Source organism: Aerococcus sp. BD502 (assembly GCF_057919555.1).
The window spans coordinates 690,047-747,717 of sequence record NZ_CP147972.1 but is presented as its reverse complement, the minus strand read 5'-3'; the positions used below and the strand labels follow the sequence as shown (position 1 = coordinate 747,717).

Here is a 57,671-nt window from a genome sequence, read left to right as displayed (position 1 = left end):
CCGGCCAAAAGCCAACGTCGCTGAAGTGATGAATATCGTAGGGTCCGTAGAAGGCAAACGTTGCATCATCATCGATGACATGATCGACACTGCCGGAACCATTTGTGCCGCCGGGAATGCCCTCATCGACGCAGGCGCTGTTTCAGTCGCCGCCTGCTGCACCCATCCCGTCCTCTCCGGCCCCGCTTGCGAACGCTTAGCCGATTCCAAATTCTCCGAAGTCATCGTCACCGACTCCATCCAACTCTCGGAGGAAAAGAAAATCGATAAAATCAAACAGGTTTCCGTCGCCGAACTCATCGCCGAAACCATCCTAAGAATCGATTGCAACCGTTCCGTCAGCCCATTGTTTATTAACAAGTTTGAAGGCATGGAATCTCGCAACTAAGGAAGCGAAGCTCGAAGAGCAGGCAGGACCACTGGAACCAAGTCACACAGAGACGGCGTAGCATTGTCTCCAGTGACTTGGTGAAGTGGAGCCTCGCCTGCCGAGCTGAGCTGGACTAAAAGGAGGGGAGCGCCGCAAAAAGGGAGTGGTGAGTTGACAAAAGGAAGCGAAACTCGACCAGCAGGCGGAAACACTGGAAAACCAGGATACGAATCCACCGCTTGCCCCCGCTGAGTTGACTGCTTAGAATGGTTCTGACGATAGTCAGGTTCATTCAAAGCAGTAACGCAAGCGACGGGGCAGGTGGTGAGTTCAACTAAAGGATACGAATCCACCATAGTCTCCGCTGAGTTGAGTCGATGGAGATGGTTCTGGCCTTAGCCAGGTTCATCCCCATCGACTAACGCAAGCGCAGAGACTGGTGGTGAGTTCAACTTTATGACATAACGTCCTCCTTCTTGATCGGCCTTTACACCCTTTCTTAATGAAGTGGATGTCCAGCCTGCCGAGTTGAGCTGGACTTAAAAGTAAGAACGACCTAGGACATCATTTCAGACCTCGACTAACGCAAGCGTAGAACCGGTGGTGAGTTCAACTATTAGGATACGAATCCACCATAGTCTCCGCTGAGTTGAGTCGATGGAGATGGTTCTGGCTTTAGCCAGGTTCATCCCCATCGACTAACGCAAGCGCAGAGACTGGTGGTGAGTTCAACTTCAAGTCACACAGAGACGGCATAACATGATCTCCAGTCAGCTTGGATGAAAAATTCGCCCTAACCTGTCCTATGTAGAGAGTAGGCGGAGACCATCAGTTTGATGAGCGCAAAGTGTTAAATTTCCAGCTATGAAGCTCCCGGCCGGCCTCACTGGTTGGGAGATTTTTTATCAGTAAACAGTCAATTTAATTAAATAATTGGACGAGGAGTATGGCAAGGGCTATACCCCTTTTTAGGCTTTTTAGAGGAGGGACAATGAAATTAATTGTTGGCCTGGGCAATCCCGGGCGTAAATATGCAGAAACCCGCCATAATATCGGCTTTATCACCATGGATGAGTGGGCTCACCAGCATCAGGAAGCCTTCAGCCAGGAGAATTTCGAAGGCCAGTATTTGGAGCGACATATCAATGGGGAAAAAGTTTTCTTCCTAAAACCGCAAACTTACATGAACGAATCGGGCCGGGCAGTGGGGGCTTTTCTGCGTTACTACCAAATTTTACCGGAAGAATTACTGGTGGTTTACGATGATTTGGACCTCTCCGTGGGCCAATTGCGCCTCCGTCAAAAGGGTGGTGCGGGTGGCCATAATGGCATGCGCAGTATTATTAGCCATGTGGGCAGTGATCAATTTAAACGCATTCGTCTAGGCATTGGCCGTCCACCTCAGGGGATGGCGGTGCCCAATTATGTCTTATCACGTTTCCGCCCTGATGAGCATACCGCCATGTTAAAAGCCGTCCAAGATGCTAGAGAAGCGATCGACTACTGGCTAGGTGGGGCAACTTTTGAAAATACGATGAGCCAGTTCAACCACCATTAGAAAGAAGGGCTAGTGTGCAATTTGAAGAAGTCATTCAAAGAGGGCTAAAGCAGGCGGAAGTTCCGCTCCACGTGGCTCCTGGTGAGCGGGCCCTCTATCTTGGCTTGCAGGGGAGCAGCAAGTCGCTTTTAGCCTGGCAAATTTTACGGGCCAGCAAAGCCCAGAAGCTTTTAATTGTGACTCACGATTTATTGGAGGCGGAGCATTATGCCACCGACTTGGAGCAGTGGCTGCCTAGTGATGCGGTTCACGTCTACCAAAGTCCAGAAACCGTGGCCCAGCATATGGCTATTGCGAGTCCAGAGGCGCTGGCGAGTCGCTTGGCAGCTCTGGCTTGGCTCAGCGATCCAGAGGCTAGGGGTATTTTACTGGTGCCTTATTTCGCCTTAAAAATGCCCCTCACGCCGGTGGATGTTTGGCAGGCCGCCCAAATTGAGGTTCAGCAAGGCAAGGAGCTGAGTGCGCCGGCCTTGGCCGAACGTTTGATCGGTATGGGTTATGAGCGGGTGGCCATGACCTTAAAGCCGGGCGAGATGAGCTGGCGGGGCGATATTGTGGATGTTTACCCCTTGACCGCCCCGGCACCGCTGCGTTTTTCCTTGGCCTTTGACGAAGTCGAGCGGATCAGCTATTACGACGCCAACAGTCAAAAAAGCCAGGAAGATTTGGACCACTGCCACCTAAGTCCCGCCCATGAATTTCTTGTGACACCTGAGCAGAAGAAAAAGCGGGCCCCCCTCCTTAAGGAATTAGCCCAGAAATATGCGGAAGACGAAGAAATAGCCGCGGTTTTAGCAGGCGAAGCGGCCGCCTGGTCAGCGGGGGAGAGCACGGCCTATACGCCTTATTTTATGGGGTATGCCTATGACAAGCCGGCTTCTTTATTCAGCTACTTGGATGCCGCGGACCGCTTAATCATTGATGACTATCCGCGCTTACTGGCCTTGGATGAAGAAATTCAAGAAGACTGGTCCGCTTACTTATTGACCCGGCCCGTCCCCAAAGAAGTTAATCCGTATTTACCCATGCTTGATCGTTTGAATGACAATACCTTGGGGCAATATTACTTTGGGATTTTGCAGAAAGGCTACGGGCACTTGAAACTCGACTACCTGCACCAATTCCAAAGCCGGCCGATGAGCCAATTCTACGGGCAAATGGAAGCTTTGGCCTTAGAAATTCATGCCTGGCTTAAGCGGGAGCGGCAGATTTTTATCTACGTGGCCGAAGACGAGACGCGGCAAGGCTTGATCGATGCTTTAAGGAAGCAAGGCGTGCTCGCCGTGGCAGCTGATAAGGAGCAAGTGCAGCCGAAGGTGGTGAATATTTTCCTTGGGGGCTTAAGCTTTGGGAGCGAGCTTTTGGGCGAAAAACTGGTTTTTATTGCCGAGCAAAATATTTTCCAACAGGCGAAGAAAAAACGCCGGCCCAAGCGCCAGCAGTTAAGTAATGCTGAACGGATCAAAAGCTACCAGCAATTGGAGCCGGGGGACTATGTGGTTCATTTGAATCATGGGATTGGCCGCTTCACAGGCGTGGAAACCATTGAAGTAGGGAATACCCACCAGGATTACTTGACCATTGTCTATGCGGACCAAGCCAAAATTCATGTGCCGATTGATCAAATTGATTTGATTCAAAAATATGTGTCCAGTGAAGGGAAGGCACCGAAGCTCAATAAAATGGGCGGCACCGAGTGGGCGCGCACCAAGCAAAGGGTGAGCGGTAAAATTGAGGATATTGCCGATGACCTCTTGGAAATTTATGCCGAGCGAAAAACCCATGAGGGCTATGCGTTTGGTCCTGACCAACCCGAGCAAGCGGAGTTTGAGGCAGCCTTTCCTTATACAGAAACGGAAGACCAATTGCGTTCCATTCGGGAAATTAAGCATGATATGGAAGAAAAACAGCCCATGGACCGCCTCCTCGTGGGGGATGTGGGCTTTGGGAAAACAGAAGTGGCTATGCGGGCGGCCTTCAAGGCCTTGGCAGAAGGCAAGCAAGTGGCCTTCCTCGTGCCGACCACGGTTTTGGCCAATCAGCATTACGAAACCTTGCTGGAGCGTTTTGAGGGCTGGCCCTTTGAAATTGCCCTGCTCAGTCGCTTCCGAACGAAAGTCCAGCAGGACAAAACCATTAAAGGCCTGCGTTCTGGGGCCGTGCAAATGGTCGTGGGGACCCACCGGCTCTTATCCAAAGACATTAAATTCCTCGATTTAGGTTTACTCGTGGTGGACGAAGAGCAGTGCTTTGGCGTCAAGGCCAAGGAACGTTTGAAGCAATTGAAAGCCAATATTGATATTCTTACCCTCACCGCCACGCCGATTCCGCGCACCCTGCACTTGTCGATTTTAGGGGCGAGGGATTTGAGTATAATTGAAACGCCGCCCGCCAACCGTTTCCCTGTGCAGACTTATGTTTTGGAATTGAATCCCGCCACCATTCGCGATGCCTTGCGCCGGGAGCTGGCGCGAAATGGCCAGGCCTTTTACTTATTTAATAATGTCCAGAAAATCCAAGCCAAGGCCACGGCGATCCAAGGTCTCGTGCCGGAAGCCCGTATTGCAATTGCCCACGGGCAGATGACGACGACCCAGCTCGAGCAGGTCATGATGGACTTTGTCTTGGGGACTTATGATGTTTTGGTCACAACGACGATTATTGAAACCGGCGTGGATATTCCCAATGTGAACACGTTGCTGGTGGAGCAGGCGGATCACATGGGGCTTTCGACCCTTTACCAATTGCGCGGGCGTGTGGGTCGGAGTAGTCGGATTGCCTATGCCTATTTCATGTATCAGCCGGACCGCGTCTTAAGTGAAGCCGGTGAGAAACGCCTGGCCGCCCTAGGTGACTTTACCGAATTGGGGAGTGGCTTTAAGGTCGCCATGAGTGACTTGGCTATTCGCGGGGCTGGTAATTTGCTGGGTAAAGAGCAGCACGGCTTTGTGAACCCGGTGGGCTTTGACTTGTACTCGCAAATGCTGGAAGAAGCCGTCCGCAAGAAGCAAGGCGAGGAGCCTGAGGAAGAGGTCGAACCGGCTGAAATCCATCTGGGCTTGGATGCTTACTTGCCGTCTAGTTATATTCCGGATGAGCGGCAGAAATTGGAGATTTATAAGCGAATTAATCATTTGGAAGACATCGATGCCATGTGGGATTTGGATGAAGAACTCATGGATCGTTTCGGTGAACCACCAAAAGAAGTGCAATGGTTACTCGTTATTGGTACCATTAAAACCTATGCACAAGAGCTTCAGCTTAGAAAAATCAAAAAAGTCCATCAGGAGATTCAATTGGTTTTCGATGCTAGCCACGTCCAGAAAGTATTGACACCAGCTATTTTCAAGGCCTTGGGTGACTTGCCTTTCCAAGTGCGGATGCGCAGCAATCCCCAAGCTCAGTTAGAACTTATTCTCGGTACTGGGGATATGAGCGTGGATGCCTGGTTGGACGGCTTACAGCAGTTCTTAGCGCAATTGCAGCAAGATGATAATTTAACCGCCAAAACTTAAAAAACAAGGAGGGGGAAGCGATGGCGACACGTAAAAAACAAGTTTTAAAGGGAGCCCTCTGGCTGACCCTAGCCGGCCTTTTGGCTAAAGTTTTGAGTGTGGTTTACCGCGTTCCCTTCCAAAATATTGTGGGCGATACGGGTTTTTATGCCTACCAGCAGGTCTATCCGATTTATGGTATTGGTACAATTTTTGCTTTATCGGGCTTGCCCAATGCGGTAGCCGAAGTGGTGGCGGGCGAGCGGAAATTGGTTAATCGCCAGTACTTTCTCCGGCGCTATTTTATCCTCATGCTCGTGGTGGGTGTTTTAATTTTTTCCGGTTTATTTTTCGGCCGGAATCTCCTTGCCCAAGAGATGGGGGATATCGAGCTAGCGCCAGCGATTGGTAGTATTAGCGGCATGTTCTTAGTTTTCCCCGTGGTTTTGATGCTTAGAGGGGCTTACCAAGCCCGCCAGGATATGATTCCTGTGGCCGTAGCTCAAGTGGTCGAGCAAGTGGCGCGGGTCGCCATGATTTTAGGTGTTGCTTACTGGAGCGTTCACCAGGGGGACCATTCCGTATATACCATCACGGAGCACGCCATGCGCAGTGTCTGGGTGGCAGCTTTTGCGGCGACGAGTATTTTAAGTCTCTTCTTGCTGGGACACCGGGGCACCCGCCGCTATTTTAAAAAACCCCGACCAGTAGAGGACTTGCCCGCCTATTTAGGCTGGGGGGCTTTGGTGCGTCGTTTTCTTCGCGAAGGGCTTTTGCTTTGCCTGTTAAGCGCCTTGCCCATCCTCTTACAATTGCTGGATGCCTTTACGATTTATGATCACTTGCTTTTAGCTGGCTTGGCTCCTAACATGGCCAAAGCCACCAAAGGAATCTATGACCGCGGTCAGCCCCTAGTGCAATTAGGCTTGGTTTTAGCCATGGCCTTCCAAACCACTTACTTGCCTTTGCTTCGGAATGCGTGGCTGGGGATAAACCGCCGCCGTTTCCGTGCTTTGTTTAATATGTATTTGCGATTGGTGGTTTTTGTCGGCATTTTGGTGACAGCCGGCTTGGTGGCCATTATGCCCCAGATGAATCATATGTTGTTCCATTCCCGTGCGGGCAGCTGGACCTTGGTTTGGTATGTTCTGACCATTACCTGGCTGGGTCCGGTCTTGGCCCTCTTTACGGCTCATTTTGCCTTGAATCATAAGCGGGTGGTTTTTGGTGGCCTGGCGCTGGGCCTTTTGCTGAAAGGGGTCATTAATGGCGTGCTGGTCATGTATTTTGGGGTCAATGGCGCGGCCTGGGGGAGTTTATTGAGTTTGACTTTGATGCTTTGCTGGAGCTTTTACTTCCTGCCCGCTTGGACGAAAAAAGATCTTGGCCTGCGTCGTTTGCTGAGGGATTTGCTGCCTTTAGCGGGCGGCATGCTAGTGCTTGTTCGCCTGGCCTTAACGCTTTTCAGCTACTGGCTCGGTCAGAGCCGCTTAGCGGATACACTGGCCGTCGTTTTAGGCGTGACTTTCGGCGCACTGTGTGTCTTGCTTTACCTGCGGCAGCGTCCAGTTCTATCGAAAAAAGAATGGCAAGCCTTCCCAGGGAGTGCCTATTTCCTGCCCTATTTGAATCTGAAAGAGAGGAATGCTTAAATGCGTTTGGATAAATTTTTAAAAGTTTCCCGCCTCGTTAAAAGGCGGCCCGTGGCCAAGGAAATGGCTGACCGTGGTCGTATTGATGTGAATGGGAAAATGGCGAAATCAGGAACGAAGCTAGCAGTTGGCGATGAGCTGTTGATTCGCTTTAGCCGCCGGCAAATGACAGTGGAAGTTTTGGAGCTCAAGGATTCGGCGAAAAAAGCAGAGGCTCAAAATATGTATAAAATTCTAGATGAGCAGTACGAAGATCGGGAAGAGCCGGAATTTTTCTAGCGAGTGAGACTGGTTCGGCCTGGGGTGAAGGCTTGCGTTACTTGGACTTTATCTTATATCCCGGAAATGGGCTGCTTTTTAGTCCGGCTCGCGCCTACTGAGGGCTTGCATTACGAGATTTGCTTTTATTTCCCGGTAGCTGGCTACTTTTTAGTCCAGCTCAACTCGGCAGGCGAGGCTCCACTTCACCAAGTCACTGGAGACAATGCTACGCCGTCTCTGTGTGACTTGGTTCCAGTGGTCCTGCCTGCTGGTCGAGCTTCGCTTCCTTAAGTCCAGCTCAACTCGGCAGGCTGGACATCCACTTCATTAAATGATGAACCTGGTCATCGACTAGAGCTTCCCTTTAGTTGAACTCACCACCAGTCTCTGCACTTGCGTTACTTTTGCGAATGAACCTGGCTAAAGCCAGAACCACTCGCAAAAGTCAACTCAGTGGAGACTTTGGTGGATTCGTATCCTGAAGTTGAACTCACCACCTGCCCCGTCGCTTGCGTTACTGCTTTGAATGAACCTGACTATCGTCAGAACCATTCTAAGCAGTCAACTCAGCGGGGGCAAGCGGTGGATTCGTATCCTGGTTTTCCAGTGATTCCGCCTGCTGGTCGAGTTTCGCTTCCTTTTGTCAACTCACCGCTTCCTCTCTATGGCGTTCCCTTCCTTTAGTTGCGCTCACCACGGCCCCGACACCTGCGTTACTTTTAGGAGGAACCTGGCTAAGGCCAGAACCCTCCTAAAAAGTCAACTCGGTTGGGGCTATCGTGGTTCGCAGCCTTTAGTTTTGGGTGTACTTTCTTCTTTTTAATAGGTATACTTAAGGGGTAAGAGCTTTAGGGAGTGGTTGTACGATGGCTAGGACGGAAGTTGAGCGTGATGAGGCTGGGCGTGTTGAGAATGCTGGGTCGGGTGGTTTTAGGCCTTGGGTGAAGAAGGGCTTGGGGCTGCTTTTTGTGTTGGTGAGTGTGACGATTTGCTGGCAAATTTTTCAAACTTACCGGGAAATTCAGGACCTTAATGCGCAAATTGAGATGACACGGAGTGTGATGAATAGCGAGGAGCAGGCTTTGCTGGCTTTGAAGAAGCAGGCGACGCGTTTGCAAAACGATGAATATGTGCTGAAACTAGCACGGAGCAATTATTATTTGAGCCGGGATGGTGAGCGTTTATATAATACGCCGCACCCTCGCGGCCGCCATTAGAGCACTTAGTGTGAAGGGAGTTTACACAGGATTGTCAGTACTTAAAGAAGGGCAAATTGTGACTGGTAAAGTCTCGGGAATTAAAAATTTCGGAGCTTTCGTAGATTTAGATGAAGGAAAAAATGGCCTTGTTCATATCTCACAAGTTGCTGATGAATACGTGAAGGATATTAATGATTTTCTTGAGGTTGGCCAAGAAGTGAAGGTTTTGGTCGATCGCATTGAAAATGATGGAAAAATTAGCCTCTCGATTAAAAAAGCGCAGCCGAAAGAAAAGCGCGCTCCCAAACCTCCACGCCCTCAAGCGTCGAGTAAATTTAATCGGCCTAAGCGTCAATCCACCAATGATTTTGATGCCATGATGAGTAACTTTTTGAAGGAAAGTGACGATCGTTTGGCTTCGATTCGGAAAAATTCCGATAACCGTTTGGGTGGGCGCCGCTAAGGATAGGTAGCAGGTTCGAGCTTGCCTCGAACCTTTTCGCTTTTAGGAGGTTGTATGACGCCATTAGCTAAAAAATTACTTGCGGCGGGAGAAGCCCTCGAGCAGAAAATTTCGGACCTTGACCTCACCCAGGAAGAGGTCCTTTTAGCCTTGTCTGGGGGCGTGGATTCTATAGTTCTCTTCCATGCTTTCTTGGAAGTGCAAGCGGCCTGTGGCTGGCGTTTTGCCTGCGTGCATATTAATCATCAATTGCGGGCTGCGAGCGAGCAGGAAGAAAAGCAGGTGGCTCGCTTGTGTCTAGACGCCGGCGTGCCCTTAGCTATTCGCCGCTGGCAGCATCCGCCGCTCACGACGGGCGTGGAAGCTTTGGCGCGTACCTTTCGCTACCGGGCCTTTCAGCATGTGCTGCGGGAACGGGGCGGGCGTTTATTGGCAACGGCCCATCATGAGGATGACCAGGCGGAGACGGTTTTGATGCGGCTAATTCGCGGGAGTCGCCTGCCCAGTCTGGGAGGCATGGGGACTTTGGGACCACTTTTTGATGCGCCGGACCTCTACCTCTGGCGGCCTTTTCTGACGGTTTCCAAGGCAGCCATCCAGGCAGCGGCCCAGCGAGGTGAGTATGCTTACGCTGAGGATGAGAGCAATCAATCCCGAGCTTATTTTAGGAATCGGGTGCGCTTAGACCTCTTGCCCGCTTGGGAGGAAGAAAATCCTCAGGTGAGTAGTCAATTAGCAGCCTTGAGCCAGGAGGTGCGGGCTTGGCGTAGCTTTGCGGCCCAAGGCTTAGCTCAAGCCATTGAGGCGCTTACTGAACCGCGCGTGCAGGGCTTGGCCTTCTCCTTACCGGCTTTTATGAAATATACGTCGGCCGAGCAAGTGTTACTGTTAGAGGGGATGCTCCGCCAGGTGAATGCTGATTTAGGTCGTTTTCCGCGGGCTGGTCTCTACGATGCCGTTGCTTTTCTGACACAGGGAGAGCCGCAAGGTCATTGGGACTTGCCCTTGGGTTATTACTTATGGAAAACTTATGATGAAGTCCTCATCACGACCACGGTGCCGAAGACGGAAGTTAGGCAAGACGAGGCTGATTTTATGCTCAAGATTGTGAGCGTAGGGACTTATCCCTTACCCTCCGGAGAGAAAGTGGTCGTTTCTTCTCAAAAACCTCAGGAGGAAGCCTGTTTCCATTTTGCTTTGGCCCAGGGGTTAACCCTACGCCACCGCCAGCCGGGAGATAAGTTGTTCTTGAAACAAGGCCGGCAGAAATTGCGTCGTTTCTTCATTAATGAGAAGGTTCCCGCGAAAGACCGCCAAGCAGCCTGGCTTCTGGCTCGTGGCTCACAAGTTTTAGCTATTTACACTGACCGTTGGCTCTACCGAGCGCCGGAGGCAGCTGCCAGTCATTATTTAATTATTAAGCCTAGGCAAAATTCTTTACCCCATTCCTCCTTTAGGGGATAATTAAGATTCGCCTGCATTGATTTAGGTGAGCCATGCTTTTCTTTATTTGCCATATTTTAAAGTTTGACCCTAAAATTAGCGGCAATAATTCGAGCTAGGGACGCACATTTTCCCAGGGCTATGTTATTATATAGGCAAAGTGAAAAATGCTAGAGAAAATAATGGAGGAACTTATGCACGCAGATATTCAAGAGGTTATCTTGAGTGAAGAAGAGATCCAAGAAATTGTCTTACGCTTGGGTGAGGAACTTAACGAAGCTTACCGGGGCAAATTTCCTTTAGTCATTGGGGTGCTGAAGGGGTCGGCCATGTTTATGGCGGATTTAATTCGTGCGATGAACTGTGATTTGGAAATTGATTTTATTGCGGCCTCCAGTTACGGCGAAGGCACGATTAGCAGCGGTGAGGTGAAAATTTTAAAGGATGTGGATCAAACGGTAAAGGATCGCCACGTCCTCTTGGTGGAAGATATTATTGACACGGGCCACACCCTAACCCGTATTCGTGATTTAATGGTCCACCGCCATGCCGCTTCGGTGAAGATTGTGAGCTTCCTCAATAAGCAAGAACGCCGGGAAGTCGCCTTGCAGGGAGACTACATTGGCTTAGACATTCCGGATAAATTTGTGGTAGGCTACGGTATGGACTTTAATGAGCGCTACCGGGAGCTGCCTTACTTGGGTGTTTTGAAACCAGAAATTTACCAATAAGGCGAGCTTTTCATGAGCCAGGAGGCTAGGGTGCCCCGTAATTTCCCCATAACTGGGGAAGGGGCGCTTTCAGCTGCCTAACTTTAAATGAGAGGAAAAACTTGCTATAATAAATGAATTAGCACAAAAATCGAACAGATGGGAGAAACTGGATGCAAGGAAGAGGACCAAAACGTAATCTACTAACGACTGGCCTGCTCTGGCTATTCGTCATGTTAAGTCTGTTGGGCGTCTACAACCTCTTTATGGGGGGCGACCAAGACGGACAGACGGAAGAATTGAGTCAGAGCCAATTTTTCACGCAGTTAGAGAATAAGAAAATAGATAACATTGAAATTAAGCCGAAAGCTGGCGCCTATGAGGTGAAGGGGGAATATCGGAAGGACGAGAAAGGCGAAAAGGTGAAAGCCGAAGACGCCAACAAGCAACCCTTCACGATTTTCAACCAAATTATTGGGGACGAAGCCAATCGCTATGCGACCTTCCTCCTGCCCAATGACTCGACCCTAACACGTCTGACGGAAGTAGCCGCTGAGAGTGGAACGAAGCTCACAACCCTGAAGCAAGATAATTCTGGCATTTGGCTGAACTTGCTTTTTACTGGCTTGCCTTTGATTTTATTTGTCGGTCTGATTTACTTCATGACCAATCGGGCCCAAGGTGGTGGCCGTGGCAATCCCATGATGATGGGGAAATCCAACGTCAAAGACCAATCGCAAAAAACCAAGGTGCGTTTCGACGATGTCGCCGGAGCCGAAGAAGAAAAACAAGAATTGGTGGAAGTGGTGGACTTCTTAAAGGATCCCCGCAAGTACCATCAATTAGGCGCCCGTATTCCTAAAGGGGTGCTCCTCGAAGGGCCTCCGGGAACGGGGAAAACCTTGCTGGCCAAAGCCGTTGCTGGGGAAGCACGGGTACCTTTCTATTCCATTTCCGGTTCGGAATTCGTTGAGATGTTTGTGGGGGTTGGGGCCAGCCGGGTCCGTGACCTCTTTGAAACGGCGAAGAAACATTCGCCGGCTATTATCTTCATTGATGAGATTGATGCAGTCGGCCGTCGTCGCGGCAGTGGTATGGGGGGTGGCCACGATGAACGTGAGCAAACCCTCAACCAGTTACTGGTGGAATTAGACGGCTTTACGGAGCAAGATAATGTGATTGTGATTGCGGCGACCAACCGTTCCGACGTGCTGGATCCCGCCCTCTTGCGGCCGGGACGTTTTGACCGGCAAGTCCTCGTCGGCCGTCCCGATGTGAAGGGCCGGGAAGCCATCTTAGAAGTTCACGCCCGCAATAAGCGCCTCGCTGCTGATGTGGATTTGAAGGCCCTAGCCAAGCAGACACCTGGCTTTACGGGGGCGGAGCTGGAAAATGTCCTAAACGAAGCGGCGCTTTTAGCGGCGCGCTTAGATAAGAAGGAAGTGGAAATGGTGGACGTGGACGAGGCTCAGGATCGGGTTATCGCCGGGCCCGCCAAACGCGACCGCCAAGTCAGTGCCAAGGAACGCCGCATGGTAGCCTTCCACGAAGCTGGGCACACCGTTTGTGGCTTGGTCTTAAGCGAAGCCCGCGTGGTGCATAAGGTGACCATTGTGCCGCGAGGTAAGGCGGGGGGCTATGCGATCATGCTGCCTCGGGAAGACCAGATGATGTACACGAAGAAAGACTTGGACGAGCAAGTGGTCGGCCTCTTGGGCGGACGCGCTGCTGAACGGGTCTTCTTCCAAACACAAACTTCTGGCGCCAGCAATGACTTTGAACAAGCCACGCAAATTACCCGTGCCATGGTAGCCGAATTCGGGATGTCCGAAAAATTAGGACCGATCTCCTACGAGGGTGACCACAGCATGCGGGGTGCCGGCAATCCTTACCAAAATAAAACTTATTCTGAGCAGACTGCCTGGTTAATTGACCAAGAAGTTTTGCAGATGATGGATGCTTATATGGAACAGGCCATCCAGATTTTGGAAGAGCACCGTGAACAAGTGACCTTAATTGCGGAAAAATTGCTGGAACTTGAGACCTTAGATGCCAAAACGATTAAGAGCCTCTTCGATACGGGTAAGATGCCCGCTGAAGCCAAGGAACAAGAGGGCCAAGATGATGCCCGGCCGAAGAGCTATGAAGAAGTTAAGGCCGAGATGCAACGCGCCGGCCACAAGAAGCAAGAAAATACGAAAGCGGCCCATCAAGGGAAGCACGAAACTCAGGAAAAAGATGAACAACCTGAACCTGATGTGCCAGAAACCCGCAAAGCAGAGGGGGCTGAGTCTGAAGAAGATCAAGCCGAAGAAGAGGACACTTCTCACGATGAGAAGCCAGAATAATTGTTTAGGAAAAGCTTGGAAGGGGACTTTCAAGCTTTTTCTTAACAGGTGTTTTTCCTCATGTTACAATAAAGCCGATTAGCTGCCGTAAAGTGGCAAGAAAAGGAAGTGAAAGCTTGGTAGATCAATGTATGAAGGCTGTGATGTATGATGGCCAAGTCAGAATAACAGCAATTGATGCGACAGAAACGGTCCGAGAGGCCCAACGCCGCCAGGGCACCTTGAGTGCTGCGAGTGCGGGCCTGGGGCGGATGCTTGTGGGCACCTTACTCTTGGCGAGTGACATTAAGGATGAGGCCACTGTCACCGTGCAAATGGCAGGGAATGGTCCCGCCGGAAAAGTCGTCGCCAATGCTAATGGCAAATTACAAGTGCGCGGCTATGTGGACCGGCCGGAAATTGGCCTGCCCCTCAATGACCAAGGAAAATTGGATGTGCGGGGGGCCTTGGGGAGCGAAGGAACTTTTACTGTGATTAAGGATCTCGGCTTAAAGGAACCTTTTTCTGGCCAAGTCCCTATTGTGTCTGGTGAAGTGGCCGAAGACTTTACGTATTACTTAGCGGTTTCCGAGCAAATTCCTTCTGCCGTGGGCTTGGGAGTTTTAGTGGCTCCGGATGAACATATCCTACAAGCGGGCGGCTGGCTCTTGCAGGCTTTGCCGGGAGCGAGTGAGGAGTGCCTAGACGAGCTCGAGCGCGCGGTCCAGGAAACGCCCCACATCACGAAATTACTGGCAGCCGGCGAGCGGCCCGTGGATATTATTCACCGCCTGGCCGGGGATGGGGGCGAGCCAAAAATTTTAGCCGAACGGCCGGTCAGCTTCCACTGCCCCTGCAGCAAGGAACGCTTTAAACGCGGCCTGATTGCCCTCGGACCCGAAGAACTGATGACGTTAATCGAAGAAGATGGTGAGGCGGAAGCTGTTTGTCATTTTTGCAATGAGAAATACCACTTTGACCGCGGCGAATTAGTCGCCCTGCGCCAAGAAGCCTTGCAGAAGGAGGACTAAGATGGCTAACGGACTCGACTTAGTAGGGGAAACGCCCCTCATTCAATTGGAGCGGACTGTTCCTGGTTATGCTGCCGATCTTTATATGAAATGTGAAATGCAAAATCCCACCGGCCACTACGATGACCGGGTAGCGCTTAATATGCTGGAAGTCGCCCAGGAAAGCGAAGCCTGGACGCCAAAGACGCCTTTGACATTATTTGCGAGTGCTCGCTTTGCCTTGAGTGCGGCTTGCATGTGTGCCATTAAAGGCATGACGCTGACGGCCTATTTAGATGAAGAGGCCAGTGAAGCGGAGATTGAAGCCATCGAAGCCTACGGGGCAGAAGTGGTGGAAAAAACAGCGGAACGCCGGGCGGATGCCCGCTTAGAGGCCGCCAGTCATGCCGCCAAGGCGGGGGGCTTGCTGCTCGACCCCAGACAAGACCCGGCCCATCCAGCGATTCATGAATTTACCACCGGCCCGGAAGTCGCCGACCAAATGAAGGCCGGGATTGATGCCATCGTTGTGCCCTTGCACACGGGCGGCTTAGTCGCTGGCATCAGCCTGCCTTTACGGAAAGCTTACCCGAATATTAAGGTGTACGGGGTAGAGCGAGAAGCTACAGATTTAAGTTACGGCGCGCACAGCTATGACTATGCCATCACCATGACGGAGGAGGCCGCTCGTGACCGGCAAATTCGCCTGGCCATTGATGAAGGCTTGAAGGTTGATTTGGATACGGCCGCTTGCGTGGCTGGTGCGATTGAAGTGGCCAAGGACCTCGGCCCGGACCGGCAAGTTGTGGTTCTCGGGACGCGCGCTTAGGGGGAGATTTATGGTAAAAATTGGACCCATTACATTAGCTAATCCGATTGCGGTTGCCCCGATGGCGGGCATTTCCAATGCGGCCTTTCGCGTGATTGCTAAGGAAATGGGGGCTGGCTTAGTCGTTTGTGAAATGATTTCCGACCAGGGCATCCATTTCCGCAATAAGAAAACCTTGAAAATGCTATATATTGAAGAGTCGGAGTGGCCTTTATCCGTGCAAATTTTTGGCAGCACGGAAAGCTCACTCGCAGAAGCTGCCGCCTTTGTAGCTGAAAATACGGAGGCCGCTATCATCGATATCAACATGGGCTGCCCCGTGCAAAAGGTGGTTAAAACAGATGCTGGTGCCCGCGTCTTGCTGGATCCGGAGGAAGTTTACCGGCGCACCCAAGCGGTGGTCAAAGCCATCGACAAGCCGGTGACGGTTAAAATGCGGACAGGCTGGGACGATGAACATATTTTAGCCATTGAAAATGCCCAGGCCGCCGAAGCCGCTGGGGCCCAAATGATCGCCATGCACGGGCGGACGCGCGCCCAGCTTTATGGTGGGCAAGCCGACTGGGAACTTTTGGGACGGGTGGCCGAAGCCGTGCACGTGCCCTTTTATGGGAATGGTGACATTAAAACGCCGGAAGACGCCAAACGAGCGCTCGATGTCTATGGCGTTGATGGTGTGATGGTCGGCCGCGCTTCCTTGGGGGATCCTTTTGTGATCCGGCGCATGGTGCATTATTTAGAAACGGGCGACCTACTCGCAGCTAAATCGGGCTCTTTTCGCATTGGCCAAGCCTTAAAACACTTGAAGCGCTTGGTGGAATTGAAGGGCGAAGACGTGGGCGTGCGCGAGTTTCGCGGCCTCGTTAGCTATTATTTAAAAGGCATTCGTCGCAGTGCTAAGGTGAAGGTGGCTTGCGTGCAGGCCAAATCTTTAGCGGAGGTGGAAGGCTATTTAAGAACTTTCCAGGCGGAAACCGAAGCGCGTGAAGCCGAAGGGCGGGCTAAATAGCTATTGCAATTTTGGGTGATTATGACATGATAGTAGAGGAATAGATAGGAAATAGGAAGTGACAAGATGACAAAACAGAGAGAGAGTAGTCAGGGTCTCAATGATCAAATGCAGGTCAGACGCCAAAAAGTGGAGGAATTGAGTGCCGCTGGCTTCCAGCCTTTTGCGGCGCATTTCAAGCCGGATCATCAGGCGGGGGCCTTACATGCTGATTTTGAGCAATACGACAAGGATGAACTCGCCAATAAAAATATTTACGTCGCCGTTGCCGGCCGTTTGATGTCTAAACGCGGTGCAGGGAAAACCGGTTTTGGCCATATTAAGGATCAAACAGGCCAAATTCAGTTGTACGTGCGTAAAGACGAGGTTCCCGAAAAAGTTTACCAAGACATTTGGAAGAAGGCAGACCTTGGGGACATTGTGGGGGTTAAGGGCCAACTCATGCGGACCAATACGGGTGAATTAAGTATTCGTGTCCAAGAATTGGAGCACTTGACGAAGGCCCTGCGTCCCTTGCCGGATAAATATCATGGTTTGAGTGACCAAGAGCAAATTTACCGCCAACGTCACTTAGACCTACTGGTGAATGAGGAGAGCATGGATCGTTTCGTGAAACGGTCGCAAATTATTCGGGAAGTCCGCCGTTACTTGGATAACCAAGGCTACTTGGAAGTGGAAACGCCGGTCTTGCATGCCATTGCCGGTGGGGCAGCGGCGCGTCCTTTCATCACCCACCACAATGCTTTAAATATTGAACTCTACTTGCGTATCGCCTTGGAACTTCACCTCAAACGCCTCGTCGTCGGTGGCATGGAGAAGGTTTATGAAATTGGGCGTGTCTTCCGTAATGAAGGGATCGACCGCACCCATAACCCGGAATTTACCATGCTTGAAGCGTATACGGCCTATGCGGATATGTGGGATGTGATGGAAATTGTCGAAGGCATCTACCAACATGTGGCTAGGAATGTACTCGGCACCTTTGAAATTGAATACGAAGGCCATCAATTGGATCTGGGCGGCCGCTGGAATCGTGTGCATATGGTTGACGCCGTGCGGGAAGCTTGTGGGGTGGACTTCTTTGAGGAAATGTCTGATGAAGAGGCGCGCGCCCTGGCTAAGGAGCACCATGTCGAAGTGGAGGCCCAGGCGACCGTGGGGCATGTGATTAATGAATTCTTCGAAAGCTTTGTCGAAGACAAATTGATTCAGCCAACCTTTGTCTACGGCCATCCGAAAGCCATCTCGCCCCTAGCCCGCACCAATGAAGAAGATCCGCGCTTCACCGATCGTTTTGAATTATTTATTGCGGGCTATGAAGCCGCTAATGCCTTCACCGAGTTGACTGACCCCATTGACCAACGTGAGCGCTTCGAAGCGCAAGTGAAGGAAAGAGAAGCCGGGGACGATGAAGCCCACCCGATGGATACCGACTTTATCGAAGCATTAGAAACAGGAATGCCGCCCACCGGTGGCTTGGGGATTGGGATCGACCGTCTTGTGATGGTCATGACCAATGCGAAATCCATTCGTGACGTTTTACTCTTCCCCACCATGCGCCCGCAAGGCCAGACTGCGCCGGCCCCTGAAGTTGAAGCGCCAAAAATTGATCGTTCTCAATTAAAGTTAGATCCCCTCTTCGAAGAGGAAATGGATTTTGAAACTTTCATGGAAGCTGATTTGCGTGCCGTTAAGGTTTTAGACTGCCAGGAAGTGCCCAAGAGCCATAAATTACTTGAATTTACACTCGACGATGGTAGCGGCGAAGAGCGCACCATTTTAAGTGGTATCAAGCATTTCTACAAGCCCGAAATGCTGGTGGGCAAGACTTTACTAGCGATTACTAACCTGCCACCACGGAAAATGATGGGCATTAATTCTTGCGGCATGCTGCTCTCAGCACTCTATCATTTAGCCGGTGAAGAGGAATTGCAGCTCTTAATTTTAGATGATGCCATCCCGGCAGGTGCTAAAATTGGCTAAGTGATCATTAAGCGAAGGAAAGCGAGCCCCGTGCTCGCTTTTTCTTTGGCAAATTGCTGGGAAAGGCTTGGCCAAATGAAGAACATCTGCAACGCTTTTCAGGGCATTTAATCGTATTGATGAATTAATAAAGGCGCATAAAAGATATGTGAACCGAGGCAATAATATTCATCGCAGGGTATTCAACTTTAAAAGCTCAAATACAGTGATTGAAGATTACTTTAGTAAAAGGTCAGCTTAAGCTCTTTGATATTTCTTTGATCCAGAATAAAATAAATGAAAAATTGACCACAACAGAAGCTGAACTGACCCCTGTCAAGTAGACAGGTAAATAAATAAAATATTTGTTTTTGCCATGTATGATATTTTATCATACATGGTTTTTTGATGGGATCCTTAAGCCCATTCGCAGTGTGACGCGCTTGGTATTGTAGAAGTCAATATATTGGTTAATATCAGACGCTAACTCCTCAAAGGTTTGATAAGCCTTTAAGCGATACATTTCTTCCTTAATAGTCCCAAAGAAGGCTTCCATAGGGCCATTGTCAATACATTTTCCAGCTCTCGACATACTCTGAATCACCTGATGCTTGTCCACAAAATTTTTGAAGAAGTGTGAGGTATATTGAAAGCCACGATCACTATGAATAAGAGTTTGCTTGGGTTTCATACGAGCCTTAATTTGACCGATGGTCTGCCGGACTAATTCGTTATTATTATGCTTAGAAAGTTGGAATGCCACAATTTTCTTAGCCCCATAGTCGAGAATCGCACTGAGGTAAGCTTTTGCGCCAAAGCCATATTTAAACTCGGTAACATCTGTTAATAAGACTTCCATGGGCGGATATTCCTTTTGAAATTCTCTATTCAAAATATTTTCGGCCTCATGGGAGGGAAGATGTGGCTTATAACGGTAACGTTTACGACGGATCACCGCTTTTAAGTCTAACAGTTGCATCAAGCGTTGCACGCATTTGTGATTGACTTTGGCGTTAAGAAAATGATTTAAATAGATCGTAATGCGACGATAGCCATAAACCCCCTGATGTTCTTTATAAACAGAAATAATCCATTTGATCAGTTGCCTCAGACGCTTTTCAGAAGCTGTTGGCTTTCGGTTTCGCCATTTATAGTAGCTTGAACGACTAAGGCCTAGAGCCTCACATAAGTGAGTTACTCGGTATCCTTCTTGCTGGAGTTTTTGGACCGTTTGAAAATCTGCTTCATACTGTGTTCGCGTAACATCAACTCTCTTTCCACTTCTTTTAACTTTTTTAAGGCTGCATTCTCTGTTTCTAAGTATTCATTGCGAGCTTTCAAGGCTGCATATTTTGCGCGTATTTTTTCAGTTTCTGTTTGGATCGCCGCAGGTTTTCCACGACCTCGGCCATCAAACAAGCCGTCTGGCCCATGTTGTTGATATTTTTGGACCCAGGAGTAAACATTATGGTAGGAGACTTGATATTTCTCAGCTGTTTCTTTATAAGATAGGCCGTTGGCCAGACAGTCTTTAACAATTTTAATTTTTTCTGCATGAGTCGTTTTTCTGCTTTTCATCGTATACACCTCGGGGTTAGGAGAATAACTTTTGACTGCTTCCCCTCTAGTATACTTCATCAACCAATTTCTAACAGTGGAATGTGATGGGATATTATATCTTCGAGCTAATTGTTTAATTGGAACGCCTTCAACAAGGTGCTCATTCACAACAGCCAGTTTAAAGTCCTTACTATAGTTATTATTCTTGACATGGGATTGGATGCCTTGGCGACCATGGATTTGATATTTTAAGACCTTGTCATAAAAAACAGAATGAGACAATCTTAAACCATGATACTGACACAATTTTTGATAGCTTATCCCTTTTTTAAGGTACTTATCAATATATCGTTCGAGCTCCTCAACCGAGTGTTTACAATTTGAACGCATAAAAATTCCCCCTAAGTAGTTTTACTTTTTTAAGTGTCTACTTTAGGGGGAGCATATCAAGCCGCTTGTGTCACATATGTTTGACAACTATAGACTGATGAGTTTTTTTATTTTGTAACTGCTTGATTTCTCTATCTGCCATTTATTTTTTTCTTCTATGTTTTTCATTTTATCTTCTCCTTTCTTTCTATTTTTGAGCAAAGAAAAAACAGTAAACCGAACTTGATTTACTGCTTTTCACTGATTATCCTATTTAACTATAATTTAAGCTGATAGTAGGAATATATCCCTATAAATACTACTCCTCAATAGGTGGATACTTACACTTACCATCATAAGGACTCTCTAATGTAACAGAATTTTTTTCATCAATAATAGTTAATGTCATTCTATTAAATCTCAATGATTCATTTTTTTATGTGTCCACACCTCATAATGATAATAATATTTATTGTTTATATCATCATTAAAAGTTACAACTACCAAGTATCCTCCTTGTTTCCAGTCTTTAAAAAATCTTTTACTACTGATTTTTTCAGAAGCTATTCCTTGTTTAGTTATATAATTTTCGAAGCTTCTTTGTGCTAATACTTTTTGTAATGGATATTGGTATTTAACTACGCTGAGTATGATTATACCTACTACTAATAATATCATCTTTTTTTTCTTGACCATAATACTCAAACCTTAGTAAGTGTGCTTGTGGCTTAGACTGTGTATTGTATCTGGTAAATCATATGTTAATCTGTACCCTGATGTTGGACCATAGTAATACGCCTGCCATACTAATTTAGAACAATAAGTAACGTCTGTACTAGCTAGATTGCCAGTATTCTTATACTTATCCTTAGAACCTGAATAAGTATTAGACAGAAATAAATTCAATTTTTTCATCTTCCCTCTCCTTTTTTTAAAATAGGATTACCAGATGCACATAAAATAAAACATCTATATTTATAATGAACTGACCCCTGTCAAGTAGACAGGTAAATAAAATATTTGTTTTTGCCGCATCAATTTATTTCGAAAATAAATTGATGCGTTTTTTTTATATTCTGAGACTGAGTTTTTTGCCAGCCCCTTTCTTTGGCAAATTGCTGGGAAAGGCTTGGCCAAATGAAGAACAACTTCAATACTTTGACAGGCGCCTATCGGGATGAAAGGTTCTTTCGCCCCTGAAGTCTCATTATACCCCTCAGGAAGCCTTATTTCATAATAGTCAGGGTGGCGCTGATGATCGGTGGAAGCCAGAAAAAACTGATAGTCCATGGTATAATTGAAGCAGAAATTGAGCTAAAAGGCAACAGAGTCCTAGTTCAAGAGAAGAAGTATCGTCGGTGAGGAGTGGGATAACAGGTGAAAACTAAGATTATGGCTGCCCTACGTGAGGTGTTTTCCTCTTTTGGGGACAGATATTTTGTGGGTCAGGAGCTAAACAAGAGCCGGATCATCCAAGATGTTGATCGCTATGACGAGGCGCTCATTGCCGCACTCATGGCCAATACCTTGGTGAGGAAGCATTACGCCAAGCAGATTGGCGAATATACGGTTTTTGAGACCAACAAACTGATTGAAAGTTTGGAAATGGACGATTATTGGCTGGATTCCTATACTCAGTATTCCAAGAAGATCGGCCTAACCACCAACGGAAAATTTTTGGATGAAGCAACCGAAGTGGTGCTGGATTTTACTTATAAGGATACAGTGTTGAAGGCGGGCATGTCGAAGGAAGAGGTCGCCAAGGAAGATCTCTTGCCGGATGAACCCTTTTTTAATGAGGTGCTGGCTGCTGAAGAAATTGACGTCATGCTGGATAGGAAGATTTTAGTGAAGGCCAAAAAATATACCGCAGCAGGAGTCGAAGACGTTACTGACTTTACCAATGAGGATAATTTGCTTCTTAAAGGCAATAACCTCCTCGCCCTCCATACCTTGAAGGAGCGGTATGCAGGGAAAGTTAAGTTGATTTATATCGAGAAAATTATAGCGTAAAGGATACAATTTAATACCATAGAAAGTGGGCATTTCAAGCCTTTCTAGCATATTTAATTAATACGGATCGCAAATAAGAGGTCTTTTTTTAATGGTCATTTTTATAGTATTTACTTTATGCCCACCCTCTCAAAAATAAAAGTGATGTTGAATATAATGAAAATAAAATGGAAAACTATTTATTGAATAATAAGCATCCAGAAGGAAAATCAAAAGCAAAATTTTTAAAGGATGTCTTAGGATATAAAAGTGGCGATGGTAAAATTTTGCATGATAACTTAGTAAAGCCTGTTTTAAATAAGAAACCTGTAAAAGTTGAAAACACCAGCTATGGAATTAAAAACACTTATAAAATTAAGTTGGTGGGTAAAAACAACAAAGAAATAACGGCTAATGTTGTTTGTATTTTCCAAAAAGATTCAGGGAAAACAAAATATAGGATTATAACTGTTTATCCAGACAAGAGGTGATTAAATGAAAGAATTAGATGTTGTAAAATTGAAAGAGGACTACAAAGAATTAAGGAAAGGCACAAAAGGAACAATTGTTTTACTTTACGATGATAAAAATTGTGAGGTTGAATTTTTTGATAAGGCAGGAGATACCATAGATGTAATCATGACTCCTTTAAAGAAATTAGAACTTATACAGTCAGTCTAATAAAATCCAGATTTATGTAAATAGAGCTTGTTAGAAATGAATCTTACAAGCTCTATTTCTATATGCCTTTTGCATAAACAAAATCAAAACTTCCATCCTCATTCATAACCATCTTATTAAGCATCAAGTTCCATAGAATCGGATCAAATTTCTCTATAGGTTGAAAGATATTCTAATTTATCAATGAAGAAATCCTACTTGAGTTTCCTTGATTCTTTATCTTGGACTTGAATACATAATTTTCCTTTTCAGTATTAAATGTATTTACAAGCTTTTCATACTTTTTAGCATATTCTATCTGGTCAGAACTTATCTTTGAGTTTTCCTCTATAAGTCTCTCTATTTTTTCTTTTGTAGAAATCACCCTTTATAAGAAGATAATACATATGTGACACAAAACAAATAAAAAAAGAGAAGCTTCCAGATAATGGTCGGGAATTTACAAATGATCCAGAAACCTCTACAAAACAGACAATTTTTGAGAAATATCTAGAACGAATGAATATTTCATATCGAAAAACTCGCCCCTATTCTCCTTGGCAAAATGGAATTGTTGAACGGAGTCATCGTAAAGATACTGAACGCTTTATCGTCACAGAGAATTTAATCGTATTGATGAATTAATAAAAGCGCATAAAAGATATGTGAATCGAGGCAATATTATTCATCGCAGGGTATTCAACTTTAAAAGCCCAAATACAGTGATTGAAGATTACTTTAGTAAAAGGTCAGCTTAAGCCCATTGGTGTTTTTCTTTGATCAAGAATTGCCCTTATTTTTTACAATGAGGATTGAGAATAAAAACTAATGGCAAGCCAACCACAACAGAAGCCGCTTGTGTCACATATGTTTGACAACTATAGACTGCCCTCTGATCCGCTTTCGCTTCCTTTAGTCCAGGTCGCGCCTGAGGGAGGGTTGCGTTACGTCAAAGGAGTGAACCTTCCTAAGGGAAGAACCCCTCCTTTGTTCGTCAACTCACCGCTCCCTCTATTCGGCGCTCCCTTCCTATCTTGAATTTTAGTTTTTTTTAGCGTAAAATTAAGGGGCAATGTTCGGGATGACTCAAGCGAAACAGCTCCTCTGGGGGCATGGCAGCTCACTTGGGCATCCTTTTTTAGTCATTGGCCTTGAAAGCAATAGAAAAGAGGAGTGCTATGAAAAAATCAGGGGTCATCAATAAAGATATTGGCCAGCTGTTGTATGAGCTCGGGCACACGGATGAGATCACGTTGGCTGATATTGGCCTGCCGATACCGCCGGAAGTGCCGCGTATTGATGTGTCCTTAAGCCCTGGGGAGCCGAGCTTCCTCAAGGTTTTAGACGTTGTACTGAGTGATATGCATGTCCAAGAAGTAACGCTCGCTAAGGAGATTGAAACGGAAAATCCTGACTTGCTGAAAAGCATTCAGGAGCGTTTGCCGGAGGTGGCCTTTCATTTTATTTCCCATGAGGCCTTGAAGGCTCAAACGATGCAGAGTCGGGGGCTCATCCGGACGGGTGAGGCGAGTCCTTACGCGAATATTATTTTGCATGCAGGGAATGTATTTTAGGAGGTTGGCATGGACATCAAGATGTCAGGCATTGGGAAAGCCTTTGGAAAAAATACGGTTCTCAAGGGGGTCGACTTTGCGATTCATGGGGGCGAAGTGCATGCACTCATGGGTGAAAATGGTGCGGGCAAATCGACGCTGATGAATATTTTAACGGGCCTCCACCAAGCAGATGCTGGAATAATTGAGGTCGATGGTAAAAAGGTGCAGTTTGAAAATCCAGCGGAGGCAGAGGCGCATGGGATTGGCTTCATTCACCAGGAATTGAACATGTGGCCGGATCTGACGGTTTTAGAAAACCTCTATGTAGGAAAGGAAAAAACCAAGGCGCTGGGACGTTTAGACAAGGCGGCCATGCGAGCAGAGGCGAAAGCCATCTTTAGTCGCATGGGCCAAAATATTGATCTGGATAAGCGGGTGCGGGATATTTCTATTGGCTCCCAGCAAATTATTGAGATTGCGCGGGCTCTTTTGGCGGATGTGCAGATTCTCATTATGGATGAGCCGACGACTTCTCTGACGGAGCACGAAACACGGGAAATTTTTCGCATCATTAAGGATCTGACCAAGGCTGGCGTGGGCGTGATTTATATTTCCCACCGTATGGAAGAAATTTTCATTATTGCGGATCGCATTACGGTCATGCGGGACGGGATTTCTGTGGGCACGGTGACGTGTCAAGAAACGGATCCCCATGCGATTGTCAAAATGATGGTGGGCCGAGAGTTAAACGACTTCTACCCCGACCGGCCAGAGGTGACAGCGGAACCTAAGCCTTTGCTTCAGGTCAGTGACTTCAATAAAACCGATGAATTTAAGGGCGTAAACTTCACTTTACACGCTGGCGAAATCCTTGGTTTCTCGGGACTCATGGGTTCCGGGCGGACGGAGGTGATGCGCGCTTTGTTTGGGGTGACGCAGCCGGATTCTGGCCAGGTGACGCTCTTAGGTGAGAAAATTCATAATGCCAACCCACAGATGGCGATTGAGCACGGCATGGGCTTTGTGACGGAGAATCGTAAGGATGAGGGGCTCTTGCTCGACTTTACCATTCAGGATAATATTGCCCTGGCTTCTCTCGCTGATTTCAAGCAGGTGCTAGGCAAGTTGAATCGCAGTAAAGTGCGTAACTTTGTCGAAGACTTACTCAGGCGCTTGCAGGTGAAAACCACGGGGCCGGATGAACGTGTCCGCGATTTGTCTGGGGGCAACCAGCAGAAAATTGTACTGGCCAAATGGCTCGGTGCGGGCAGCCAAGTTTTGATTCTCGATGAACCTACCAAAGGGGTTGACGTCGGGGCTAAGGCAGAAATTTACGAATTAATGCGTGAATTGGCCAGTCGCGGTGTGGGTATCATTATGGTTTCTAGCGACCTGCCAGAAATACTTGGGATGAGTGACCGCATTGTAGTGATGCATGATGGCCAAGTGGCGGGCTGCTTGGATCATTTGGAAGCAACAGAAGAAAAAGTTATGACTTTAGCAACAGGGGGAACACTATGAAGAAAGGATCCTTTGCCTATAAACGCTTTATCCAGACGTTTGGTTCACTTTTAGCCCTGGTGGTTTTAGTGATTTTTGTCACGGTGATGAATCCAAATTTCTTGAGCATGGGCAATATTTTAAACTTACTCCGCCAGGTCTCAACGAATGCTTTGATTGCTTTTGGGATGACCTTTGTTATTTTAACGGGCGGAATTGACTTATCGGTGGGTTCGACCTTGGCTCTATCAGCAGCCTTGAGTGCGACCTTCCTGGGCTTTGGCCTACCGGGCTGGCTGGCTATTATTTTAGCCCTCGTTATTGGCTGCCTTTTGGGCTGGCTGAATGGTGGCTTGCTTACTTTTGGGCGGATGGCGCCTTTCATTGCGACTTTGGCGACGATGTCGATTTTCCGCGGGGCGACCTTGGTTATTACAGACGGGAAACCGCTGACGGATTTAGGCGACAGTATGCTATTTAAATTGCTCGGCCGGGGTTATATTTTTGGCATCCCAATTCCCGTTATTATTATGCTGGTGATCTTCCTCATTCTCTATTTTGTCCTCCATCAGACCGCTTTTGGGAAGCAAGTCTTTGCCATTGGGGGCAATGAGGCTGCTGCTTATATTTCGGGGATTAATGTTTCGCGGGTAAAACGCATTGTCTACGCCATCTCTGGTGTGCTAGCAGCGGTTGCGGGCTTACTAATAACGTCTCGTTTGAATTCCGCTCAGCCGACAGCGGGCGTTTCCTATGAAATGGACGCTATCGCTTCCGTCGTTTTAGGCGGCACAAGCATGTCCGGGGGGGCTGGCCATATTGGCGGTACCTTGATTGGGGCCTTGATTATTGGGGTCTTGAACAATGGGCTCAACCTCTTGGGCGTGTCCAGTTTCTACCAGCAAATTATCAAAGGGATTGTTATTATTATCGCCGTCTTACTCGATCGCAATCGCAAACAATAGGGAAATTTGTTAGTATAGAGGTAAACACTCAAATTATAGGAGGCAATAAAATGAAGAAGATGTGGCAATGGTTGACGCGTTTGGGCGCCTTAGCGGTATTACTGGTTCTTCTAGGGGCTTGTGGTAAGGGCGTTAGCCTGGATAACGAGAAAAAAGTCGACGACAAACCGGCAGCGGACGGTGAAAAAACGGCACAAGTTGAGGAGAAAAAACCGGGTGACTTGAAGGTCGGCCTGTCTATTTCAACCCTCAGCAATCCTTTCTTTGTATCGGTCGAAGAAGGCGTGAAGGCTTTGGCCAAAGAAGAGGGCACGGAAATTGTGACTCTGGATGCCCAAGACAATACGGAAACCCAAATCAATAACGTCAACGACCTGCTCCAGCAAAAGATTGATATTCTCTTGATCAACCCTGTGGATGCTTCTGCCATTACACCGGCTGTCGAAGCCGCTAATGAAGCGAAGGTGCCTGTTGTTTTAATCGACCGTTCGAGCGATGGAGGCGATGTGGTCACCCTCGTTGCTTCCGACAACGTCAAAGGTGGCGAAATGGCAGCCGAATACATCGTGGACCAATTAGGCGAAAAAGCTAAAGTGGCTCAACTCGAAGGAATCCCTGGTTCTTCTTCAGCGCGTGAACGCGGGGAAGGCTTCAATAACGTGGCTAAGGACAAATTAGACGTTGTGGATACGCAAACGGCTAACTTTGATCGGGCAGAAGGCTTAACGGTCATGGAAAATATTCTCCAAGGCCACAGTGATATTCAAGCGGTCTTTGCTCAAAACGATGAAATGGCCTTAGGGGCGATCGAAGCCTTGAAGGGCGCCAACATGTTAGATAAGGTGCTCGTCGTGGGCTTTGACGGGACCGAAGACGGCATTAAAGCTGTTAAAAACAAGGAAATGGGCTTAACCATTGCCCAACAACCGGAAGAAATGGGTAAATTAGCCTTGCAAGCAGCCTTTGACTACTTCGCCGGTAAAGATGTTTCCGAAAAAATTGATTCCCCCCTTGAAGAAGTGACCCCTGACACGGCCCAATAGGCGTCAGATGAGAGTACTCAGCTACGGATCATTAAATATCGACCGCAATTACTATGTAGAGGCGGTCGTGAAGCAAGGCGAGACGATTAGCGTTAACCGCATCACCGAAAGTGCGGGCGGCAAGGGGCTGAATCAGTCCCTTGCCCTGGCGCGGGCGGGCGCTGAGGTCTACCATGCGGGAAAAATTGGCTATGACGGGCAATTTCTGGTGGATTTATTGGCAAGCAGTGGGGTCAATACCCAATATATCCAGCAGGACGATAGCCGGGCAAATGGCCATGCCTTGATTCAAAAGGATGCCAGTGGTGATAATGCCATTCTGGTCTATGGTGGCACGAACACGCAACAGACAAAGGCGGATATTCAAGCCGTCTTGCGTCACTTCAGTGCCGGCGATGTGATGGTGCTGCAAAACGAGATCAATGAACTTGACTACTTGCTGGCAGAAGGCAAGCAAAGGGGCTTAGATATCTACCTCAACCCCTCGCCAGTCAATGAGGCAATTGAGCAGGCTGATTTAACCTGCCTACGCGGTCTAATCTTAAATGAGCATGAAGCTCGGGCGATCACGGGTAAAGAAACACGGGAAGCAATGATTGCTTACTTCCAAACCGAACAGCCCAACTTGCAAGTGGTGCTCACCTTGGGCAAGGAAGGATCCGTCTTTATCGAAGGCGAGACCGTCTATGAGCAGGAAGCGATTCTTGGAAAAACCGTGGATACAACCGGTGCCGGTGATACTTTTACCGGCTTCTTCCTCGCCGCTTTGGTCAGCGGCTTAGAGATTAAAACCTGCCTCAAGCAGGCCTCCTATGCGGCAGCCTTAGCGGTGCGCCAGGTTGGTGCTGCCGAGGCCATCCCTTGCCGGGCAGATGTTTTGGCTTTAATGGAAAACGCCCAGGAATAAAAGCAAGCAGAAACAGAGTTGGTGAAAGCCAGCTCTGTTTTTTTTGAAATAAAAGGATAAAGGCAGCCTCCTTTGGCCCAAAAGCAAAGTGACTTGCAGAAAAGCAGCTGGAAGAGGATGTTCTTTAAAATTGACCGGGCTTAGCTTGCCACTAACTTCATGTACTTTGACTTGCCCGCCGGAGGTCCCTTTGGTTACACTAGGCGTGTGGGTGAAAAATTTCAGGCCAATAAAAGCCTGCACCCCTAGAAAGGATGATCGCATGAAAGCCGTAATTTTTGATATGGATGGGGTCATTATGGACAGTGAGCCCCTCTACCACGAACACCGCCTTGCTTATGCGAAGAGCAAGAATTATCCTGCTGATAAATGGACAATTAATACGTTTGCCGGCCTTTCCTATGCGGATATTTTAGAAGACATGCGCCAGCAAATGGCTCCTGACATGGACTTTCCTAGCTTTAAAGCTGATTTTGAGAATTTCGACCAAGACCAATTCTTGAATTATGAGGAGGCACTCACCCCTGGTTTAAAGCCCCTGTTAAAAACCTTACAAGAAAAAAACATTCCCGCTTGCATTGCATCAGCGGGTTCCCAAGCTTCAATTGAAAAAATGCTGACCGCCACCGATTTAAAGGACGCCTTTGCCGGTTGGTTCTCGGGCGAAGACGTGGCTCACAATAAGCCAGCCCCTGATGTTTACCTCAAAGCATTAGCGCACGTTAATGTCAAAGACTGCGAGGCAATTATTATTGAGGATTCGGAATTAGGCATCTCCGCCGCTAAGAAAACGGGCGCCTTGGTTTTGGCCCTCAAATCCCCTTATGGTTACGACCAAAGCCAGGCTGATCATATTATTGACAAGCTCACAGCTGCTACGGCCTATCTGTAAAGTAAGCTCCTGAACAGCTTCATTAAAAACCTTAGCAATAAGCTAAATTTAACTGTTCAAGGGTTTGTCCCCGCTGCCTATTTATGCTAGGATAAGGGAAAGGCTTACAGAATAAAATAGAAAGCAGGTGTCAGCTTGAAAACAAGCTATGATTTTACCAGTGCCATTGATCGTCGGAAGATGCATTCCCGCAAATGGCAGATGATGGATGATCTGAATCCCGATGTGGCTGAGGGCATTATTCCTCTCTCAGTGGCCGACATGGAGTTTTATCCCGCGCCGGAGATTACGGAGGGCTTGAAACAGTATTTGGACGACATTGTTTTAGGTTACACCTTGCCGTCAGATGCTTACTATACAGCTGTGACTAATTGGTTTAAGGCTGAACACGACTGGGACTTCCCCAAGGAAGCCATTGTCTTGTCGCCTAATGTGGTTTCGGCAATTAAGACGGCGCTTTTGGCTTTTACGGAGGAAGGTGATTCTGCCCTATTCTTTAGCCCCCACTACATGCCTTTTAAGGATGCCGTCACGGGCTTACGACGCGAGGCTGTGACGGTGCCTTTGGTGGGCGAATTTGGTGCTGCGAAAATTGACTTTGAAGCTTTTGAAGCGGCAGCTGCCCGCCCGGAAGTCAAGGTCTTCATTCATTGCTCTCCTCACAATCCGACCGGCCGGGTATGGACACCAGAGGAGCAGGAGCGCCTGCTGCAAATTTGTGAAAAACATGGCTTGTTTATTATTGCCGATGAAATTTGGCAGGATTTCGACTTTACGGGCCATCACATCAATATGGCCAAAGTCTCCGGCGGTCGGGTGCCCGTCATTACTTGCACTTCGGCTAGCAAATCCTTCAATCTCGCCGGCTTAAACTGTGCGAATACGGTGATTCTAGAAGAAAATTGGCGGGCGCATTTTGCCGAAACAGCCCTGAATTATGGGATTGCTGCCGGGAATGTGCTCGGCATGCGCGGCGTGGAATTGGCTTATACAAAGGCCAAACCTTGGCTGACCGAGGTGAAGGAACTTCTCCGCCACAATGAGCAAATGCTTGTTGACTTTATTTCTGAGCAGGAATTACCGATTAAGGCTTACGTGCCGGAAGGAACTTATGTGCAATGGTTGGACTTTTCGGAGTGCCCGCTAAAAGGGGACGCCTTGCCCACTTGCCTCTATGAAAAAGCCAGCTTCTTCAGCCAAGGGGAAGCGGATTTCGGCTTAACCGAGGGTGATTTCCAACGGGTGAATATTGCCCTGCCCACAGAAAGTTTAAAGAAATGCTTAGAACGCTTAGCAGAAGCTCTGCAATAAGCCAGCAGCCTGTCCTTTGGGGCAGGCCTTTTTCTTAGGCTTTTTTAGAAAAGCATGCTAGAGTGAGGGTGTAGCTTATGAATAGTAAGCTACCTTAAAGAAGGAGAAATGCCAACATTTTTAGCCGACTTTACCAAAAATAGCCAAAGAACTGTTGCCTTTAGCTATAGAAAGAACAGCATGTAAGGGTTACACTAAAATTGTTGACACAATTTCAAATATTATAGGAGGGCTAACATGGGATACAAAAATAATAATACTGGTTATCCAGAAGGTTTGCTAGAGTCACGGGCAGTGGTGAAACCGGGCTACTACGCCATCATTCCTCATGACGGTTTGGTGCAAAACAGCGTGCCTGGTTTTGAAAATGTAAATATCACGATTCTCGGCTCCCCCCGTCTCGGTGCATCCTTCTCAGACTTCATCGTTGAATTCCTCAAAGGTGGCAAGAACGAACGTGGTTTTGGTGGCGAAGGCATTGAAACCTTTGTCTACGTGTTCTCCGGTCGCTTGAAAGTCAGCGACGGCAAGGAAAGCCACACGCTCGAAGACGGCGGCTATGCTTTCTTCCCTGCTGGGGAATTAATGTACTTCGAAAACGGCCAAGATGAAATGACCGAAGCCTTCTTATACCAACGTCGCTATGACGCCATTGAAGGCTACGAAGCCCACAAAGTGGTCGGCAACAAGGCGGACTTAACGCCAACGGAATACGAAGGCATGGAAAATGTCTTGCTTTGGGACTTCTTGCCTACTGATGACTTCGGCTTTGACATGAACATGCACATTCTTGAATTCCAACCCGGTGCCAGCCACGGTTACATCGAAACCCACTACCAAGAACATGGGGCTTACCTCTATAGTGGCCAAGGCATGTACAACTTGGACAACAAATGGTTCCCTGTGGAAAAAGGCGACTACATTTACATGGGTCCTTACTGCCCACAAGTTGCCTACACCATTGGTAATGAACCGCTCGCTTATATTTACTCCAAAGACGCCAACCGTGACCCTGGAGTATAAGGATTAAGGAGGAGATACCATGTCTCAGGAAGAAATGGTGAATCTTAAGGAAGCCGAACTGCATCAATTAATTAAGGATAAATTAATGCAAGCCGGCATGCCGGATGACCAAGCGGAAGAGACCGCCAATCACTTAACTTATGCCGATATGAATGGCGTGCACTCCCACGGCGCCGTGCGGGTGGAATACTATGCGGAACGGATTTACAAGGGTGGGGTAAACTTAAAACCCAAGCTTTCCTTTGAAAAAACCGGCCCAGCCACTGCGATTTACCATGGGGACAATGCCCAAGGCCATTATGTAGCCAACAAAGCGATTCCCGAAACCATCAAATTAGCGAAGGAAGCCGGCTCAGCCACGGTGGGCATTTCTGAAGTCAGCCATACGGGGACCTTGTCCTACTATGTCCGCCAATTTGCTGAACAAGATCTCTTTGCCTTTGCGACGACCTTGTCCGACCCGATGGTGGTGCCTTTTGGTGGGGCAGAAGTTTACTATGGGACTAATCCTATTGCTTTCGCCGCACCACGGGCCAATGCGGAACCGATTGTGTTTGACATGGCGACGACCGTACAAGCTTGGGGTAAGATTTTGGATGCTCGTTCTAAACATCGCTCCATTCCAGACGACTGGGCAGTAGACGGTGACGGCCGGCCCACAACCGATCCGCACAAGGTAGAAGCTCTCTTACCGATTGCCGGTCCGAAAGGCTATGGCCTCATGATGCTAGCCGACATGCTGAGTGGCGTGCTTTTAGGCCTGCCCTCGGGCAAAAATGTCAGCTCCATGTACCATGATCTCTCGGAATACCGTAATCTCGGTCAAGCCTTCATTGTTATTGACCCTGAGCGTTTCGCTGGCCTCGAGCACTTCAAACAAGCTACGAAGCAAAATGTGGAGGAATTGCATCAAGTTAAACCCGCACCAGGCTATGAGCAAGTTTACTATCCTGGTGAATTAAGCGCGATGACCCATGCCCGTCATGAAAAGGAAGGGGTCGACATCCCCAAGGAAATCGTGGATTACTTGAAATCTGACGATATTCACTTCGACCGCTATGACCATAAGGGCATTTTCGCGGAGTAAAAAAGACGCTCACTGCACTTGGCAGTGGGCGTTTTCGGGCTTCCTCAATTTTAATGTTTTTGCTCATGCTCGCTGAGTTCTAAGGTGAGGCGGAGGGCTAAGGTGTGTTCGGGTGTTTCCAAATCAAAGCCCAGTAAATCCTCGCAGCGCTGGATGCGATATTTGACCGTATTGCGATGGATATACAGTTTCTTCGCCGTGGTGGTAATTTCACATTGGTGGTCGAGATAGACCTTGAGCGTTTGCCGCAAGTCCCGGTAGTAATCGTCTTCGGGATAGGCCAGGCTCTTCAAGGTGGATTCACAGTAATAGGCGATATCACTGGGCCGCGTTTGGCTGAATAGGGTTTGCAGGCCCTTGTCGGTGTAGCGGAGGATTAAGTCCTTTTGCCGGTTGGCTTGCCGGTCTTGGTAGGCTAATTTCGCTTCTGTATAGGAGCGGTGGATGTGTTTTAATTTGCTGACCGGCCGGCCCAAGTTAAAGCAAACACTCAAAGGCAAGCGGGTCTCCACATCACTAGCCAACTGCCGGAGCTTCTTGTCCAAATGCTCATCCCCTTGCTGGCTGAGGAGGAAAATTTGCTCACTACCGGTGAAAAATACAGTGCCCTTGGGCAAGTAGTCCTGGATGCGTTTGTTCAACCAGCGGGCTAGGGTCAGTGTGAGCTCGGCTTGGTCAATATGTAAGGCAGCTTCCGATGTTTTCACAGTGACCGTGGTATTGATCATTTGATAGTGGGAAGAATGAACAAAGGGATTATGCGTGGACTGCTCAAACCAAGAGTCGTCAAGGGTGAGGCCCTGTTCACTTAAATGTAGCAATTCCTGCAGGCGTTCATTTTGCGTATGCAAGCGGGACGTGGCGATTTCCTCAGTTTTGTAGAGATAGAAGGAAATCACAATCGCTGCTTGGTCCAAGGCGAATTGCGACGTAGGGAAGGGAATCGTTTCGGGATATAGAAGCACGAGAAAATACGGGAAGGCATGGCCAGTCGTAATTTTCGTGATCTGGAGGGGCAATTTCCTGTCATCCGTTAAGCGTAAGGTAAAAGTCCCAAAATTTTTCCCTAAGCGCTCCTGCTGGTGGATAATTTTCCGGCTCAATTTGGAAGCATCGAAGCCAGTTTGCTGCATATCTGCGGAAGCCGTAATGACATCATGGAAGGGATCTAAGAGCATAACGGGCGTGTTGGTGACGCGCCCAAGCTGGTTAATGATTCGTTCAATCCCGGCATTACTGAAGAGCAGATTGGAAAAATTGCGTTGAATTTCGAGCGCATAGAAGAGTTCATTTTTTTTGCTTGTGCCAGCGGAAATCCATCATTTGATGGAGGACCTGCCCCAATTGCAAGTGGTCGGGGATGTCAAAAATCGGCAGGGCAATTTTCTCCGCATAGGCCTTGACTTCAGGGTCTAAATGATGGAGGAAACGGCCGGTCTTAATGCCCAAAGCCACCACTTCAGCTCGTTTCAGGGAATCGAGATAGGCCGGCATATCGGCTTGGGAGTCTTCAAAAACCATGGCCGTGGTCAGTAAAATCACCCGCGGCGGAATATGGTACTCCACATCGGGTGTCTCACTGATCTCGATGCTATCAACTTCTTCGTCTAAAACCTCATCGGGATGGTCGGTCAAAAGCGTTAAGGATCCAAAATTAGGTTGTTTTAAAAATTCACGCAAACTAGGCACAAGTCTCACTCCTTAATCCATGCCTATTATAGCGATAAGCTGGGCGCTTGTATAGATGTAGGGCTTGTGGTTTTCTGTAAAAATTGTGCAGGCCGGCCAAAAACATGAGCAATGTTAGGTGAAGTAACTAATGTCCAGTAAGTGCTCCTGCCTTATAATGAAGATATGTATAACGCTAACAAAACAAGCAAAGTCCCTGAAAAGTCAGCCACGGCTTGCTTTAACTGGGGGCTTGTAAGGAGGCGAGGCCAAGTTTAAGAGTAGCAACCGAGATGAAGAAGGCTTTGTGCAGCCTGGACAAAGCCTAGCACCCTGATCCCGATTGACAAGCGTTCGACCTAAAAGAGTGGCTTTTGGGCGGCGAGAGGAGGTCTATTTTGACAGATAAAGAGTGGGTTTCGAAGGAGACACTCGAAACGTTCCGCCAACGTGGCTATGATAATGCGGACGTTCTGCCGAAACCCAAAGAACGACGTAACATGAATTGGGTGAACTATTTCACCCTCTGGATGGGTTCCATCCATAATATTCCCAATTATGCAGCAGTAGGTGGTTTTCTCGGCCTCGCTGTCGCTCCCTACCATATCATGCTAGCCTTAGTGCTCAGTGGCCTGGCAGTGGCAACTTTCTTAGCCATTAACGGCCAGGCGGGAACCAAATATGGGATCCCCTTCGCTATGCATTTGCGCTCTGCTTATGGGGTGGCGGGGGCGAAAATCCCCGGCTTCCTGCGTGGAGTCGTGGCGGCGATTGCCTGGTTCGGCCTGCAAAACTACACGGGCTCGGTGGCCTTGCTCATTTTAATGAGTAAGATTTGGCCAGGCTTTGCCCAGCTGGGTGGCGGCATGGAAATTTTAGGCATTACCATTCCCGGCTTGATCAGCTTTACCTTGTTCTTCTTGGTGAACGTTCTGATCGGCTTGGGTGGCGGTGAAGTACTCAATAAATTCACCGGCATTCTCACCCCGATTATCTACATTGTTTTTGGGGCCAGTACGTTTTGGGCTTTGAAGGGGGCCGGTGGCTTGGGGGCTATCATGGCTTACCAGCACCCTAACCCGGAGCCGATGAACCTATTTTGGCTTTACCTCATGGTCATCAGTTCCGTCTTGGCCGTCTGGGCAGCGCCCGGGGTTTCCGTAGCGGACTTTACGCAGAATGCCAAGTCCCAACGTGACCAACAACGCGGCCAATACTTGAGCTTGTTTGTGGGCTATGCGATCTTTGCCTTAACGTCAGTGATTATCTTGGTCGGTGGTTCCATTATTATCGGCCAACCCCAATCTGATGTCTTAGATATTATCAACAGCTGGGATTCCTTGCCAGCGATTGGCATTGCCACGTCAGTCTTCTTACTGACTACGATCAGTACCAATGCGACCGGGAATATTATTCCAGCGGGCTACCAATTGAGTGCCCTCTTCCCCAAGCAAATTACTTACAAAAAAGGGATTCTCATTGCCGGCTTGATTTCTTACGTGATCATGCCTTGGAAGATGATGGCCCACCCAGACAGTATCTTGGTTTTCCTCGATCTGATTGGGGTTCTGCTTGGGCCAGTGGCTGGGGTCTTGGTAGCGGACTACTACATTGTCAAGCACCAGCAGATTGACCTCGATGCCCTCTACATGGATTCCAAGACCGCAGACCGCAGCAATCCCTATATTGGCGTACGCAAGGCGGCTTACGTTTCGACCATTGTGGGTCTGATCGTAGCCTTGCTGGGGAAATTTATTCCCGCCCTCGCCAAAATGTCAAAAATCTCCTGGCTCGTTGGCTTCGCAGTCGCCTTTGCCTGCCATACGCTAATTAGCCAATACCTGAAAAAGAAGCACAGCAACTAGTATTTTTAGAAAGGAACATCACAATGAAATACGAAAGCGTCATTAAGAATGGTTTAGTTATCTTACCGACGGGTGAAGAAAAAGTCGATGTTGCCTTCCAAGACGGCAAAATTGCCGCCATTGGCTTGGACCTCGAAGGTGAGGAAATCATTGATGCTGAAGGCTTAATTGTCAGCCCCGGGATGGTCGATGCCCACGTTCATATCACTGAACCAGGTGGCGGCTACCGGGATGAGTGGGAAGGCTATGAAACTGGGACCGCAGCAGCCGCAAAAGGCGGGGTCACAGCTTTCATGGAAATGCCTTTAAATCAAGTTCCTGCCACCACTAATGGGGAAACTTTGGCGAAAAAATTCGAAGCTGGCGAAGGTAAATTACAAGCGGACGTCTTCTCCTTTGGGGGCTTAGTGCCTTATAATATTGACAACAACGGCATCCAAGAATTGGATGAAGGGGGCGTGGCCGGCTACAAATGCTTCCTCGCGACCTGTGGGGATCGCTCCATTGATGGCGACTTCCAAAACGTGGACGACTACTCTCTCTACGAAGGCATGAAGCAAATTGCCAAAACCGGTAAAGTTCTCGCTATTCATGCTGAAAACGCGGAAGTTACCGACCGCCTCGGTGAAATTGCCTACGAAAATGGCCAGAGCACCATGGAAGAATACGTGGACTCACGGCCGGTCTTCACTGAAGTGGAAGCCATCCAACGGGCTATTCTCTTCGCGAAGGAAACGGGCTGCCGCATTCACATCTGCCACGTGGGCTGTAAAGAAGGCATCGACCTCGTTAACAAGGCCCGCAACGAATGGGGCGTGGATGTGACTTGCGAATCCTGCGTACACAACTTCACCTTCAAGAAGGAAGAGTTGAATGCCTTGGGTGCCGTTGCTAAATGCTCGCCACCGATCCGGGAAGAAGCCCAACGTGAAGGCCTCTGGGAACGTGCTAAGGCGGGTAAGATTGACTTTGCCGTGTCCGACCACTCCCCATGTACACCAGACTTGAAGGACAAGGAAAATGTCTTTGAAGCTTGGGGTGGCATTTCTGGCCTCCAAAACGACGTGGATGTCTTCTACGATGAAGCAGTGCAAAAACGCGGTATGGACCTGGTTACCTTCAGTAATATGATTGCTAAAAATCCGGCTGAACGCTATGACATGAAGCAAAAAGGCAGCATTGAAGTCGGTAAAGATGCAGACTTCGTCTTCATCAAGCCGAATGCGCCTTACACCTTAAAAGCCGAAGACCTGGAATACCGTAACAAATTCAGCCCTTATGTGGGTCGTGAAATTGGCGCTCAAGTTATGAAGACGATTCTCCGCGGCCATGAAACCTACAGCAAGGAAAAGGGTGTCGCCAAAGAACGCTTCGGCGAATTTGTTAAACACTAGATAGAACGAGCGAAAAAATAACGCCCGGGCGAGGGCCTGGGCGTTCTTGTTTCTCTAGTTTTCCGCCAGCCAAGCGAGCATTTCCCGGTAGAGGGGCAGGCCGAGCGCTTCAATTTGCGTGCGGTCGAAATCATGCTCCCGAACCGGAATAAATTGGCTCTTGGCTTGGGGCAGCTTCTTCGCTAATTGCTGGGACTGGCGGACCGGGATATCCGGATCCTCCAAGCCCGCTGCGAGGAAGGTTTTCGGGCAGTGGGCCAAAGCCTCATCAGAAATTGACAGGGCCTTGGCACCTTTCCTGTCGAGGCCGAGTAAAGCCAGCCAGCGGCCACTTTGCCGGGCATAGAGGTAGAGGGAATACCCTGTACTCAAAGGCCGGCTTAAGACGGACTCGTCTTGGGTGAGCGTTTGAATGAGGCTTTCAGGCACCGCCTTGAAATTCCGATAGTAGGGACTGGGGACGCGGAAGGTCGCGTCAGTCAATTGGCTGTAGCCATAAAAACTGACGAGGGCTTCTGGCCTTGACCAGTCACGACTCGCCAAAGCTAAGGCGAGGTAGGCGCCAGCGGAACGGCCAAAAAGCGTATAGTTTTCGGGCACGCCCAGACTGTCTGCGCCTTGGCCTTCAAACCAACGGAGGAAGGCCTCACTGACATCGAGAATGTCTGCTAGAGTGTTTTCTGGAGCGAGGGGATAGGCACAGGCCACCAGGGCATAGCCGGCTGCTTGGATCAAATCTAAGTAAGGCTCGGGCAGGTCACTGGCTTCCCCACAGAGAAAGCCCCCACCGTGGAAGTAAATGATGGTGCCTTGGGCTTCACCTTGGGGTGGGTAAACCTCCACCGCAAAGGGCAAGGTATGCTGGATTGGGAGAGAAGCATAAGTTTTCATGGCTCGTTTTGTCATGGTCTTCCTTTCTATTAAAAATCGCTAAGGTCAACTTCTAATATAGTCCTTAGCAAGAGACTCGTCAAAGAAAAATAAAATAAGGAGATGATAGCTCGTGTTATATACGGATATTTGGGAAAATAATTACCAAGATTCGATTAATCTGATGTTACTCACCAATGCCATTAATGAAATTGAGGGCGTAAACTCCGGCCAGGTCATGATGGCGACCGATGCCAATAAGGACCTCTTCAAAGCCGCCAACCTCTACACGGATGAACTCCAAGCTGCTGATGGCAACGATATGGCAATTGTCATTGATGCCGACAGTGAAGGTGTGATGGACCAGGTCGTCGACAAGGTCGCTGACTTCCTAGAGGATTTAGCGTCCAGTTCCGCCGAAAAGAAAAGCACGCGGGTGGACAATTGGGCCGATGCCCTAGAAGCCTTGCCCGATGCTAATCTGGCCCTGATTTCCATTCCTGGCCAATATGCGGCGGGTGAAATTGAACGCGCCCTCGATGAAGACTTGAACGTCTTCTCCTTCTCTGACAACGTGTCTTTGGCAGATGAAGTCCGTTTGAAGGAAAAGGCCCATGAAAAAGGCTTGCTCCTCATGGGGCCGGACTGCGGGACGGGCTTAATTGGTAGCATCCCCTTGGCCTTCACCAATGTGATTAAGCCAGGGAACATTGGCATCGTTGGTGCTTCTGGCACCGGTATTCAAGAAGCGACCACCATCATTGACCACCTCGGCGGCGGTGTGGTAAACGCAGTCGGGACAGGCGGCCGTGACCTTTCCGAAGAAGTCGGTGCCCGGACCATGCTCGATACCCTCGTGGCCTTGGATGAGGAGGACGGCACCGATGTGTTACTCGTCATCTCCAAACCGCCAGCCAAGAAAGTTCGCGACCACGTCATGGAAGTGCTCCAAGCCCTCTCCAAGCCGGTGGTTGCTATCTTCCTCGGTGAAAAACCAACGGAACACGTGGGGAATGTCTCCCTGGCTTATACCCTCGAAGAAGCTGCTCGCATGACCTTGGACTTGGCGAAGGGCGAGGACGTGAAGGAAAATTACGCCACGCCTCTAGAAACTACGGATCTCGAAATCCTACCTGAAGGCAAAACGGTCAAAGGCCTTTACTCCGGTGGGACGCTCGCTTCTGAAGCGGCGACCTTAATTGCTGATGCCCTGGACTTGGGTGGTATCATTAAGGAAGAAGGCTACATGCTTAACACCCATGGCTTTGAAGTCATGGACTTGGGTGACGACATTTACACGCAAGGTCGTCCGCATCCGATGATCAGCCCGGAAGTCCGCTTGGATAAACTCCAAGAAGCCATTAAGGACGAAAGCACGGGGGTTATCCTCTTGGACTGCGTTTTAGGCTACGGCTCCCACGCTGACATGGCTGGCCAATTGGCTGAACCTTTGAAGAAGGCCTTGGCGGACGCTAAAGCTGCCGGTCGCCCTCTCTACGCCGTCGCCAGCATTGTGGGGACTGAACAAGATCCGCAAAACTTGGCTGACGCTAAGCAAAAATTGGAAGACGCCGGCGTTCTTGTGGAAAGCTCTAATGAGCGCGCCATTCGTCTCGCCCTGCACCTCATGGGCCATGAATTGGACTTGCCCGACAAAAAACGCGTGCCTTATGAAGGTGAAAAATTAGAATTACCGAAAGCCAGTCGGAAGGTTATGGATCTCTTAACCACTACTCCTAAAGTCATCAACATTGGCTTGGAAAGCTTTGTGGAACCCATCGAAAAATTCGGCGGCCAAGCGGTTCAATACACCTGGCGGCCAAAAGCTGGCGGTGACCCTGAACTCATCAAGATCCTTAATGCTATGGAGAAAATGCCAGAAATTAAGGAAGCCAATGAGAAAGTTGCCGACCGCTTACGGGGCTCCCAACCCTTCCTCGTGGACGTGAAACCCGCTTATGAACTGATTCCAGAATTGGCTACCGATGAGAAGATCGTCTTGCATGCTGGGCCTCCTTTGGACTTTGAAAACATGACAGGGCCAGCTGTGGGAGCGATTATTGGCGCCATGAAATTTGAAGGCTGGGCCAAGGATGACGACGACGCCATGAAGCAATTAGAAGCGGGCGAAGTCCAATTTATTCCTTGCCATCATGTCGGCGCCGTGGGACCGATGGGGGGCATCACCACCAAGAACTTCCCGATGCTTAAAATTGAAAACCGGGCAGACGGCACAACCGGCGTCTGCATCATGAACGAAGGGATCGGTAAGGTGCTTCGCTTCGGAGCAAACGGCCCAGAAGTCATTGAACGCCTCGAATGGCAACGTGATGTCTTAGGCCCTGTCCTCAGCAAGGCCTTGGCTAAAACGGAAGATGGCTTAAATGTTAATATTATGATTGCCCAAGCGATTGGGATGGGGGATGAATTCCACCAACGTAATATTGCGGCTTCGCTCGTCTTCTTGAAGCACGTGGCTCCTTTGATTACGGAATTAGAGGATGTGAGCGCGGAAGATAAGGAAGCGGTCATTCAATTCTTGGCTGACACGGACCAATTCTTCCTAAACATTGCGATGGCGACCGGGAAAGCCATGGTCGACTACGCCCGTAAGATTGAAGAGGGAACTGTCGTCACCACGATGACCCGAAACGGCTATGAATTTGGGGTGCGGATTGCCGGTATGGGCGACGAATGGTTCAAAGCCCCCGTCAATACGCCTAAAGGCCTCTACTTCCAAGGCTACTCCGAAGAAGATGGCAACCCTGATATCGGGGACTCCGCTATTACGGAAACTATTGGCCTTGGTGGCGTGTCCATGATTGCCGCGCCTGGGGTCACGCGCTTCGTTGGTGCGGGTGGCTTCCAAGATGCCCTAGACACCAGTAATGAAATGGCGAAGATTTACCTCGGCCACAACCCGAACTGGACGATCCCGACGTGGGACTTCAAGGGGGCACCTTTAGCCATGGATGCCCGTAAAATTGTCGAAACCGGCATTGAACCGATTATCAATACCGGGATTGCCCACAAGGAAGCGGGCCAAGGGCAAGTGGGTGCCGGAACGGTACGGGCGCCTTTACTCGCCTTTGAAAAAGCTTTGCGTGCCTATGCGGATAAATTAGGCATTGACTATAAATAATTGAAAATGGGCACCCCCTCCCCGTGAGGGGGCCTGTTTTCTCAGATAGGAGAATTTTTATGGCAAACCGAATTGTTGTTGCCCTCGGTGGAAATGCAATTTTAACGGATGATCCGAGTGCCGAAGGGCAAATGGAAGCCTTACGGCAAACAAGCCGGCAATTATTGAAACTGATCGAAGCGGGGAACGAAGTCGTGATTACGCATGGCAATGGCCCGCAAGTGGGGAACTTACTCCTCCAGCAAATGGGGAGCGACTCCCCTAAGAATCCGGCCATGCCCTTAGATACCTGTGTAGCAATGACCCAAGGAAGTATTGGCTATTGGCTAGAGCAAATGCTTCGCGAAGCCGCAGCTACGGCTGGTTTAACGGATATCGATTTTGCAACCCTGGTGACGCAAGTGGAAGTCGATCCCGCTGATCCGGCCTTCACGAAACCCTCCAAGCCGATTGGCCCTTTCCTCACGGAAGCCGAAGCCAAAACAAAAGAAGCCGAAAGCGATGAAGTTTACGTGGAAGACGCAGGGCGGGGCTATCGCCGGGTCGTGGCTTCCCCTAAACCGCAATCGATTATTGAATACCCGGCCATTAAAAATCTGCTCGACCAAAAAATAGTCACCATTTCTGCCGGTGGCGGTGGCGTCCCGGTTAAAAAAGTGGGCCACCATTATGAAGGGGTAGAAGCGGTCATTGATAAGGACTTTTCCGCCGCCATTCTAGCGGACTTGGTGGAAGCCGACCAGTTGCTCATTTTGACCGGGGTGGATTATGTGTATGTTAATTACCAAAAGCCAGATGAGAAGCGTTTGGAAGAGGTAAACAGTGAAGAATTGCGCCAGTACATTGACGAAGGGCAATTCGCTCCTGGGAGCATGCTGCCTAAAATTGAGGCAGCCTTAAGCTTTGTAGAAAAACGCCCAGCCGGGAAAGCTTATATCACTTCCCTCAGCCACCTCGATGAATTTATCGAAAAGGGTGCCGGCACGACCATCAGCAAGTAATATCATTACCGCAGTCATAGAAAGGACGGCCTAGTCATGATTCAAATCACACCAGAAGAAATTGATGAGACGATGGATTGGATTTCCAGTATCTCGGACAAGCCCGGCAAGGGGACCACACGTTTGCTTTACAGCCCTGCTTGGCAAAAAGCCCAAAAAGCCCTAAAGGAACGTTTTGAAGAAGCGGATATGGAAGCCGAATTTGATGCCGTCGGGAACCTTTTTGCGACCGTGAAAGGGAGTGAAGAGCCTGATACCATTATTGCTTCCGGCTCCCACGTGGACACCGTGGTCAAAGGGGGACGCTTGGATGGGCAGCTAGGGGTGATGTCCGCTTATATGGCCATCAAAGGCTTAGTCAAGGAGTACGGCCAGCCCAAGAAATCCCTCCGCATCCTCTCCATGGCCGAAGAGGAAGGCTCCCGCTTCCCTTATGCCTTCTGGGGCTCTAAAAATATTATGGGCATTGCTAAGAAGGAAGATGTGGAAGATATTGAAGACAGTGATGGGATCAAATTTGTGGATGCCATGCATGACGCTGGCTTCGACTTCAATGATGGCGAGCCCAAGTTCAAGGACATGGCGGCCTTTATTGAGCTCCATATTGAACAAGGGAACTTCCTCGAAGAAGCGAAGAAGCAAGTCGGCGTCGTGAATGCCATTGTGGGACAGAAACGTTTTAATGTGACCCTCAAAGGCCAAGCCAACCACGCCGGCACGACGCTGATGCGCTATCGTAAGGATACGGTCGAATGCTTCAGTCGGATTGTGACCAAGGCTTTAGACCGCGCCAAGGAAATCGGGGACCCGCTCGTGTTAACCTTTGGCCATGTGGACGTCACGCCGAATACGGTAAATGTGGTGCCAGGGGAATTAACCTTCACCATTGATACCCGCCACACAGACCAAGCAGCCCTCGACCAATTTGCGGAAGAATTACGCACCATGATTAAGGACCAAGCCGACAGCCAAGGCATTGAGGTCGATATCGAGCAATGGATGGATGAAGCGCCGGTGCCGATGGATGAAAAATTAGTCAACCTCGCAGAAGAAGTTTGCCAAGACAATGACTTAAATTACCAAGTGATGCACTCCGGTGCCGGTCACGACTCCCAAGTGATCGCTCCGCACGTGCCCACAATGATGTTCTTCGTGCCTTCCATTAATGGGATTAGCCATAATCCTGAGGAGCACACAGAAGCCAAGGATATTGTCCAAGGTGTGCAAGCTTTAGCGGAAGTCTTGCACCGTTTAGCTTACTAAGCGGGCTAAAATAGAATACAAAAAAAGGACTCGCTGCTAGCGGGTCCTTTTTTCTTATTCAAATGTCCACTTCTAAACCGGTTGAAATGATGTCGTAGGTAGGATAAGTTGAAGTTTGAGTTTAGAAGAGGAGGGTGACCAAGGGAATGGTCACAATGGATAGCAAGGAGGTCAAAAAGACCAATTCACTCGCAAACTGCGGGTTGTTTTGGGCGCGATCACTAAACATCGCGACATAGGAAGCCGTGGGCATGGCCAGCATCATCACCGGAATCAACATCTTCGGCCCACTGACGTTCATGAGGCGGAGAATGGCCCACATAACCGTTGGTGTCACCAGCAATTTAATGGCTGCTCCCAAGTAAAGTTTGGGATTCTTCAGGGGCGCAAAAATATTGCCGCGTGAGAGAATGAGGCCCACCACAATCATCGCTAAGGGCGAAGTCGCTGGACTTAAGACATTCAAAACATCATTGGCTAAGCTCGGCACGGGAATTTGCCCAATGAAGAAAATTAAACCCAGGACTATGGATAAGATCCCCGGACTTAGAATAATATTCTTGACATTGAAGGCCATCGTTTTCTGCCCGCGCCGGCTGATTAAGTACATTCCCAAGGTCCAGGAGACAATTTCAAAAATAAAACCGGCGCCAATGACCGCATAAAAAAGTGCCTCTTCACCTAATAAGTTTTGAATCATGGGATAGCCCATGAAGGACGTATTGGATAAGAGCAGGGCGACACGGAAAATATCCTTCTGCCCCGGGGTCACCTTGAGAAAATGGCTTGCCAAGAGGCCAATCAAAAACATTAACACATAAGCCCCTAGCATAATTCCCACAATGCTTACTGCTGTTTGAATGCGCTCAGCGTTCATTTTCAGCTGCATGGCCTGAAAAATCGTCGCTGGCATCGTGATATTAAGGACGAGAGCCGTAATGTCTTTTTGGCCTTCTTTGGAGATAATGTTGGTCCGACCTGCAATGAAGCCAATCACAATCAGTAAGAAGAGGATCAGCACCTTCTGCAAGGTCAGGAAAAAATCGACTTCCATAGAAAAACCTCCTTTAGTATCTTGCCATCACCTTATGTTACCCAAATCTTTAAGGGAAAAGCTAGGGATAAGCTGCCAGAAAAGCTTTGAGTCTTTGGTCAAGATGGACAAAAGAAGTGGCCAAGGGAGAAAAAGTACAATTAATGCCTTATAACGTATACAAAAAATGCATCGAAAAGATATTTATGCTATAGTAATGACGAAAAACCGAGCGCTGGGATGTTTATGGAAGGGCCTGAGTATTTTTATGGATCAGGTGAAAGTGCTAGGGCTCTCGTCCGAGCGGGGTTTAATTAAACAGGGAAGGGGAAGGCGTGAGATTGCCTTCACCAAGCAGATCAGGAGGATGAGAATGGATAAAAAGGCACAGTCTTACAAGCTCAAGCCTTGGGTACGTTTAACCGGCCTGGGCTTATTAACCGGTATTTCGCTGGCTATTGCTAGTGTGGCTGGCCCGGAAGCGGTGCACGCCGTCGAATGGCCAGAAGCGCCCGCTGAAGCCGATGCTGAGGCTGAGGCACAGTTAGGCGCCGTTGATGAGGAGCGGCTTTACCAAGAATTAACGGAGCAAACCGCTCCTCGTGAAGGGAAGGAAGCCAACCAGCAAGCGAGTGTGGAAACGATTGCTGAGGGAGGAGCAGCGACTGACCGTGCGACAGCGCAAGCCGAGGAAAGTACGGCCAGGACTGAAGAAGGATTGGCCGCTGCAGAGGCCCAGGAGGCTGTCACCCTAGAAGACTATCAGCAAGCTTCCGCCACCGAGCTAGCGGCCTGGGTCAAAGACGGTCGCGTGACGCCGGAAGAATTGGTAGATCTGGCTTTTGAGATGATGGATGCCCACGAAAAGGACCTCAACGCCGTCATTACCACCAGGAAAGACCTTGCCCTGGAAGAATTAGCAGCCATGAAGGCGGAAATCAAGAAAACCGGCGAAGTGCCGCCTTTTTATGGGGTGCCCATTTTAGTCAAGGGCTTAGGACCTACCGTCAAGGGCGGTATTAACTCGAGCGGTATTGGCTTCATGAAGGATAACGTCTCCAAGGGGACCAGTTCCTTCATTAAGACCTTCCAAAAAGCGGGCTTTTTAGTGCTTGGCCAAACGTCCTACCCCCAATCTGGGCTCATTAACGTGACCAATTCAGATTTATATGGGGACACGCACAACCCCTGGGACCTCAGTAAAAACCCCGGTGGTTCGTCGGGAGGCTCCGCAGCAGCCGTAGCCATGGGCTATGTGCCGATTGCCACCTCCAGTGACGCCGGCGGTTCCTCGCGGATTCCAGGCTCCTTCTCCGGTTTAATTGGCTTCCACCCCACAGCCGGTGTGGTCCAAAACACAACGGATAAGAAATCAGGCGGGCAAACCACCCACTTTGCCATGACCCATGACATGGCTGACTCCCAGGCCTTATTCAATATTTTACTGAAGGACGGGGAGAAGAAACATTTTGCCGGGATGGATTTGAATTACTATCTGCACGGGGAAGATGGTAAGGCCGATCGACCCATTGCCTATACCCTGAAAACACCGGCTGGCACGCCTCTCAGTGACGCCGCCCGCCAGGCTGTCTTAAATACCGTGGCCTTCCTGAAAAAACAAGGCTACCAGGTAGAAGAAGTTGACTACTACCCCGTTGATGGGCAACGGATGATGGAAGCCTACTATACTTTTAACTCGGCCGACATGCAGTATCTCAATTACTTAGCCGAAACTCAATTAAAACGTCCCCTCCAAAAAGATGACGTTGAATTGCTGGCCTGGGGCTTAGTACAAGCGGGTAAAAACATGCCCAAAGAATACAAGGACGTCGCCAATGCTTATGTGCGTCTGATGAAGCAGCAAATGGACGATTTCTATGAGAAATATGCCTTCCTCATCACGCCGACTACGGCAGAACCTGCACCAGCAGCGGACTACCACCACATGCCGGAGGAATTAAAGCCTTTGATGGCCGATATGAGTGGCTTGCGCCAAGAGGAAAAATTAAAACTCATCTATGACCAATGGCTGCCTGCTTGGACGAAAACGCCCTTCACGCAATTAGCCAATTTAACGGGCACGCCTTCTCTAACCCTGCCCACTTACCTGACTAAAACAGGCTTGCCCCTCGGCGTTTTATTCAATGGGCCGAAATATGCTGACCAAGCCTTACTGCAACTGGGCAAAATTTTCCAAGACAAGGGGCAGTTGATTAATTTCTACCGCACCATGGAAAAATTAGTCGAAAAAGAATTGCCTTACGGTAGCACCACGCAATTTACGCCTGATTTAATGAAGGGCGAGAAGAAATTACTCAAACCGGGTCAAGTCGGTAAAATGCTCGAAAGATGGCAAGTCAAATATGCCGGCAATGACGTGACAGGAAAGACCCTACTCTCGTCAGAAAAAACAGCGCCCGTGAATGCCATTTGGCTCGTCGGTACGGGGGTGAGGGAAGAAGACAACGCTGAAGTGGAAGCACTCAAGGCCCTTGTCGCAGAAACGGACCAATTAGCCCTGATGACGATTGATGTGCACCAGGCCTTAGACGAAGCGAAGGCTTTACTGGAAAAGGATAACATTTCAGAGGCCGAAGCTCATCAAGCTTTAGAAAAACTTTTCTTCGCCTTAGAAGATGCTAAGGCAGAAGCTACTCCTGGGCTGAAACCAGGCCAAACTGGCCAAGGCGAAAGTAATGGAGCAACGGAAGAAAAGCCTAAGAAGGATTTTCTTGGTCTGTTGGATGAAGGCAAGCTGGCTGATTTGCTTAAAAAGCTAGCCTCAGAAAAAGAAGACAGTGCTACTCCCGAAGAAGAAGGTTCAGCTGTAGAAGGGACCACTCCTCCTGAAGAAGAGGAAGGTCAAACCTCAGAAGCAGAAACGCCTACTTCTGAACAGGAGGAAGGTCAAACTTCAGAAGCAGCAACAACCTCTCCTGAAAAAGAAGAAGGTCCAGCGGGAGAAAAAGAAACTACCACTCCTAAAAAGGGAGACGGCCACGCCCAAGAAAAAGAGGGAAAAACCCTACCGCAAACGGGTGCGGTGTCAGCTTTATGGGGAGCTTTATTAGGTGGTAGCCTAGTCGGCTTCGGTGCAAGTATAGTAAAAAAGCGAGATGAAAACTAAAGGAGCAAAAGAAAAAGCGTCCCGAGCGGACGCTTTTTTTCTTGTTTAAGCCAGAAAAGTGAGTAATTCGGTGACGCCAATGCCGACAAAGGTGCCGGTGATGACGCCTAAGAGAGCCATGAGCACGGCAATAGGGACGAGGCTTTGCGAGTAAGCCGCCGCTAACACGGGGGCGGAAGCGACGCCACCAATATTAGCCAGCGAGGCCACCCCCGCAGAGAAGAGATCCAGCTTGAATAATTTACTCATACCTAGTAATAAAATACCGTGAACGGCGAGAATAACAAGGCCGGCCAAAATATAGTAAGGGGCTTGGGTTAATTCCTTGAAGTTGGCGTTGGCAGCAATCAAGCCAATGAGCATGTAAAGCATGACATTGGAGAGTTCAGGCGAGCCGGGGATGCGGGCAAGGGGCGTCATGGCGCAGAGGATACCAGCAATCGTCACAACAATAATGGTCCAGCCGGTACTCCCAATAAAGCCTAGGCCCGGCAGATTTTCCAAGTAAGCACCGGCTATGCCGGCGAGCGCCGTCATAAACATGGACGTCGCCAGAAGAATAAATATATCCGGAAAGCCAATATGGGCATCAATTTTGGCAAATTTTTCGGTGAGTTGCTGGTGGACGGCATCGACTTTGGACGTGTCGGCTTGCGTCCATTGATTAAATTTATTGCTAAAAGGCACCAATGCTAAGAGCAGCATAATCCAAAGCGAATAATCAATGGAATCAATGAGTAAGGTATAACCCATGCCGGAACCTTCCAGGCCAATCGCCTCTTGGACGGCGACCATATTTTGCGTGCCCCCAATCCAACTGCCCGCCAGGGAACCGAGGGTCATGGGCGCATTGTCTGCTAAGTGGCCTTTAAAGATGAGAAAAGATATCACAAAACCGATGACGATCGTTAAGGAAGCCGAGAAGAAAGTTAAAATCATGCGGGGCCCCAACTTCGCAATATCTCTAAGATCCGCCCGCAAGAGCATGAGGAAAATCATGCAGGGGAGCAGGGCGTCCTTAACTACTGTGCGTGCGGTGTCGACACTGGCCACACTCATGTCCCATAAGCCAAAAGTTGACAAGAGCATGGAACCAAAATAAATCACCACTAAGGCCGGCACATATTTAAAGAAGCGACTGTCCTTCCACTTCGTTTCTGCAACAATCACGAGGCCAGCTAGAAAAAATAAGACGGCTAAAAATTGAAAACCATCCTGAATCATGGTATCCCTCCTTGAGTTAATAGTCTGATTATACCAGAGAAGGAGCTTTAAAAGCATGTTTTCATGAAAAAGATTTAGAATTGGTAAAGCCAAGGCCTCACAGGCGACAAGGTGAAACGGTTATGCTAGAATGAACTCAAGTAAGCAGGCGCTTACAAAAAACAATTAGCAAGTTAGAAGGAGGAAGAGACATGAGAAAACCAGACCCCTACCAAGATGACCGGGAAGTAAAAAAAGAAGGCGCCGGCAGTGTTGAGGCTAACGCCATTCCAAAAGGGCAAATGGCCGAAAAGTTTGCCACTGAAAAGCCGGGCAAGAAAGCGCAAAAAGCTGAAGATGAGGCTGCCGTTAAGCAAGCCGAAAAAGACGAAGAAGAAGAATTAACGGAGTAAAAAAAGAGTGGGGGGTCCCACTCTTTTTATATTCATCTGATGAGCTTGTTTATTATTCCCAAGGGCTCCAGACTTTGCTGAAGATTTCGTCCGTATCCTGGTCCGCAGGGAAGATGTCGAAACGTTTGTAGTCTTCGATAACGTTGCGCACGGTTTTCGCTGTGCCGTCATTGGTGACATGGAAGTTGAGGGACTCGGCAAAGTCAACGGCATCTTGACGTTCGCCGGATACCCAGTCGTTCGCTTCGAGTTCATCAATAAAGTCTTCCGTATTATCGCCAGCCCAGTCTGCAGCTTTGCGAATGGCGCGCACTAAGCGCTTGGCCGCAATCGGGTTTTCCTTAGCAAAGGCTTTGTTCACGACAATACCGCAGCACGTTTCATCCTTGAAGTCGTCATCGAAGGAGAGGGCGCGGATGCGACGAAGTTTTCCTTCCCGCACGAAGGGCATGGCGAATTGATCTGTGAAGATGGTGGCCTCAATTTCCCCGTTTTCCATGGCTTGCACGGTAGCGGAGGTGTCGGTATTTTTGAATTTGACCTCTTCCTTGCCAATGCCATCGGCTTCGAAGAAACGCAGGGCGATGTTTTGGTCGGATTGGCCGATGCCGTCATGAATGGCCACTGTTTTCCCTTTCAAGTCTGTGGTGTTTTCAATACCGGAGTCTTCCAGGACGTAAAGGCTCTTGCAGCCCGTGTGAACCCCGCCAACGAGTTGGGCATTGACGCCATTCACCAAAGGCACCAGAACAGTGGTGATATGTTCAGAACCAATCGCGGCATGACCCGTACCCACAGCGTCGGTGGTGCCGGATTCAGATTTCACTAATTCGACATCCAAGCCTTCATCTTTATAGTAGCCCTTGGCCAAAGCGAGACCACTGGGACTCGTGCACAAGCCACCGGAGTAAGCAACCTGGATTTTTTCCTGGCTGGCTTTTTCTTTTTGGAAGGCCTCGTCATCATCTGCATCCACATTGGCCAGGTCGACCGTGCCTGCAACGTCTTCGTCGCTATCGGTGGCTTTGGCACTACCGTCTTTTTCTTCTGCCTCTTTCTTGCTGTCCTCTTTGGCTGGGCTTTGGGCACTTTCTTCCGTTTTGGGCTCTTCTTTTGTTTCGCCACTTTGCCCACTCTCACCGGGCGAGCCGCAAGCCGCTAGGCTCAAGGCTAATACACTCAATAAACCTAACTTTTTATAAATTTTCTTCATCTTTCTGTCCTTTCTCTACTATTGTTGTGTCCTCATCTGCCTGCTGGTCAAAGTCCAGCTGGTCCATAATGTAACTCCGGTATTTGAAGAAATCTTCGGAAGTCCGCTGCCTGGGGTAGGGCATTTCAATCGGCAAAACTTCTTTAATGCGCCCCGGATGGGCATCCATAATGATCACCTTACTGCTCATGTAAATGGCCTCGTCGACGTCATGGGTTACCATCATCATGAGATGATTATTCGTCTGCCACATCTCGAGGAGTTCTTCCTGCATAGCCATCCGCGTGAAAGCGTCCAAGGCCCCTAGCGGCTCATCTAAAAGAAAGACTTCCGGCTCATTAATCATTGTCCTGGCCAAGCTTACCCGCTGGGCCATCCCTCCGGATAGTTGGGCAGGATAGTAATTGGCGTATTGCTGGAGGCCGATCATTTGAATCAAGTGGTCCACTTTGGCCGCGTTTTTTTCCTTCTTCAGACGGAGGGGAAAATTAATGTTCTCATAGACCGTCAGCCAGGGGAAGAGGGTGGCGTTTTGAAAGACCATCCCCCGGTTAGGATCGGTTCCTTTGACCAGCGTCCCATCTAGGGTAATTTCACCCGTTGTCACCGGAATGAGGCCACTGATTAGCCTAAGAAGGGTGGATTTCCCGCAACCGGAAGGCCCCACAATCGAGAAGAATTCCCCTTCGTGGGCGGAGAAACTGATGTCCTTTAAAACGTGATTGACCGCCCCATGGACGGAAGTAAACATCTTGTTAACTTGCTTTAATTCTAAAGTTGCCATTAGGCCTCCTTCCATTTCAGCGTCACCTGCTGAAGCTTATCCAATAAGCCATTGACGGTCAGGAACAATAAGCAGATCACCAAAATTCCTGCATACATTTTGTCATAGCTGGCCCAGCTTTTTTGCCAAGTGACATACCAGCCGAGGCCGGATTCAACCCCGACCATTTCAGCGACAATAAGGGATGTACAGGCCGTTGACATGCCTTGCACGAGCCCCTGGAAAATATTGGGCATGGTTGCTGGGATGGCAATTTTTGTGATCAGTTGGCGGGAATTTGCTCCTAAGGTCTGCGCAATTTCAAATTGTTCCGGATTAATCGTGCGGATGCCCGTGTAAGTGGCGTTATTTAGGGCAAACCACACCCCCAAGGCAATGATGAACACGGCGGCGCGATGCAAGGTGGCCGCCAAAACCATCACAATCGGTAGCCAGGTGGTCGTGGGAATGGAACCAATCACCTTCATGAAGGGGGCAATCCAGTAGCGAACGGCATCGAAATAGCCGCACAGAATTCCCGTAATGAGACCTAAAACAGCCCCCACCAGATAGCCTTTGATCAGGAGGAGTAAGCTTGCCAATAAGCATTCTAAAATATACTGGTAATCACCAATGATCGCATTAAACACTTGGTCTACCCAGGGGAAATAAGGCAGGACAAGGGTGCCTGTCTTCAAGGTCAAGATATCGTAGACCATGAGCAAAAAAAATACGAAGGCATGGAAGGGCGCTTGGTGGCGCAGCTTCTTATAGGCTGGCCGGTAAAATAGGGCAAGGAGACCATAGGCCAGGTAGCTTATAAAAGCAAGCAAGAGGAAGCCCGTATAGATATGCGTCGCTGAATTTCCAGGCAGATTAGGCCAGTACATGTATTCCAGGAAGGCCAGGAGGATACCAAGGCAAGGCAAAAATAAAATGACCTTGTCCTTGAGGTGGCCGGCCCAGGATTTCTGGGGGGCTTCTAAGGAAGCCAGTTCATCTTGTGTCAAGGCATCTGTTGACTTTGGGGGCATAAAACCAACCTTTCACTTGTATATTATTTCACAAAAGGTGACTCGTAGTACTACATCTAAAGACTACCTGAGGCCTACTTACTTTGCAAGTTAATTTGCTAACATTATGTAAGTATACGATTTCAATAAGATTTAGCACGTTTTTGTTCTTATTCTAACTTGAAATAAGTAAGTCAATCAAGTAAGGTGAAAGAGAAGACTTGAGATTTGTGGTGGAGGGCTGGTATGACGATTGATAATTCCAACATTAAAATTACATTTCCTAAGGATTTTGTGCTGGCGATCGAGGCTAGGGAGCATCGCTTTCTAGCGGATTATCCGGTGGAGAGTGGCGGCAGTAATTTAGCGCCCAGCCCCTGGGAACTGTTTCTCTCCAGTTTGACCGCTTGCCAGGCAGTCAATTTACTCAAATACTGCCGGGCTCATGATATTCCTTATGACGAGGTGGAAGTCGAGTTAGAGCCTAAAATGACGGATATTAAACATGGGAAGGAAAGCGAGTTTCGCTTGGCCGTCAAGCTGCCGGCAGATTTTCCCAAGGAGCATATTGAACCGATGGTGGCGAGCTTTATGGATTGCCCGGTCGGTAATCAATTGACCGAAAACCAGCCTTGGTTGAGTACTTATGTGAACGGCAAACTCATCCAAGAGAAGAGAAGCGAGTAGTATCGACTTGGTGATGGGGAGAAAGGAGCACCTCGGTCTTTTAATCGTGGAGTTTCCCCATCTTTTTAAGGAGGCGACGATGGCAGAAAATTTATTTCCCCAGGACAGTGATCAAGGGATGCAAAGGAGCATGCAAGCCCAAATTGAAGCGGAATTAGAGAAAACGAAGCAGGAAAATGAGGCGCTGGCCCAGGCGACGCATTCCGAAGCCTATGCCCATCCGGAGGCCTTTCAAGCTTTGGAAGAAGTGGATGAAGCTCTCTATGACCAGGTCATTAAGGCCTGTGAGGAAGTGATTGATCCCGAGCTGGGTGTGGATATTTACAATCTTGGCCTCATTTATGCCTTGAAATACGATGGTGAGGGGCATTTATGGGTCACGATGACCTTGACCATGCCGGGCTGCCCCTTGGCGGACGTGATTTTTGCGGATTTGGATGAGCGCTTGTGTGCCATAGAGAGCATTGACGAGGTGAAGGTGGAGCTGGTTTGGACGCCGGCTTGGACACCTAAACGTTTAACGCGCTATGCCCGGATTGCTTTGGGCTTTGGCTAGAAAGGAGACATGATGCGCCATAATATTGGCATTGATATCGGCTCGACCGCCTCAAAAGTGGTGGTCATGAATGAAGAGAAGAATGAAGTGCTGGCCAAGCGGGTGATACCCAGTGGCTGGAATATGCGAGAAACCAGTGAAAGCATTCGCCAGTGGCTAGACGAACGCGGTTATCTGGAAGGCGCGACCGTGGTGGGCACTGGTTATGGGCGCATTTCTGTTCCTTTTGCGGATCGGACCGTCACTGAGATTACCTGCCATGCCCGTGGTGCAGAATTTTTGAGTGGCCATACTTTAAATATCATTGATATTGGCGGCCAGGATACAAAATTTATTCTGCTGAAAAATGGGATTGTCAGTGACTTTTTGATGAATGATAAATGCGCTGCGGGGACGGGACGCTTTGTGGAGGTCATGGCGAACCGCCTGGGTCTCACTTTACAGGAGATGTTTTCCTATGCTGATGCCGGGTCCGAAGATTTAACCCTATCTTCGGTCTGTACCGTGTTTGCCGAGAGCGAGGTGATTTCCCTCATGGGGAAGGGCACCGATAAGAAAGACATTGCGGCCGCCGTGATCAATTCGATTACCGCTAAAGTCGCCGGCCTGGTGAAGCGGAAGCGAACTTTTGGCGACTACTTCCTGACGGGTGGCTTTGCGGGCAACCCTTTAATTTTACGGAAGCTTAAGGAACGTTTGGACGCCGATGTGCTGAGTGATGAGGACGGGCGCTTTGCAGGTGCGATCGGTGCAGCGCGGGAGGCGCGCTAATGGCCAGCTTAGAAGCCTTGGAGGCGAAATGGCTGGGGCAGGATTTTCGCCGGGAAGGCTTTATCAAAGCCCTTGCGCTCAGTGAAATGACGACCTTGGTGGCGGGCTTTGGCCAATTGCCTTGGGAATTGTTTTTTGCTTATGCTTGTGTTTTTCTTAGGGCCTATGGGGTGGATGCCCATATTATTGAACGCCCCTATCACCTGTGCCGGCAGCTGGCGTCGACTTTGGAATACCATCGGCAAGACCGCTGCCCTTATATGCATTTGGCAGAGGCTTATTTTGTGGATGGTTTTTGCCCGCTAAGGACGGAGGCCATTACAGCACATTTTTCGCCGGTTTTTGTTTGTCGAGATCTGGAAGAAACGGAAGCCAAGCTCCAGGCTTTCACCGGCCGGCAGCGCGATGACGACCGTTTGGGTCAGGCGGTTCACGTGAGCCAGCGCTGGTCACAACTGATTTTAGCCCTGCAGGAATCGGCCTACTCTGCCCGTGTCGTGAATCACTTGACCTATGCCAGCCAATTTATTTTTGATTTAGACGAGCGGCTGGCGATGCTGGCGGAAGCTTTGACGGACATTTTGGACTGGTCAGCAGACAATGACGGAAAGAAGAAGTCCAGTCCACTTTTGATGACGAATCAATTGACTGGCCTCACCGCACGAAACGGCCAAGAGCTCCTGGAAACCACTTGGGGCTGTGAGGATGACTTTCCTTATGTGAGTGCGGCGAGGGGCATGGCTTATTTAAAGGAAAAATATGGGAGAAAAAAGGAACCAGCCCAGCTAACGGTGGTAGGTTGCCAAAAATGGCCTGAAGCGCGGGTTGGCCATTATGAGGGAGAAGGAAGTGAAGGCAATGACAATTAAAACCGATGTTTGGTCGCAGATGACCATGGATTTGCAGCAATTGGAAATTGAGCAGGCGGAATTACCCCCACAATATCAACAATATTATGATGAAGGTGAAAGTCGGCCGCAGACGATGGCCGTTTTTGATGCGATTATTCAGGAGTTTGGGAATTCCCTTCTCCAGCACGTCTTAGATTTTCAAATCCAAGGGGGCAAGGTGGTAGGCACTTACTGTGCGCATATTCCTAACGACTTAATTTATGCGGCTGGCGCCTTGCCAATCGGCTTGTGCTCGGCGAATTCAACTTTTGCGAATATGGGGGAGCAATTCTTGCCTATTAACACTTGCCCCTTAGTGAAGGCTTCTTTGGCTGCGCGCTTGACGCATTCCTGCCCTTACGCCTCGGCGGCGGATTTGCTGGTGGGGGAGACGTCTTGTGACGCGAAAACGAAGGCCTGGCCCATCATGCAAGAAGACGCAGACATGTTTGTCCTGCAATTACCTAATCGGAAAACAGCGGCTGACTTTGCTAAATTTAAGAGCGAACTGTACAAATTAATGGCCTGCCTGGAAGAATTATCCGGGGAGAAAGTGACCTATGATTCCTTGCTGTATGCTATTAAAACTCTCAATGCGCAAAAACGGGCGATCAATCGGATGTGGAGTTATCGGAAGGGGGACAATATTCCCATCAGTGGGAAGGATTGCCTGATCGTTCAAGAATGCGCCAAATATATCACCCCCCTTCAGTACGAGGGCTTGGTGAACGACTTGTGTGAGGAATTGGATGAGCGTTTGGCCCGGGGTGAAGTGGTGGCCAATGCTGATACACCACGCATTATGCTGACAGGGTCTCCGATTGGCCTGCAGTCCTGGCATATTAATTCCGTGATTGAGCGCTGTGGGGGCATGGTCGTGGCCGAGGAAACGTGTGGCAGTACTCGCCTTTATGAGCGTTTGGTGAGTGAAGAGGGGAGCACCTTGGATGATTTAATGGATAATCTAACGGCCAAGTATTTTGGCAGCATTCACTGTGCTTGCTTTACCCCCAATCCGGGCCGCTTAGAGGATATTAGCCGCTTGCGCCAGGAATACCAAGTAGACGGGGTTATTGACGTGCACTTAAAATTCTGCCAGATTTTTGACGTGGAACATTACTTTGTCGAAAAGCGCATGGTGGAAGAAGGCATCCCCTGCATTGGCCTCGAGGTGGATTATGGCGATGATAGTTCCGGCCAATTGCTGACACGTTTAGAAGCTTTCTTGGAGATGATTGCCTGATGAGTGAAACTTACTTAGTGCTTTTCCCGGATGTGAAGAATGGCATGGGCCTCTACAAGGCCATGCAGCAGGCGGGCTTGCCCTGTGAAGTATCTTTCTCGCCGGCTAAGGTCGAGAAGATTTGCGGCATCACCGTACGCTTTCAGGATGCAAGATTAGAAGAAAAAATTCGTCAATTAGCGGCAGAGCAGAATTTGACGATTAGTCGAATTGTTTCGGCGGCAGAATTTGATACTTAACTTGAGCAGGTGACCGTACCTGCTTTTTTTAATTCTTGTAGCTTGTTTGTCCATTTTTTTATCAAAAAATAAATTTTGACGCCTGGCCTTTGCTTTTTATATAATAATAAGAAATCAACAAAAATGCTCTGGCTAGGAGGTTGTCATGCAAGGAAAAAGAAAAAA

51 protein-coding genes and 2 pseudogenes (2 of these 53 running past the window's edge) are annotated in these 57,671 nt (G+C 48.8%); 40 read left to right on the top strand and 13 right to left on the bottom strand.

Features of this window, described 5'->3' with window-relative positions:
• The 14 genes from WF803_RS03545 to lysS all read left to right on the top strand — a co-directional run.
• Positions 1 to 388, top strand: partial view of a ribose-phosphate diphosphokinase gene (locus WF803_RS03545; protein ID WP_489611742.1) — the final stretch only. Its footprint begins 602 nt before the window's first position; the window shows 388 of its 990 coding nt (coding positions 603-990); its start codon lies off the left edge, out of view; it ends in the stop codon at positions 386 to 388.
• Between the two features lie 973 nt (positions 389 to 1,361).
• Positions 1,362 to 1,928 carry an aminoacyl-tRNA hydrolase gene (gene pth, locus WF803_RS03540; RefSeq protein ID WP_489611741.1) on the top strand — a complete coding sequence of 189 codons (567 nt, stop codon included), beginning with the start codon at positions 1,362 to 1,364 and terminating at the stop codon, positions 1,926 to 1,928.
• A gap of 14 nt (positions 1,929 to 1,942) precedes the next feature.
• Entirely contained in the window at positions 1,943 to 5,443 is a 3,501-nt protein-coding gene (gene mfd, locus WF803_RS03535; RefSeq protein ID WP_489611740.1) for a transcription-repair coupling factor, read from the top strand.
• A gap of 20 nt (positions 5,444 to 5,463) precedes the next feature.
• Complete coding sequence (locus WF803_RS03530; protein ID WP_489611739.1) at positions 5,464 to 7,074, top strand: oligosaccharide flippase family protein; 1,611 nt, start codon at positions 5,464 to 5,466, stop codon at positions 7,072 to 7,074.
• Positions 7,075 to 7,353, top strand: coding sequence for an RNA-binding S4 domain-containing protein (locus tag WF803_RS03525; protein ID WP_489611738.1), 279 nt, complete (start codon positions 7,075 to 7,077; stop codon positions 7,351 to 7,353). It begins immediately after the preceding gene.
• An 848-nt stretch (positions 7,354 to 8,201) separates the two neighbouring features.
• Positions 8,202 to 8,552 carry an FtsB family cell division protein gene (locus tag WF803_RS03520; RefSeq protein ID WP_489611737.1) on the top strand — a complete coding sequence of 117 codons (351 nt, stop codon included), beginning with the start codon at positions 8,202 to 8,204 and terminating at the stop codon, positions 8,550 to 8,552.
• Positions 8,553 to 8,583: 31 nt separating this feature from the next.
• Positions 8,584 to 8,997, top strand: coding sequence for a S1 RNA-binding domain-containing protein (locus WF803_RS03515; RefSeq protein ID WP_489611736.1), 414 nt, complete (start codon positions 8,584 to 8,586; stop codon positions 8,995 to 8,997).
• 54 nt (positions 8,998 to 9,051) lie between these two features.
• Entirely contained in the window at positions 9,052 to 10,461 is a 1,410-nt protein-coding gene (gene tilS / locus WF803_RS03510; RefSeq protein WP_489611735.1) for a tRNA lysidine(34) synthetase TilS, read from the top strand.
• A 173-nt stretch (positions 10,462 to 10,634) separates the two neighbouring features.
• Positions 10,635 to 11,171 carry a hypoxanthine phosphoribosyltransferase gene (gene hpt / locus WF803_RS03505; protein WP_489611734.1) on the top strand — a complete coding sequence of 179 codons (537 nt, stop codon included), beginning with the start codon at positions 10,635 to 10,637 and terminating at the stop codon, positions 11,169 to 11,171.
• A gap of 152 nt (positions 11,172 to 11,323) precedes the next feature.
• Complete coding sequence (gene ftsH, locus WF803_RS03500) at positions 11,324 to 13,498, top strand: ATP-dependent zinc metalloprotease FtsH (protein WP_489611733.1); 2,175 nt, start codon at positions 11,324 to 11,326, stop codon at positions 13,496 to 13,498.
• 116 nt (positions 13,499 to 13,614) lie between these two features.
• On the top strand, positions 13,615 to 14,508 hold the full coding sequence (gene hslO, locus WF803_RS03495) for an Hsp33 family molecular chaperone HslO (RefSeq protein ID WP_489611732.1): 894 nt from the start codon (positions 13,615 to 13,617) through the stop codon (positions 14,506 to 14,508).
• 1 nt (position 14,509) lies between these two features.
• Positions 14,510 to 15,316 (top strand): pyridoxal-phosphate dependent enzyme, encoded by an 807-nt coding sequence (locus WF803_RS03490; RefSeq protein WP_489611731.1) that lies wholly within the window; start codon positions 14,510 to 14,512, stop codon positions 15,314 to 15,316.
• Positions 15,317 to 15,326: 10 nt separating this feature from the next.
• Complete coding sequence (dusB, locus tag WF803_RS03485; protein ID WP_489611730.1) at positions 15,327 to 16,325, top strand: tRNA dihydrouridine synthase DusB; 999 nt, start codon at positions 15,327 to 15,329, stop codon at positions 16,323 to 16,325.
• Between the two features lie 66 nt (positions 16,326 to 16,391).
• Complete coding sequence (lysS, locus tag WF803_RS03480; RefSeq protein ID WP_489611729.1) at positions 16,392 to 18,308, top strand: lysine--tRNA ligase; 1,917 nt, start codon at positions 16,392 to 16,394, stop codon at positions 18,306 to 18,308.
• Positions 18,309 to 18,678: 370 nt separating this feature from the next.
• Here the strand turns inward: lysS and WF803_RS03475 are convergent, their stop codons facing one another.
• From WF803_RS03475 to WF803_RS03455, 5 genes and pseudogenes are all read right to left on the bottom strand, one after another.
• A complete protein-coding gene (locus WF803_RS03475; protein ID WP_489611886.1) occupies positions 18,679 to 19,611 on the bottom strand; it encodes an IS3 family transposase in 933 nt (310 codons plus the stop codon).
• Between the two features lie 38 nt (positions 19,612 to 19,649).
• Positions 19,650 to 20,237: pseudogene (locus tag WF803_RS03470) on the bottom strand (transposase); the annotation flags it as partial.
• A 399-nt stretch (positions 20,238 to 20,636) separates the two neighbouring features.
• On the bottom strand, positions 20,637 to 20,912 hold the full coding sequence (locus WF803_RS03465) for a DUF3139 domain-containing protein (protein WP_489611728.1): 276 nt from the start codon (positions 20,910 to 20,912) through the stop codon (positions 20,637 to 20,639).
• 12 nt (positions 20,913 to 20,924) lie between these two features.
• Positions 20,925 to 21,131: a hypothetical protein gene (locus tag WF803_RS03460; protein ID WP_489611727.1), complete on the bottom strand. Its 207-nt coding sequence runs from the start codon at positions 21,129 to 21,131 to the stop codon at positions 20,925 to 20,927.
• A 60-nt stretch (positions 21,132 to 21,191) separates the two neighbouring features.
• Positions 21,192 to 21,506, bottom strand: a complete 315-nt coding sequence (locus WF803_RS03455) for a hypothetical protein (protein ID WP_489611726.1) — start codon at positions 21,504 to 21,506, stop codon at positions 21,192 to 21,194.
• A gap of 87 nt (positions 21,507 to 21,593) precedes the next feature.
• Between WF803_RS03455 and WF803_RS03450 the strand changes: the two genes are divergently transcribed.
• From WF803_RS03450 to allD, 12 genes and pseudogenes are all read left to right on the top strand, one after another.
• Positions 21,594 to 22,229, top strand: a complete 636-nt coding sequence (locus WF803_RS03450) for a site-specific DNA-methyltransferase (RefSeq protein WP_489611725.1) — start codon at positions 21,594 to 21,596, stop codon at positions 22,227 to 22,229.
• Positions 22,230 to 22,369: 140 nt separating this feature from the next.
• Positions 22,370 to 22,699: pseudogene (locus WF803_RS03445) on the top strand (DUF6883 domain-containing protein); the annotation flags it as partial.
• 4 nt (positions 22,700 to 22,703) lie between these two features.
• Positions 22,704 to 22,889: a DUF4926 domain-containing protein gene (locus tag WF803_RS03440; RefSeq protein WP_489611724.1), complete on the top strand. Its 186-nt coding sequence runs from the start codon at positions 22,704 to 22,706 to the stop codon at positions 22,887 to 22,889.
• A 1,157-nt stretch (positions 22,890 to 24,046) separates the two neighbouring features.
• Positions 24,047 to 24,442 carry a D-ribose pyranase gene (gene rbsD, locus WF803_RS03435; protein WP_489611723.1) on the top strand — a complete coding sequence of 132 codons (396 nt, stop codon included), beginning with the start codon at positions 24,047 to 24,049 and terminating at the stop codon, positions 24,440 to 24,442.
• A 9-nt stretch (positions 24,443 to 24,451) separates the two neighbouring features.
• Positions 24,452 to 25,945 (top strand): sugar ABC transporter ATP-binding protein, encoded by a 1,494-nt coding sequence (locus tag WF803_RS03430; RefSeq protein WP_489611722.1) that lies wholly within the window; start codon positions 24,452 to 24,454, stop codon positions 25,943 to 25,945.
• The gene (locus tag WF803_RS03425; RefSeq protein WP_489611721.1) at positions 25,942 to 26,889 is read left to right on the top strand and encodes an ABC transporter permease subunit; all 948 of its coding nucleotides are present in this window, start codon (positions 25,942 to 25,944) and stop codon (positions 26,887 to 26,889) included. Before WF803_RS03430 ends, WF803_RS03425 begins: the two co-directional genes overlap by 4 nt.
• A gap of 50 nt (positions 26,890 to 26,939) precedes the next feature.
• Positions 26,940 to 27,932 carry a D-ribose ABC transporter substrate-binding protein gene (locus WF803_RS03420; protein ID WP_489611720.1) on the top strand — a complete coding sequence of 331 codons (993 nt, stop codon included), beginning with the start codon at positions 26,940 to 26,942 and terminating at the stop codon, positions 27,930 to 27,932.
• 7 nt (positions 27,933 to 27,939) lie between these two features.
• Positions 27,940 to 28,839 (top strand): ribokinase, encoded by a 900-nt coding sequence (locus WF803_RS03415; protein WP_489611719.1) that lies wholly within the window; start codon positions 27,940 to 27,942, stop codon positions 28,837 to 28,839.
• A gap of 262 nt (positions 28,840 to 29,101) precedes the next feature.
• Entirely contained in the window at positions 29,102 to 29,731 is a 630-nt protein-coding gene (locus tag WF803_RS03410) for an HAD family hydrolase (RefSeq protein ID WP_489611718.1), read from the top strand.
• Positions 29,732 to 29,866: 135 nt separating this feature from the next.
• The gene (locus tag WF803_RS03405; protein WP_489611717.1) at positions 29,867 to 31,042 is read left to right on the top strand and encodes a MalY/PatB family protein; all 1,176 of its coding nucleotides are present in this window, start codon (positions 29,867 to 29,869) and stop codon (positions 31,040 to 31,042) included.
• A gap of 237 nt (positions 31,043 to 31,279) precedes the next feature.
• A complete protein-coding gene (gene allE / locus WF803_RS03400) occupies positions 31,280 to 32,065 on the top strand; it encodes a (S)-ureidoglycine aminohydrolase (protein ID WP_489611716.1) in 786 nt (261 codons plus the stop codon).
• A 19-nt stretch (positions 32,066 to 32,084) separates the two neighbouring features.
• Positions 32,085 to 33,152 (top strand): ureidoglycolate dehydrogenase, encoded by a 1,068-nt coding sequence (gene allD / locus WF803_RS03395; protein ID WP_489611715.1) that lies wholly within the window; start codon positions 32,085 to 32,087, stop codon positions 33,150 to 33,152.
• 50 nt (positions 33,153 to 33,202) lie between these two features.
• On the opposite strand, the gene WF803_RS03390 is transcribed toward allD, so the two are convergent.
• Together WF803_RS03390 and WF803_RS03385 are read right to left on the bottom strand one after the other, a co-directional pair.
• Entirely contained in the window at positions 33,203 to 34,330 is a 1,128-nt protein-coding gene (locus WF803_RS03390; RefSeq protein WP_489611714.1) for a PucR family transcriptional regulator, read from the bottom strand.
• A 109-nt stretch (positions 34,331 to 34,439) separates the two neighbouring features.
• Positions 34,440 to 34,841, bottom strand: coding sequence for a PucR family transcriptional regulator ligand-binding domain-containing protein (locus WF803_RS03385; RefSeq protein WP_489611713.1), 402 nt, complete (start codon positions 34,839 to 34,841; stop codon positions 34,440 to 34,442).
• A gap of 377 nt (positions 34,842 to 35,218) precedes the next feature.
• Between WF803_RS03385 and allW the strand changes: the two genes are divergently transcribed.
• The gene (allW, locus tag WF803_RS03380; RefSeq protein WP_489611712.1) at positions 35,219 to 36,685 is read left to right on the top strand and encodes an allantoin permease; all 1,467 of its coding nucleotides are present in this window, start codon (positions 35,219 to 35,221) and stop codon (positions 36,683 to 36,685) included.
• Positions 36,686 to 36,708: 23 nt separating this feature from the next.
• Positions 36,709 to 38,079: an allantoinase AllB gene (gene allB, locus WF803_RS03375; RefSeq protein ID WP_489611711.1), complete on the top strand. Its 1,371-nt coding sequence runs from the start codon at positions 36,709 to 36,711 to the stop codon at positions 38,077 to 38,079.
• Between the two features lie 54 nt (positions 38,080 to 38,133).
• Here allB and WF803_RS03370 read toward each other — a convergent pair whose 3' ends face one another.
• Positions 38,134 to 38,985, bottom strand: coding sequence for an alpha/beta hydrolase (locus WF803_RS03370; protein ID WP_489611710.1), 852 nt, complete (start codon positions 38,983 to 38,985; stop codon positions 38,134 to 38,136).
• A 97-nt stretch (positions 38,986 to 39,082) separates the two neighbouring features.
• Here WF803_RS03370 and WF803_RS03365 point away from each other — a divergent pair, with 97 nt between their 5' ends.
• Genes WF803_RS03365 through allC form a run of 3 tightly spaced genes read left to right on the top strand, consistent with a single transcriptional unit; the run spans position 39,083 to position 44,355 of the window.
• Complete coding sequence (locus WF803_RS03365; protein ID WP_489611709.1) at positions 39,083 to 42,091, top strand: bifunctional FdrA/YlbE family protein; 3,009 nt, start codon at positions 39,083 to 39,085, stop codon at positions 42,089 to 42,091.
• A gap of 59 nt (positions 42,092 to 42,150) precedes the next feature.
• Complete coding sequence (gene arcC / locus WF803_RS03360) at positions 42,151 to 43,092, top strand: carbamate kinase (RefSeq protein ID WP_489611708.1); 942 nt, start codon at positions 42,151 to 42,153, stop codon at positions 43,090 to 43,092.
• Between the two features lie 36 nt (positions 43,093 to 43,128).
• Entirely contained in the window at positions 43,129 to 44,355 is a 1,227-nt protein-coding gene (gene allC / locus WF803_RS03355) for an allantoate deiminase (RefSeq protein WP_489611707.1), read from the top strand.
• Positions 44,356 to 44,476: 121 nt separating this feature from the next.
• Here the strand turns inward: allC and WF803_RS03350 are convergent, their stop codons facing one another.
• Positions 44,477 to 45,409: an AEC family transporter gene (locus WF803_RS03350; protein ID WP_489611706.1), complete on the bottom strand. Its 933-nt coding sequence runs from the start codon at positions 45,407 to 45,409 to the stop codon at positions 44,477 to 44,479.
• Between the two features lie 352 nt (positions 45,410 to 45,761).
• Here WF803_RS03350 and WF803_RS03345 point away from each other — a divergent pair, with 352 nt between their 5' ends.
• Positions 45,762 to 48,515 carry an amidase family protein gene (locus WF803_RS03345; protein WP_489611705.1) on the top strand — a complete coding sequence of 918 codons (2,754 nt, stop codon included), beginning with the start codon at positions 45,762 to 45,764 and terminating at the stop codon, positions 48,513 to 48,515.
• Positions 48,516 to 48,560: 45 nt separating this feature from the next.
• Here WF803_RS03345 and WF803_RS03340 read toward each other — a convergent pair whose 3' ends face one another.
• Positions 48,561 to 49,739: a DUF819 family protein gene (locus WF803_RS03340; protein WP_489611704.1), complete on the bottom strand. Its 1,179-nt coding sequence runs from the start codon at positions 49,737 to 49,739 to the stop codon at positions 48,561 to 48,563.
• 191 nt (positions 49,740 to 49,930) lie between these two features.
• Here WF803_RS03340 and WF803_RS03335 point away from each other — a divergent pair, with 191 nt between their 5' ends.
• Positions 49,931 to 50,131 (top strand): hypothetical protein, encoded by a 201-nt coding sequence (locus WF803_RS03335; protein ID WP_489611703.1) that lies wholly within the window; start codon positions 49,931 to 49,933, stop codon positions 50,129 to 50,131.
• 52 nt (positions 50,132 to 50,183) lie between these two features.
• Here WF803_RS03335 and WF803_RS03330 read toward each other — a convergent pair whose 3' ends face one another.
• From WF803_RS03330 to WF803_RS03320, 3 genes are read right to left on the bottom strand one after another with little or no spacing between them, the layout of a single operon-like run.
• Entirely contained in the window at positions 50,184 to 51,344 is a 1,161-nt protein-coding gene (locus tag WF803_RS03330; protein WP_489611702.1) for an ABC transporter substrate-binding protein, read from the bottom strand.
• A complete protein-coding gene (locus WF803_RS03325; protein ID WP_489611701.1) occupies positions 51,328 to 52,128 on the bottom strand; it encodes an ABC transporter ATP-binding protein in 801 nt (266 codons plus the stop codon). Before WF803_RS03325 ends, WF803_RS03330 begins: the two co-directional genes overlap by 17 nt.
• Entirely contained in the window at positions 52,128 to 53,141 is a 1,014-nt protein-coding gene (locus WF803_RS03320; RefSeq protein WP_489611700.1) for an ABC transporter permease, read from the bottom strand. Before WF803_RS03320 ends, WF803_RS03325 begins: the two co-directional genes overlap by 1 nt.
• A gap of 225 nt (positions 53,142 to 53,366) precedes the next feature.
• Between WF803_RS03320 and WF803_RS03315 the strand changes: the two genes are divergently transcribed.
• From WF803_RS03315 to WF803_RS03285, 7 genes are all read left to right on the top strand, one after another.
• Positions 53,367 to 53,807, top strand: a complete 441-nt coding sequence (locus WF803_RS03315; RefSeq protein ID WP_489611699.1) for an OsmC family protein — start codon at positions 53,367 to 53,369, stop codon at positions 53,805 to 53,807.
• 238 nt (positions 53,808 to 54,045) lie between these two features.
• Entirely contained in the window at positions 54,046 to 54,363 is a 318-nt protein-coding gene (locus tag WF803_RS03310; protein ID WP_489611885.1) for a metal-sulfur cluster assembly factor, read from the top strand.
• Positions 54,364 to 54,375: 12 nt separating this feature from the next.
• Positions 54,376 to 55,134 (top strand): acyl-CoA dehydratase activase, encoded by a 759-nt coding sequence (locus WF803_RS03305; protein ID WP_489611698.1) that lies wholly within the window; start codon positions 54,376 to 54,378, stop codon positions 55,132 to 55,134.
• Positions 55,134 to 56,003, top strand: a complete 870-nt coding sequence (locus WF803_RS03300; protein WP_489611697.1) for a hypothetical protein — start codon at positions 55,134 to 55,136, stop codon at positions 56,001 to 56,003. Before WF803_RS03305 ends, WF803_RS03300 begins: the two co-directional genes overlap by 1 nt.
• On the top strand, positions 55,993 to 57,267 hold the full coding sequence (locus tag WF803_RS03295) for a double-cubane-cluster-containing anaerobic reductase (RefSeq protein WP_489611696.1): 1,275 nt from the start codon (positions 55,993 to 55,995) through the stop codon (positions 57,265 to 57,267). Before WF803_RS03300 ends, WF803_RS03295 begins: the two co-directional genes overlap by 11 nt.
• Positions 57,267 to 57,506 (top strand): putative Se/S carrier-like protein, encoded by a 240-nt coding sequence (locus WF803_RS03290; RefSeq protein ID WP_489611695.1) that lies wholly within the window; start codon positions 57,267 to 57,269, stop codon positions 57,504 to 57,506. The genes WF803_RS03295 and WF803_RS03290 overlap by 1 nt, the downstream gene beginning before the upstream one ends.
• 145 nt (positions 57,507 to 57,651) lie before the next feature.
• Positions 57,652 to 57,671 carry the beginning of an alpha/beta hydrolase gene (locus WF803_RS03285; protein ID WP_489611694.1) on the top strand. It continues 1,045 nt past the right edge of the window, so only the first 20 of its 1,065 coding nucleotides appear in the window; its start codon is at positions 57,652 to 57,654; its stop codon lies beyond the right edge, outside the window.

What these genes read in the sequence shown, in the direction of transcription:
- pth (WP_489611741.1), top strand. Translation starts at nt 1,362, where the DNA reads ATGAAATTAATTGTTGGCCTGGGCAATCCCGGGCGTAAATATGCAGAA.
- WF803_RS03530 (WP_489611739.1), top strand. Translation starts at nt 5,464, where the DNA reads ATGGCGACACGTAAAAAACAAGTTTTAAAGGGAGCCCTCTGGCTGACC.
- WF803_RS03525 (WP_489611738.1), top strand. Translation starts at nt 7,075, where the DNA reads ATGCGTTTGGATAAATTTTTAAAAGTTTCCCGCCTCGTTAAAAGGCGG.
- WF803_RS03520 (WP_489611737.1), top strand. Translation starts at nt 8,202, where the DNA reads ATGGCTAGGACGGAAGTTGAGCGTGATGAGGCTGGGCGTGTTGAGAAT.
- tilS (WP_489611735.1), top strand. Translation starts at nt 9,052, where the DNA reads ATGACGCCATTAGCTAAAAAATTACTTGCGGCGGGAGAAGCCCTCGAG.
- hpt (WP_489611734.1), top strand. Translation starts at nt 10,635, where the DNA reads ATGCACGCAGATATTCAAGAGGTTATCTTGAGTGAAGAAGAGATCCAA.
- ftsH (WP_489611733.1), top strand. Translation starts at nt 11,324, where the DNA reads ATGCAAGGAAGAGGACCAAAACGTAATCTACTAACGACTGGCCTGCTC.
- WF803_RS03490 (WP_489611731.1), top strand. Translation starts at nt 14,510, where the DNA reads ATGGCTAACGGACTCGACTTAGTAGGGGAAACGCCCCTCATTCAATTG.
- dusB (WP_489611730.1), top strand. Translation starts at nt 15,327, where the DNA reads ATGGTAAAAATTGGACCCATTACATTAGCTAATCCGATTGCGGTTGCC.
- lysS (WP_489611729.1), top strand. Translation starts at nt 16,392, where the DNA reads ATGACAAAACAGAGAGAGAGTAGTCAGGGTCTCAATGATCAAATGCAG.
- WF803_RS03465 (WP_489611728.1), bottom strand. Translation starts at nt 20,912, where the DNA reads ATGGTCAAGAAAAAAAAGATGATATTATTAGTAGTAGGTATAATCATA.
- WF803_RS03460 (WP_489611727.1), bottom strand. Translation starts at nt 21,131, where the DNA reads ATGAAAAAATTGAATTTATTTCTGTCTAATACTTATTCAGGTTCTAAG.
- WF803_RS03455 (WP_489611726.1), bottom strand. Translation starts at nt 21,506, where the DNA reads ATGGACTATCAGTTTTTTCTGGCTTCCACCGATCATCAGCGCCACCCT.
- WF803_RS03440 (WP_489611724.1), top strand. Translation starts at nt 22,704, where the DNA reads ATGAAAGAATTAGATGTTGTAAAATTGAAAGAGGACTACAAAGAATTA.
- rbsD (WP_489611723.1), top strand. Translation starts at nt 24,047, where the DNA reads ATGAAAAAATCAGGGGTCATCAATAAAGATATTGGCCAGCTGTTGTAT.
- WF803_RS03430 (WP_489611722.1), top strand. Translation starts at nt 24,452, where the DNA reads ATGGACATCAAGATGTCAGGCATTGGGAAAGCCTTTGGAAAAAATACG.
- WF803_RS03425 (WP_489611721.1), top strand. Translation starts at nt 25,942, where the DNA reads ATGAAGAAAGGATCCTTTGCCTATAAACGCTTTATCCAGACGTTTGGT.
- WF803_RS03420 (WP_489611720.1), top strand. Translation starts at nt 26,940, where the DNA reads ATGAAGAAGATGTGGCAATGGTTGACGCGTTTGGGCGCCTTAGCGGTA.
- WF803_RS03415 (WP_489611719.1), top strand. Translation starts at nt 27,940, where the DNA reads ATGAGAGTACTCAGCTACGGATCATTAAATATCGACCGCAATTACTAT.
- WF803_RS03410 (WP_489611718.1), top strand. Translation starts at nt 29,102, where the DNA reads ATGAAAGCCGTAATTTTTGATATGGATGGGGTCATTATGGACAGTGAG.
- allE (WP_489611716.1), top strand. Translation starts at nt 31,280, where the DNA reads ATGGGATACAAAAATAATAATACTGGTTATCCAGAAGGTTTGCTAGAG.
- allD (WP_489611715.1), top strand. Translation starts at nt 32,085, where the DNA reads ATGTCTCAGGAAGAAATGGTGAATCTTAAGGAAGCCGAACTGCATCAA.
- WF803_RS03390 (WP_489611714.1), bottom strand. Translation starts at nt 34,330, where the DNA reads ATGCTCTTAGATCCCTTCCATGATGTCATTACGGCTTCCGCAGATATG.
- allB (WP_489611711.1), top strand. Translation starts at nt 36,709, where the DNA reads ATGAAATACGAAAGCGTCATTAAGAATGGTTTAGTTATCTTACCGACG.
- WF803_RS03370 (WP_489611710.1), bottom strand. Translation starts at nt 38,985, where the DNA reads ATGACAAAACGAGCCATGAAAACTTATGCTTCTCTCCCAATCCAGCAT.
- arcC (WP_489611708.1), top strand. Translation starts at nt 42,151, where the DNA reads ATGGCAAACCGAATTGTTGTTGCCCTCGGTGGAAATGCAATTTTAACG.
- allC (WP_489611707.1), top strand. Translation starts at nt 43,129, where the DNA reads ATGATTCAAATCACACCAGAAGAAATTGATGAGACGATGGATTGGATT.
- WF803_RS03350 (WP_489611706.1), bottom strand. Translation starts at nt 45,409, where the DNA reads ATGGAAGTCGATTTTTTCCTGACCTTGCAGAAGGTGCTGATCCTCTTC.
- WF803_RS03345 (WP_489611705.1), top strand. Translation starts at nt 45,762, where the DNA reads ATGGATAAAAAGGCACAGTCTTACAAGCTCAAGCCTTGGGTACGTTTA.
- WF803_RS03340 (WP_489611704.1), bottom strand. Translation starts at nt 49,739, where the DNA reads ATGATTCAGGATGGTTTTCAATTTTTAGCCGTCTTATTTTTTCTAGCT.
- WF803_RS03335 (WP_489611703.1), top strand. Translation starts at nt 49,931, where the DNA reads ATGAGAAAACCAGACCCCTACCAAGATGACCGGGAAGTAAAAAAAGAA.
- WF803_RS03330 (WP_489611702.1), bottom strand. Translation starts at nt 51,344, where the DNA reads ATGAAGAAAATTTATAAAAAGTTAGGTTTATTGAGTGTATTAGCCTTG.
- WF803_RS03325 (WP_489611701.1), bottom strand. Translation starts at nt 52,128, where the DNA reads ATGGCAACTTTAGAATTAAAGCAAGTTAACAAGATGTTTACTTCCGTC.
- WF803_RS03320 (WP_489611700.1), bottom strand. Translation starts at nt 53,141, where the DNA reads ATGCCCCCAAAGTCAACAGATGCCTTGACACAAGATGAACTGGCTTCC.
- WF803_RS03315 (WP_489611699.1), top strand. Translation starts at nt 53,367, where the DNA reads ATGACGATTGATAATTCCAACATTAAAATTACATTTCCTAAGGATTTT.
- WF803_RS03305 (WP_489611698.1), top strand. Translation starts at nt 54,376, where the DNA reads ATGCGCCATAATATTGGCATTGATATCGGCTCGACCGCCTCAAAAGTG.
- WF803_RS03300 (WP_489611697.1), top strand. Translation starts at nt 55,134, where the DNA reads ATGGCCAGCTTAGAAGCCTTGGAGGCGAAATGGCTGGGGCAGGATTTT.
- WF803_RS03295 (WP_489611696.1), top strand. Translation starts at nt 55,993, where the DNA reads ATGACAATTAAAACCGATGTTTGGTCGCAGATGACCATGGATTTGCAG.
- WF803_RS03290 (WP_489611695.1), top strand. Translation starts at nt 57,267, where the DNA reads ATGAGTGAAACTTACTTAGTGCTTTTCCCGGATGTGAAGAATGGCATG.